General features: G+C 39.2%; 59 protein-coding genes, 2 tRNA genes and 3 pseudogenes (2 of these 64 cut by a window edge). 34 read left to right on the top strand and 30 right to left on the bottom strand.

Features of this window, described 5'->3' with window-relative positions; genetic code table 11:
- The 16 genes from MKS83_RS14245 to MKS83_RS14170 all read right to left on the bottom strand — a co-directional run.
- Nucleotides 1–207, bottom strand: partial view of a PRTRC system protein B gene (locus MKS83_RS14245; protein ID WP_090001529.1) — the 5' end (the start) only. 540 nt of this gene lie to the left of the window's left edge; the window shows 207 of its 747 coding nt (coding positions 1–207); its start codon is at nucleotides 205–207; its stop codon lies beyond the left edge, outside the window.
- A 39-nt stretch (nucleotides 208–246) separates the two neighbouring features.
- A complete protein-coding gene (locus MKS83_RS14240) occupies nucleotides 247–1,539 on the bottom strand; it encodes a hypothetical protein (protein WP_228400953.1) in 1,293 nt (430 codons plus the stop codon).
- Between the two features lie 5 nt (nucleotides 1,540–1,544).
- A complete protein-coding gene (locus MKS83_RS14235; protein ID WP_078797553.1) occupies nucleotides 1,545–1,763 on the bottom strand; it encodes a PRTRC system protein C in 219 nt (72 codons plus the stop codon).
- 9 nt (nucleotides 1,764–1,772) lie between these two features.
- Nucleotides 1,773–2,315 carry a PRTRC system protein E gene (locus MKS83_RS14230; protein WP_090001527.1) on the bottom strand — a complete coding sequence of 181 codons (543 nt, stop codon included), beginning with the start codon at nucleotides 2,313–2,315 and terminating at the stop codon, nucleotides 1,773–1,775.
- 64 nt (nucleotides 2,316–2,379) lie between these two features.
- Nucleotides 2,380–2,811, bottom strand: a complete 432-nt coding sequence (locus MKS83_RS14225) for a hypothetical protein (RefSeq protein ID WP_090001525.1) — start codon at nucleotides 2,809–2,811, stop codon at nucleotides 2,380–2,382.
- Between the two features lie 17 nt (nucleotides 2,812–2,828).
- Nucleotides 2,829–3,074 (bottom strand): addiction module toxin RelE, encoded by a 246-nt coding sequence (locus MKS83_RS14220; protein WP_228400952.1) that lies wholly within the window; start codon nucleotides 3,072–3,074, stop codon nucleotides 2,829–2,831.
- Entirely contained in the window at nucleotides 3,055–3,453 is a 399-nt protein-coding gene (locus MKS83_RS14215) for a single-stranded DNA-binding protein (protein WP_090001523.1), read from the bottom strand. Before MKS83_RS14215 ends, MKS83_RS14220 begins: the two co-directional genes overlap by 20 nt.
- A gap of 557 nt (nucleotides 3,454–4,010) precedes the next feature.
- The gene (locus MKS83_RS14210) at nucleotides 4,011–5,252 is read right to left on the bottom strand and encodes an NUMOD4 domain-containing protein (RefSeq protein WP_240580218.1); all 1,242 of its coding nucleotides are present in this window, start codon (nucleotides 5,250–5,252) and stop codon (nucleotides 4,011–4,013) included.
- 136 nt (nucleotides 5,253–5,388) lie between these two features.
- Entirely contained in the window at nucleotides 5,389–6,237 is an 849-nt protein-coding gene (locus MKS83_RS14205; protein WP_240580217.1) for a toprim domain-containing protein, read from the bottom strand.
- Between the two features lie 444 nt (nucleotides 6,238–6,681).
- A complete protein-coding gene (locus MKS83_RS14200) occupies nucleotides 6,682–7,782 on the bottom strand; it encodes a hypothetical protein (protein WP_240580216.1) in 1,101 nt (366 codons plus the stop codon).
- A gap of 62 nt (nucleotides 7,783–7,844) precedes the next feature.
- Nucleotides 7,845–8,555, bottom strand: a complete 711-nt coding sequence (locus tag MKS83_RS14195) for a helix-turn-helix domain-containing protein (protein ID WP_090001517.1) — start codon at nucleotides 8,553–8,555, stop codon at nucleotides 7,845–7,847.
- A gap of 2 nt (nucleotides 8,556–8,557) precedes the next feature.
- Nucleotides 8,558–8,809 (bottom strand): DUF3853 family protein, encoded by a 252-nt coding sequence (locus MKS83_RS14190; RefSeq protein WP_078797545.1) that lies wholly within the window; start codon nucleotides 8,807–8,809, stop codon nucleotides 8,558–8,560.
- Between the two features lie 18 nt (nucleotides 8,810–8,827).
- Nucleotides 8,828–9,361, bottom strand: coding sequence for a hypothetical protein (locus tag MKS83_RS14185; protein ID WP_098972696.1), 534 nt, complete (start codon nucleotides 9,359–9,361; stop codon nucleotides 8,828–8,830).
- Nucleotides 9,362–9,384: 23 nt separating this feature from the next.
- Complete coding sequence (locus tag MKS83_RS14180) at nucleotides 9,385–9,648, bottom strand: helix-turn-helix domain-containing protein (protein ID WP_090001513.1); 264 nt, start codon at nucleotides 9,646–9,648, stop codon at nucleotides 9,385–9,387.
- Between the two features lie 221 nt (nucleotides 9,649–9,869).
- Nucleotides 9,870–10,715, bottom strand: a complete 846-nt coding sequence (locus MKS83_RS14175; RefSeq protein WP_090001511.1) for an RteC domain-containing protein — start codon at nucleotides 10,713–10,715, stop codon at nucleotides 9,870–9,872.
- A gap of 51 nt (nucleotides 10,716–10,766) precedes the next feature.
- Nucleotides 10,767–12,461 carry a helix-turn-helix domain-containing protein gene (locus MKS83_RS14170; RefSeq protein ID WP_172523086.1) on the bottom strand — a complete coding sequence of 565 codons (1,695 nt, stop codon included), beginning with the start codon at nucleotides 12,459–12,461 and terminating at the stop codon, nucleotides 10,767–10,769.
- Between the two features lie 290 nt (nucleotides 12,462–12,751).
- On the opposite strand from MKS83_RS14170, the gene MKS83_RS14165 reads away from it, so the two are divergent.
- From MKS83_RS14165 to MKS83_RS14150, 5 genes and pseudogenes are all read left to right on the top strand, one after another.
- A complete protein-coding gene (locus MKS83_RS14165; protein ID WP_078797540.1) occupies nucleotides 12,752–13,000 on the top strand; it encodes a hypothetical protein in 249 nt (82 codons plus the stop codon).
- Between the two features lie 20 nt (nucleotides 13,001–13,020).
- Complete coding sequence (locus tag MKS83_RS14160) at nucleotides 13,021–13,191, top strand: hypothetical protein (RefSeq protein ID WP_164462394.1); 171 nt, start codon at nucleotides 13,021–13,023, stop codon at nucleotides 13,189–13,191.
- Nucleotides 13,167–13,586 (top strand): annotated as a pseudogene (locus MKS83_RS22345) (MauE/DoxX family redox-associated membrane protein); the annotation flags it as partial. The gene MKS83_RS14160 and the pseudogene MKS83_RS22345, both read left to right, overlap by 25 nt.
- A gap of 102 nt (nucleotides 13,587–13,688) precedes the next feature.
- Complete coding sequence (locus tag MKS83_RS14155) at nucleotides 13,689–14,711, top strand: hypothetical protein (protein WP_240580215.1); 1,023 nt, start codon at nucleotides 13,689–13,691, stop codon at nucleotides 14,709–14,711.
- 24 nt (nucleotides 14,712–14,735) lie between these two features.
- Nucleotides 14,736–15,002, top strand: coding sequence for a hypothetical protein (locus MKS83_RS14150; protein WP_078797538.1), 267 nt, complete (start codon nucleotides 14,736–14,738; stop codon nucleotides 15,000–15,002).
- Nucleotides 15,003–15,019: 17 nt separating this feature from the next.
- Here the strand turns inward: MKS83_RS14150 and MKS83_RS14145 are convergent, their stop codons facing one another.
- From MKS83_RS14145 to MKS83_RS14130, 4 genes are all read right to left on the bottom strand, one after another.
- Nucleotides 15,020–17,515, bottom strand: coding sequence for an alpha/beta hydrolase family protein (locus MKS83_RS14145; protein WP_240580214.1), 2,496 nt, complete (start codon nucleotides 17,513–17,515; stop codon nucleotides 15,020–15,022).
- Nucleotides 17,515–18,879, bottom strand: coding sequence for a RagB/SusD family nutrient uptake outer membrane protein (locus tag MKS83_RS14140; protein ID WP_078797536.1), 1,365 nt, complete (start codon nucleotides 18,877–18,879; stop codon nucleotides 17,515–17,517). Before MKS83_RS14140 ends, MKS83_RS14145 begins: the two co-directional genes overlap by 1 nt.
- A gap of 11 nt (nucleotides 18,880–18,890) precedes the next feature.
- Nucleotides 18,891–21,899 (bottom strand): SusC/RagA family TonB-linked outer membrane protein, encoded by a 3,009-nt coding sequence (locus MKS83_RS14135; RefSeq protein ID WP_098972702.1) that lies wholly within the window; start codon nucleotides 21,897–21,899, stop codon nucleotides 18,891–18,893.
- Nucleotides 21,900–22,030: 131 nt separating this feature from the next.
- Nucleotides 22,031–22,315 (bottom strand): hypothetical protein, encoded by a 285-nt coding sequence (locus MKS83_RS14130; RefSeq protein ID WP_240580213.1) that lies wholly within the window; start codon nucleotides 22,313–22,315, stop codon nucleotides 22,031–22,033.
- Nucleotides 22,316–23,293: 978 nt separating this feature from the next.
- Here MKS83_RS14130 and MKS83_RS14125 point away from each other — a divergent pair.
- From MKS83_RS14125 to MKS83_RS14030, 19 genes and pseudogenes are all read left to right on the top strand, one after another.
- Nucleotides 23,294–23,803, top strand: a complete 510-nt coding sequence (locus tag MKS83_RS14125; RefSeq protein WP_164462435.1) for a helix-turn-helix domain-containing protein — start codon at nucleotides 23,294–23,296, stop codon at nucleotides 23,801–23,803.
- 504 nt (nucleotides 23,804–24,307) lie between these two features.
- The gene (locus MKS83_RS14120; RefSeq protein ID WP_090001501.1) at nucleotides 24,308–25,393 is read left to right on the top strand and encodes a PIN domain-containing protein; all 1,086 of its coding nucleotides are present in this window, start codon (nucleotides 24,308–24,310) and stop codon (nucleotides 25,391–25,393) included.
- 416 nt (nucleotides 25,394–25,809) lie between these two features.
- On the top strand, nucleotides 25,810–26,547 hold the full coding sequence (locus MKS83_RS14115) for a DUF6577 family protein (RefSeq protein ID WP_078797531.1): 738 nt from the start codon (nucleotides 25,810–25,812) through the stop codon (nucleotides 26,545–26,547).
- Between the two features lie 26 nt (nucleotides 26,548–26,573).
- Nucleotides 26,574–27,644, top strand: coding sequence for a nucleotidyl transferase AbiEii/AbiGii toxin family protein (locus tag MKS83_RS14110; RefSeq protein ID WP_078797530.1), 1,071 nt, complete (start codon nucleotides 26,574–26,576; stop codon nucleotides 27,642–27,644).
- A 912-nt stretch (nucleotides 27,645–28,556) separates the two neighbouring features.
- Nucleotides 28,557–29,120: a helix-turn-helix domain-containing protein gene (locus MKS83_RS14105; RefSeq protein ID WP_078797529.1), complete on the top strand. Its 564-nt coding sequence runs from the start codon at nucleotides 28,557–28,559 to the stop codon at nucleotides 29,118–29,120.
- 88 nt (nucleotides 29,121–29,208) lie between these two features.
- Nucleotides 29,209–31,620 (top strand): heavy metal translocating P-type ATPase, encoded by a 2,412-nt coding sequence (locus MKS83_RS14100; RefSeq protein WP_240580212.1) that lies wholly within the window; start codon nucleotides 29,209–29,211, stop codon nucleotides 31,618–31,620.
- 99 nt (nucleotides 31,621–31,719) lie between these two features.
- On the top strand, nucleotides 31,720–31,941 hold the full coding sequence (locus tag MKS83_RS14095) for a heavy-metal-associated domain-containing protein (RefSeq protein ID WP_024566625.1): 222 nt from the start codon (nucleotides 31,720–31,722) through the stop codon (nucleotides 31,939–31,941).
- Between the two features lie 280 nt (nucleotides 31,942–32,221).
- A complete protein-coding gene (locus MKS83_RS14090; RefSeq protein WP_098972709.1) occupies nucleotides 32,222–32,425 on the top strand; it encodes a hypothetical protein in 204 nt (67 codons plus the stop codon).
- A 243-nt stretch (nucleotides 32,426–32,668) separates the two neighbouring features.
- Nucleotides 32,669–33,544, top strand: a complete 876-nt coding sequence (locus MKS83_RS14085) for a DUF3347 domain-containing protein (RefSeq protein WP_240580211.1) — start codon at nucleotides 32,669–32,671, stop codon at nucleotides 33,542–33,544.
- Nucleotides 33,545–33,618: 74 nt separating this feature from the next.
- Nucleotides 33,619–33,864 carry a phosphoribosylpyrophosphate synthetase gene (locus MKS83_RS14080; RefSeq protein WP_228451958.1) on the top strand — a complete coding sequence of 82 codons (246 nt, stop codon included), beginning with the start codon at nucleotides 33,619–33,621 and terminating at the stop codon, nucleotides 33,862–33,864.
- A 39-nt stretch (nucleotides 33,865–33,903) separates the two neighbouring features.
- Nucleotides 33,904–36,003 (top strand): annotated as a pseudogene (locus MKS83_RS14070) (heavy metal translocating P-type ATPase).
- Nucleotides 36,004–36,009: 6 nt separating this feature from the next.
- Nucleotides 36,010–36,675, top strand: coding sequence for a DUF3347 domain-containing protein (locus MKS83_RS14065; RefSeq protein ID WP_098972712.1), 666 nt, complete (start codon nucleotides 36,010–36,012; stop codon nucleotides 36,673–36,675).
- Between the two features lie 11 nt (nucleotides 36,676–36,686).
- Entirely contained in the window at nucleotides 36,687–37,211 is a 525-nt protein-coding gene (locus tag MKS83_RS14060; protein ID WP_002993268.1) for a DUF305 domain-containing protein, read from the top strand.
- A 26-nt stretch (nucleotides 37,212–37,237) separates the two neighbouring features.
- On the top strand, nucleotides 37,238–37,657 hold the full coding sequence (locus tag MKS83_RS14055; RefSeq protein WP_070566707.1) for a hypothetical protein: 420 nt from the start codon (nucleotides 37,238–37,240) through the stop codon (nucleotides 37,655–37,657).
- 32 nt (nucleotides 37,658–37,689) lie between these two features.
- Complete coding sequence (locus tag MKS83_RS14050; protein WP_070566710.1) at nucleotides 37,690–38,145, top strand: heme-binding domain-containing protein; 456 nt, start codon at nucleotides 37,690–37,692, stop codon at nucleotides 38,143–38,145.
- Between the two features lie 13 nt (nucleotides 38,146–38,158).
- Nucleotides 38,159–40,432, top strand: coding sequence for a multicopper oxidase family protein (locus MKS83_RS14045; RefSeq protein ID WP_240580208.1), 2,274 nt, complete (start codon nucleotides 38,159–38,161; stop codon nucleotides 40,430–40,432).
- Between the two features lie 261 nt (nucleotides 40,433–40,693).
- Complete coding sequence (locus tag MKS83_RS14040; protein WP_227533201.1) at nucleotides 40,694–41,431, top strand: RteC domain-containing protein; 738 nt, start codon at nucleotides 40,694–40,696, stop codon at nucleotides 41,429–41,431.
- A pseudogene (locus MKS83_RS14035) lies at nucleotides 41,419–41,915 on the top strand (ATP-binding cassette domain-containing protein); the annotation flags it as partial. The gene MKS83_RS14040 and the pseudogene MKS83_RS14035, both read left to right, overlap by 13 nt.
- Nucleotides 41,905–43,209 (top strand): HlyD family secretion protein, encoded by a 1,305-nt coding sequence (locus tag MKS83_RS14030; protein ID WP_240580207.1) that lies wholly within the window; start codon nucleotides 41,905–41,907, stop codon nucleotides 43,207–43,209. The pseudogene MKS83_RS14035 and the gene MKS83_RS14030, both read left to right, overlap by 11 nt.
- Before the next feature lie 168 nt (nucleotides 43,210–43,377).
- Here MKS83_RS14030 and MKS83_RS14025 read toward each other — a convergent pair whose 3' ends face one another.
- The 4 genes from MKS83_RS14025 to MKS83_RS14010 form a co-directional block, all read right to left on the bottom strand.
- On the bottom strand, nucleotides 43,378–44,613 hold the full coding sequence (locus tag MKS83_RS14025; RefSeq protein ID WP_078797519.1) for a site-specific integrase: 1,236 nt from the start codon (nucleotides 44,611–44,613) through the stop codon (nucleotides 43,378–43,380).
- A 369-nt stretch (nucleotides 44,614–44,982) separates the two neighbouring features.
- Nucleotides 44,983–45,057, bottom strand: a tRNA-Val gene (locus MKS83_RS14020).
- Between the two features lie 33 nt (nucleotides 45,058–45,090).
- Nucleotides 45,091–45,165 (bottom strand) — tRNA-Val (locus tag MKS83_RS14015).
- A 44-nt stretch (nucleotides 45,166–45,209) separates the two neighbouring features.
- Nucleotides 45,210–46,454 (bottom strand): bifunctional folylpolyglutamate synthase/dihydrofolate synthase, encoded by a 1,245-nt coding sequence (locus MKS83_RS14010; RefSeq protein WP_240580206.1) that lies wholly within the window; start codon nucleotides 46,452–46,454, stop codon nucleotides 45,210–45,212.
- A 102-nt stretch (nucleotides 46,455–46,556) separates the two neighbouring features.
- Here MKS83_RS14010 and MKS83_RS14005 point away from each other — a divergent pair, with 102 nt between their 5' ends.
- From MKS83_RS14005 to MKS83_RS13985, 5 genes are read left to right on the top strand one after another with little or no spacing between them, the layout of a single operon-like run.
- The gene (locus MKS83_RS14005) at nucleotides 46,557–47,879 is read left to right on the top strand and encodes a TolC family protein (RefSeq protein ID WP_240580205.1); all 1,323 of its coding nucleotides are present in this window, start codon (nucleotides 46,557–46,559) and stop codon (nucleotides 47,877–47,879) included.
- Between the two features lies 1 nt (nucleotide 47,880).
- Nucleotides 47,881–48,471 carry a SprT-like domain-containing protein gene (locus MKS83_RS14000; protein WP_240580204.1) on the top strand — a complete coding sequence of 197 codons (591 nt, stop codon included), beginning with the start codon at nucleotides 47,881–47,883 and terminating at the stop codon, nucleotides 48,469–48,471.
- A 2-nt stretch (nucleotides 48,472–48,473) separates the two neighbouring features.
- Nucleotides 48,474–49,553, top strand: a complete 1,080-nt coding sequence (locus MKS83_RS13995) for a mannose-1-phosphate guanylyltransferase (RefSeq protein WP_240580203.1) — start codon at nucleotides 48,474–48,476, stop codon at nucleotides 49,551–49,553.
- Nucleotides 49,554–49,587: 34 nt separating this feature from the next.
- Nucleotides 49,588–50,259: a hypothetical protein gene (locus MKS83_RS13990; protein ID WP_240580202.1), complete on the top strand. Its 672-nt coding sequence runs from the start codon at nucleotides 49,588–49,590 to the stop codon at nucleotides 50,257–50,259.
- The gene (locus MKS83_RS13985) at nucleotides 50,219–50,761 is read left to right on the top strand and encodes a GNAT family N-acetyltransferase (protein WP_240580201.1); all 543 of its coding nucleotides are present in this window, start codon (nucleotides 50,219–50,221) and stop codon (nucleotides 50,759–50,761) included. The genes MKS83_RS13990 and MKS83_RS13985 overlap by 41 nt, the downstream gene beginning before the upstream one ends.
- Before the next feature lie 10 nt (nucleotides 50,762–50,771).
- On the opposite strand, the gene MKS83_RS13980 is transcribed toward MKS83_RS13985, so the two are convergent.
- Complete coding sequence (locus MKS83_RS13980; RefSeq protein ID WP_240580200.1) at nucleotides 50,772–51,248, bottom strand: hypothetical protein; 477 nt, start codon at nucleotides 51,246–51,248, stop codon at nucleotides 50,772–50,774.
- A 15-nt stretch (nucleotides 51,249–51,263) separates the two neighbouring features.
- Complete coding sequence (bcp, locus tag MKS83_RS13975; protein ID WP_240580199.1) at nucleotides 51,264–51,713, bottom strand: thioredoxin-dependent thiol peroxidase; 450 nt, start codon at nucleotides 51,711–51,713, stop codon at nucleotides 51,264–51,266.
- Between the two features lie 33 nt (nucleotides 51,714–51,746).
- Between bcp and MKS83_RS13970 the strand changes: the two genes are divergently transcribed.
- Nucleotides 51,747–52,367: an endonuclease III domain-containing protein gene (locus MKS83_RS13970; RefSeq protein WP_240580198.1), complete on the top strand. Its 621-nt coding sequence runs from the start codon at nucleotides 51,747–51,749 to the stop codon at nucleotides 52,365–52,367.
- A 5-nt stretch (nucleotides 52,368–52,372) separates the two neighbouring features.
- Here the strand turns inward: MKS83_RS13970 and MKS83_RS13965 are convergent, their stop codons facing one another.
- The 4 genes from MKS83_RS13965 to MKS83_RS13950 all read right to left on the bottom strand — a co-directional run bounded on the left by MKS83_RS13965 (nucleotide 52,373) and on the right by MKS83_RS13950 (nucleotide 55,609).
- Nucleotides 52,373–52,732 carry a hypothetical protein gene (locus MKS83_RS13965; protein ID WP_240580197.1) on the bottom strand — a complete coding sequence of 120 codons (360 nt, stop codon included), beginning with the start codon at nucleotides 52,730–52,732 and terminating at the stop codon, nucleotides 52,373–52,375.
- A gap of 1 nt (nucleotide 52,733) precedes the next feature.
- Complete coding sequence (locus tag MKS83_RS13960) at nucleotides 52,734–53,180, bottom strand: DinB family protein (protein WP_240580196.1); 447 nt, start codon at nucleotides 53,178–53,180, stop codon at nucleotides 52,734–52,736.
- Nucleotides 53,181–53,184: 4 nt separating this feature from the next.
- On the bottom strand, nucleotides 53,185–53,736 hold the full coding sequence (locus tag MKS83_RS13955) for a hypothetical protein (protein WP_240580195.1): 552 nt from the start codon (nucleotides 53,734–53,736) through the stop codon (nucleotides 53,185–53,187).
- Between the two features lie 76 nt (nucleotides 53,737–53,812).
- Nucleotides 53,813–55,609 carry a DUF885 domain-containing protein gene (locus tag MKS83_RS13950; protein WP_240580194.1) on the bottom strand — a complete coding sequence of 599 codons (1,797 nt, stop codon included), beginning with the start codon at nucleotides 55,607–55,609 and terminating at the stop codon, nucleotides 53,813–53,815.
- A 168-nt stretch (nucleotides 55,610–55,777) separates the two neighbouring features.
- Here MKS83_RS13950 and MKS83_RS13945 point away from each other — a divergent pair, with 168 nt between their 5' ends.
- From MKS83_RS13945 to MKS83_RS13930, 4 genes are all read left to right on the top strand, one after another.
- Complete coding sequence (locus tag MKS83_RS13945) at nucleotides 55,778–56,239, top strand: hypothetical protein (RefSeq protein ID WP_100377491.1); 462 nt, start codon at nucleotides 55,778–55,780, stop codon at nucleotides 56,237–56,239.
- A 177-nt stretch (nucleotides 56,240–56,416) separates the two neighbouring features.
- Nucleotides 56,417–57,121 (top strand): MotA/TolQ/ExbB proton channel family protein, encoded by a 705-nt coding sequence (locus tag MKS83_RS13940; RefSeq protein WP_100377490.1) that lies wholly within the window; start codon nucleotides 56,417–56,419, stop codon nucleotides 57,119–57,121.
- A gap of 9 nt (nucleotides 57,122–57,130) precedes the next feature.
- Nucleotides 57,131–57,529: an ExbD/TolR family protein gene (locus tag MKS83_RS13935; RefSeq protein WP_240580193.1), complete on the top strand. Its 399-nt coding sequence runs from the start codon at nucleotides 57,131–57,133 to the stop codon at nucleotides 57,527–57,529.
- 23 nt (nucleotides 57,530–57,552) lie between these two features.
- Nucleotides 57,553–57,671 carry the 5' end (the start) of a ferric siderophore ABC transporter substrate-binding protein gene (locus tag MKS83_RS13930; RefSeq protein WP_240580192.1) on the top strand. The gene runs 766 nt beyond the window's last position, so 119 of the gene's 885 nt are visible here — the first part of the coding sequence; its start codon is at nucleotides 57,553–57,555; its stop codon lies off the right edge, out of view.

The raw sequence follows: 57,671 nt of genomic DNA, 5'->3' as shown, positions 1-57,671 counted from the left end.
TGCCAGCCTGTTGGCTTCCCTTACGGTTAAGGGATGTGCATTGACAGGGTGTCCGTTGCCGTCAATATCAAAATGTTCAACATAGCCGTCGGGATTGTAATCATCGGTTTCATAAAACACCAATGCAGATTTTGGATAATAGAGCGGACCGAAATTATGGGTAATATCAGTTTCGATAGTTTCGTTTGTATTTGTATTATTTTTCATAGCGTTCTGTTTTGGATTTATTTGTGATTAGGAGGTGGTTTAATTCAGTAATCGGCACAATTCATTCAGCACCTTGAATAGATTATTTTCAAAGTCCAGACTTTCATTTAAGAGAGAATTTCCGTCAAAAGTTTTAAAGATAATCGGTTCCTGAGCTTCCGCATATTCGTTGAATTCATTATTGATCATACTGACTAAGTTGTCGTAAACCACGCCTTCACCCTCTGCGAAGAAAGAAATGTATTTGTCCATTGTCACCACATTTTCCTCGTTGTAATCATTATAGCCATTCTCATCCATAGTTTTAGGGTCGATGGCATTGTTATAGTGCGCATTTCTGAAAATGCTTTCATCGGGATATTGACTGTAAAGCGCAAATACCTTTTTGGCAAGTTCAAAGCACGCTTTGTCGAAATGGTCTTTAGGGTTGAACCCTTTCAAACGATGCTCAAAAAATTGCAGATTCCTCGGGTCTGAAATCTTTTGTCCCATCACATCACCGATCAATTCTGCACGGTGCAACTCCTTTGTGCAAACGAAATAATCCTCCATTTCCGGATCCTGTTCTATCCAATCATTGAGCATTTCGTAATTCCAGTAGAGATAAGAATCTTCAATTCTGTAATGGGGAATCCCTGCATTTCTGTAGAGATAAGAACACACGGAAAGCAGCAGACAGCCTGCTTTTCTGTGTGTCTTTTGGCGGAGCAATCGATAAAGCGGAACAATCGGAATATAGAACAAAGTCGCCCCTGTATTGCATCTTTCTTCTACGGTAAAATAGGCTTTACCATTCTTTTCGATGAGTCGGACACCCGTCCAATTCTCGGTCTTGGCTTTCAACTGCTTCTGCACGTCCATCAAAGCAAGCCTTACATTATACGGATAACCAAAATGCTTTGTTGGCATTGGCTGTATGTCATAATGCTCAGCCAACTGAGAAAGGGACTTATAAAAATCCCTTTCCGTTTTGGCTCTCCTGCGTTGGCTCTGTTTTGCTGTGATGTCATTTTCCTTTAACAAGGGCATAAAGCAGGTTTTCAGAAAAACATCGGAAGCTGTGAAACGGGAACTGATTTCCGTTGGTCTTTCTGTATTTCCGAACTGTCCTTGGGCTGATGCATCCATTGTGCGAATTCCCTTAACTGTCGGTGCAGTTGCTTTTGTTTTTTTTCTTCGGGCGGTTGAATGATGCCCGATATGGTTTTGCGTTGCATTTTTCATTGGTTTTGTTATTGGTTTACGGTTGTTGGTTGATGGTAGCAAATAAGTGAACCGCTGTTGGCTGACAGCAGATGAAAATCTTCCACCTGTCAGCCTAAAACGATCCATTCAATTCAGCCCTTTGTTCCGACTACGCTTTCAAATCGGTATTCTACTGCATCATCTTTGATTTTTGGGGCTGAAATTTTTGAGGTAGTCAAAATTGGGTATGTGTTGGCGTAAAAGTTCATTACCGTTTCCACCGTCCATTGAGGTTCAGGGTCAGGCAGTCTTATGTCCTGACCGTTTTCTTTGAGTATAAAAACCCGGTCTAATCGTGTTGCAAGTAACATAGGCTCATTTTAAGATTCAACATTGTCATTATTCGTTTCAGAGAACAGGCTTGGCGCAAAGTGACGCTCGTATTCATCCTGCTTTTTGCGGATATGTTCCGCATTTTCGGGAAAATCCGAAGCTTTGGGCAGGGTAGACCACGCCTCTTTATATTTACCCTCTTTTTCAAGTTCTTGGGCTTTCTGCAAGGCTTCATTGTACTTTTTGTCTTTGGCTTCCTTTTCCTTTTTCTCGCGGTCTGCCTTCTCCTTTTCCATTGCCGATTTCTTTTTGGCTTCCTCCACCTGTTTCATATAGGCATCCATATCCACCATCAAGCCCGAAGCGGTCTGCATTGGCGTTGCAACATTTTCAAAAAAGCCATTGTCGAGGTCTTCTGCCGTTCCCCTCAGATTGAGGGGCGGAATCAGCTTTCTTGCTTCGTCCCCGCATTGCTCATTATTGAGCAATACGGAAATAACAAAGCAGTTATCCTGAGTGGGTCGTATCGTTAACTGTAAATCTCCTGTGAGATTCATTTTGGCGATCTGTCTGAAAAAATTAGTTTGCATATTGATGTAGTTTCAAGATTAGAGTGTGAGATTAAAAAGATGAAGATTCAATTTTGAGCAATCATCAGGTGAGTTCCCACAATGAAAACTCTTCCGTATAAAACTCATCGCCCGTATGCTTTCCGAAGGCATTGTAAATGGCGTTGCCGTTTTTGAATACCTGCATCTGGTAGCAGTTCAGGTTATTTTCGGGTTGCAGAAGCTTTTTCAGATCATCCGTTTCCAGCTCGATAAAAATTCGGTTCCTTTCGGATAACAATTCTTCCATTTCGGGATATTGGTCTGAAAACCTGAAAAATTCCACATCCGTATCATTATAGTTCAGCCATTTCAAATCTTGGTCGTTTTCCACGGCTTTAACAGCTTCGAGCCTTTTCTTTTGGGTCATTTTCCATTCTTCTGAAATTCGGATAATGGCAAATCCGCAGTCGTCCCATTCGCTGTCGGTCATTGCTTTGATAAGCAGGTATTCTGTAGGTTGAAGTGATGTTTTCATAGTATTATAAAATTTGTTTAACCGTTGTTTTCATTAATGTATGTTCCACTTGTTTTAAAAGGGTCGGCACCCTCCGTCATTCTGATTTCCGATTTGAAAATCCGTGAAAGCTTTCTTGCATAGCGTAGGGCTGTTGTTCGGTCGCAATAGGTCTTATAGTAAGCCGTAATCTGATCCCAGTCTTTTTTATCTTTGGCAGACCTGAGCTGAAAATTAAACTGTGCATCCATAAGGTAGTTGCTGTTAGAATGGTAAATCATCATTTTCATCTTCTGTAAAAGGATTGCCTTTAGGCGTTTCCGAAGTCTGCTGTTGATGGTTTTTTTTTGTGTTGGCTTTTCCGTGTAGCTTAATTCTTGAGGTGTGGAAATTAAGACCCGATTTAATTTCACCGTCTTTGCCTATCCACGCATTACTGCTTATTCTTCCTGATAATTCCACCAAAGTCCCTTTGATGAGATACGGAGCGATTTTGGCGTTAATCCAGTACGAGCAATTGTAAAAAGTAGTCTGCTCTTTAATTTCGCCCTGTTTTGTCTTGTAGTTATCGTTGATGGCGATTGAAAAATTAACGACCTGTCTGTCGTTTTTAAGAATGTTGATTTCTGCGTTTTTGGTTACTCTACCTACGATGGTGTTCATAATATTTCGATTTAAATGTTAATTGTTTTGATTTTTTTTGTTTTTCGCTTAAAAATTCCGACTGAACTGATTGGGTATCGAGGACACTCGGCTTTCTTCTTTTTTTACTTTTTCAAATGTTGAAAAGCATTATTTATCGTTGTTTCCGTTTTATTGTTCCGTTGATGTCAAAGAACGTCTGCAGATGAATTGATTCGTATAACTGAGGTTCCGGCTTTTTCTTTGCCGATGACGATAGGACAGCATCAGGCACACAAAACCCGATTCGTTTCAGCTTAAAAGCAAACTGCTCACGGATCGGGCTTGAAATCTTTTTGTTCGTAGAATTCAGGAGTGTCTGGGAAAATTGTCGGAGTGAAGCGGAGAGAATTTTTTTAGAAACCCAAAAAGATTTTTTTGAGTGAATGATACTGTCCTACATTTGCAACAGTAAAAAGCCTAACCTCGGTCAGAGATCAGTTCCGGAACGTTTTGATCAACGAAAATAAAAGAGGTCACCGTAAGGAATGTGATTTTCTGGAATGTCTTTAAAATGAAAATCTGTTATAAATGACCAATTACTTATCATTTGTAATTACCAAGCCACCACGAGTCAAATACATTTTAGACAGATCAAATTTCCAGAACGGTTCATTATTATTAACCACCGCAAATGTTTTGTCCTCCATATCAAATTCCCGGACGAAACAGCAGACCAGCGCTTTGGGAACCGATAAATATCTGTTTCTTTTCTGATGCCGAAGGATACAACGCAGGGCATAAGGCTTCCCATCGAAAAAGTCGACATATTGAGAGAGGATGTGTTCCCTCAGGAAAACTTTCCGGCCTTCAGTGATCCAGCCGCTCAGGCGTTTAACCCGTCCTTTATTTGAAATCACAAATCGGTTTCCTGAACCGGGTATCGGCTTCCAGCATTCACCGGGCAGGTCTTCCAAAGACAGGTTCATACAAGCCGGAGGATTCTTCCTTTCAACTAAAGGTTTCCCGAGGTTTTTCCACACCGTTTGATTAAAAATCTTCTGTTTACCTTTAAAATTTGGAATTACCTCAAAATCTTTTTCGGTAATGGAATGGCTGCTAAGAAACCACCGGTAGCCGCCGGCTGTCAGGAACACCCCGTGCGCGGCATCCATTATGCTTTCACAGCCGACACCGGCCACCTTTTCAGCGCTGTACATACTGTCGAAGGCAGCGATAAAGTTCCCGTCAATGTCATACTGGGAGACCGGCTGTGAATAGATTGCATTTCGGTTTCTCGCTCTGTTGCTCTGAAAGGTTCTGTAACGGCTTTCGCTATGCGATATCTTTTCGAGGTTGGTATAATGCAGGTGCAGGCTGTTGCCGTCTTTAAATGCAATCTTAATATTATAATCGTTGTAATCAAATTTTTCTACAAAGTGATAATAAACCAGCCTCGCCATCGATTTGCGGTGCTTTTTGCCATCCGAGGATAAGGTGCAATGGAACTGGTAAAAGTTTTTTTGAAGATACTGATTCGACTGCTTGACGATGACCAGCTTCATAATCATCTCCGGCTCTTTTTTACCTTTTGTTTTGTTGGGTAAGAACGTCCACCGTTCCAAACTTTTTAATCTGCCAAAGCTCGATATGGCATAATTGGGAAAATCTTCCACAGTTTTCCATTCTTCACCAGGCAAAGCTGATAAAGAACGGTTGTAGATCACTTCCTTTACATACTGGTGTTCAAATTCTGCAGGCAGCTTCAATGCAATGGTATCAACGTTGTGTTTTACTAATAATATCTTATATAAAGATAAAAAAAATTGATAAATATCCAATATATCAAGATCTTATATGCAAGAATTCATTAGAATACCAAAAAACCAGTATTATGGTTACAAAGAATAAACAGGATAAATCTTTATCATTATTTTATTCTTACGGAAAACCGTAATGCAAACTGAAAACTATTGACTAAGGCTCTTTAGTTTTGATGAGCCATTCGTTCAAATCTTTATAGCCGTGGTAAATTAATGAACAATCCTCTACATTCTGATAGTCATTCCGGATCTTCAAGGCGACGGATTTTCCGTTTGGATCATTATCAAGAAACAGCAGGATCTTCGGGTATTCTTGTAAAATCTGTTCTGCTTTGAAAAGCATGGCCGTAGAATTTAAAATAAGACAATCACACCCTGAGTTAAGTTTATTTTCCAGGTTCCGGAACGTGAGAAAATCGAAGAACCCTTCAAAAACAGCAATTTCGGAAGTTGGCTCTGATCCGGCCCGAACCAAAGTAACGTCTTTTAAGCCCAGGCACAGTTTCGTGTAGGTATTCCGCACCTCAATACCGCCTGAATTATTTTCAAAAGCGATTCCGAAATACTTCCTGCCGTAGAATTCATAATCAATTTGCTTCAGGAAATGTTTCTGTTCAAGAACTTTCCGGGCGTCCAGATACTGAATCAACGCAGGATGCCTGATCTTTTTGATCTTTAAAATTTTATAAGAAACCTCTGACGGCTTTTCTACAGGCAATTGCCCGGGATCAAATGAAAGATCAAGTGCTGAAAGGTATTGCAGGGCTTCCGAAACAGAACATTGTTTGATCTGCTGCACGATGGAGATCACATCGTAACTTTTTCCCGTTCCAAAATCAAACGCTGTATTTTTGACATAATCCACGGAAAGGCTGGGAACTTTCTCATCACGGTCCAGCGCAAAATAAAAAGCGGTTCTTCGGTTTTCTTTGACCGGGAAACGGCTGAAAGATTCCAGGACTGCACGGATACTGACCTTTTGTCTGATGTTTTTGCAATTCATTTTTTTTTCTTTTTTAAAGCAAATTTTTATTCACATTTCCCTTTTAATAAAAAAAAGAACTTTTTAATTACTTTTAATATACTTTTAGTAATTCCCCCTGGCGCCTTCTGACAGGCAGATACAGCTATTTTTGAGATGAGTGCAATTCCGAATTCCGAATGAGTGCAATTCCGATATAGAGATGAGTGCAATTCCGAAAAAGGGCCGATTATCGGATGAGTGCAATTCCGAATTCATCATTGCCATTTTTGTCAATATTTGATATTATCCACAATTTCAGGGAGTTATCCACAATTTTTACGGTTATGCAAATCTCGGAATGAGTGCAATTCCGAAATGAGCAGCTAAAAAACCTCAATTTTAACAATTCTTTAACTTTTACGAGTGCAATTCCGAATTCCGAATGAGTGCAATTCCGAAATACGGATGAGCGCAATTCCGAAATCACATAATAACGGGATAACCATTAGGCAGCAATTCGCCCATTTTGGTTTCCCGGTAGATCAGGATCAGGTATTCCTGCAGTTTATTCAGAAAATGAATACCGGTATATTCTGTTGACCTGATTTTTTGAAGCCGGTTATCCCTGATGAATCTTTTGAAGGCCTTTTCGATCAGCCCACGAGTCTGGATGATGTGGATGTACTGATAGGCGAGCTGGTTCATCTGCCGTTCGGTAAGGCGGTACCTGTTTTTAAAATACCGAAGCCTTCTGGTGACCAGGGTATTGTTTTTCTTCTGTTGCAATGCATTATTACCCGATCGTTCACTTAAAAGGACAGGCTGAATATCGATGGTATCACCACGGTAATGGTAGCGGAATGAAAGCGTATTGAACTGGTCCAGGCTTGCTTTAGCCGGTTTTAGAAATTTAAAGCAAAAATCATTGGCAGATTTGTAATGAAGACCGAATTTATTGTTCAGCGTTTCAAGCTTTAAAGCGGTTCCGGTCTCCGGAAGTTTAGACAGCCAGATCGCAAAAATGATATGCTTATTATTCCGGATGTTGTAGACCAGGTTGTACAGTACGTAATTGTATTCCGGGATGACCAGTAATTTTTTTAGCCAGTAACTGCTGATAAGAAAACTGGTATAACCGCGCTGGTCATAGCTTGGTGTAGAGATCAAACCGCCAAAGGTCCTGATTTCCTTTCCTTTGGTATTGACAGACCGGTACCAACCCATTTTGAATTGAGCTAAAAACTCATAAGCTTCGATGACCTGCTTTGATGAACCGCTTGGCGAAATTTTACTGTTTCGGATCTTCATTGCTGCGAAAATATTGTTGTCTGTCTCAAATTCATCATCGAACAGAGAAAGCTGCTTGGGACGGTCTTCGGGACGAAACTGCTCATTGCTGATTTGCGAAATAATATTGAAAATAACCCGCAGTGCGTTGATCGGAATATCGGCAGCCTGGTTGTCGTCAAAGATAAAATCATCGACAAACCGGTTGCCAATACGGATTCTGTCGTGCACCTTATCCGTGCTGTTTTCAAAGTTTTTGCGTACCAGTCTGACCTCTTTTTCAGGAATTGCCATCATTCAGTGCTGTTTAGAGATGGGATGTATTTGAATTGATATTATAGAAAGAACCTGGCTGTTTCTTACTTTGGCCGCTTAATCCTGGAGATGGAGTCAAGGGATAGATCCTTATCGGCTGTATTCTTCATAAAAGGCATCAGGTTTTTGAGCGACGATTTCCAATCGGTGATGGGCCTTCCGGAGACACTTTTCCAGTTATTCATTTCCCAGGAACTATATTTTTCTGTGATCTTTTGATCCAATGACGGCTCGTAGCCCTCCAGTGTTTGGGCATATTGAAGGAATGTATCCAACGACGGTTGCCCGGTTCCTTTCACAGTCGGTTCCGCAGTGTCTTCATCATTTAATTCGTGTTGCTCGGGCTCTTTTTGCTCGCATTCAGAAACGAGGGAAGTCAGGGAAGTCGGGGAGGAGACAATGGATTCCTCATTTTGCGGCACAACAAGATCTAATAAAATGGTATCTAATTGAATTGTTTCAGGCTTCGATGCCACTGCGTCGTAGTCTATTAGAATACGGTAGGTTGCAGCACCGTCGGTGTCTTTGTTGTAATGAATGATTCCCAGGCTTTGCAGTTTCTTTCTTGCGGCCATTATGGTATTTCTGGATAGACCTAAGGTTTTGCTTAAGTTCCGGTCGGAAATGCTGACCGTGTAGGAACCGCAATCATTCGCAAAGTTCAACAGATAGAAATAAACTGTAATAACATTTGCGTCCAGCTTTGCCTTCTGGTTGAAATTCCAAAACTTCTGTATGAGCTTCAGGTAGTACATTGCTACTTGGTTGCAAAAAGCTTGAGAGCTTTCTTCTTGTCAATAATGATGATATTTCCCCGCTGAATAATCGCCTCATCCAGTATTCCGGACGACTTTATTTCGGAGGCTTTCGAGATTGAGCATCCGAGGATATTGGATAATCCTTTGAGTCCAAACTCATAATTATTCTCGGGGCAAATACTTTTCATCACTTCCAGGTATTCCTCCACGGTCAATTTCCAGAGCGGTGTTTTCGGATCTATATTGTTCATAACTGAGTTTTGCGTTATTTATTGGTGAGTAAGCACTTGTTTTTGCTGTTTTGAAATCCAGTTCCTTGCGGCAGCCTGCCAGCTCGACATCGGCTTGTTACGGTGTACTTTCCAGTTTTGTGACTCGTAAAAGTTGAAAAATGCCAGGGCTTTACAAGAAGAAAGATCACGTTCTGTAAAGTACAGCTCGACCTCAAAAAGATCGGGAGTGACAAACTTTTGTGCCTTTTGGGTTGGAGTATTTGCTTTTCGCGGCGACTGATCCCGTTCTTCAATAATTTCAACAAGACTTCCTTTGTAAGGATCGTAGCTTGGTAAATAGTGGATCAGGCCTGCATTATGCAATTGGCGAATGCACCGGTGATAGGTAGCCAGAGATCTGATCCTGCTCAGCTTCATCACTTCATCACGATAAATCCTGAAAGACTTCCGGAATTGATTGATTGACCACAACTGAAGGAGCGAAACATACATACTGATGTGGGAGGGGAGCATTTGCTCGTCCCAGACCACATTTTCAAAAAGGCGAATGATATTTTTAGACTGTTTCATACGAATGCTGTTACCAATGAATATCACTTTTTATCGCTGCTAAGAAGTTTCTGAATATCTTTGTAGCTGTAGTAGAGGGTTCCTCCGACCTTCGTGTAAGACAGCGAACCGTTGATCCGTAGCGTCTGTAAAGTCCCTGCTGAAATGTTCAGCAATGTTCTGACCTCCGAACTTCGAAGCCATTCTTTCTGGGTTCTGTTCTCTTTTTCAAGTAAAGTTTTGATCTCTTCCAGCAGTTCATTTTTCAGCTGTTGAAGATCCTCTTTGGTTACAATTGATATTTCCATATTTCCAATGTTTATCACTTGACAAAATTTGGAAATCAAAACAGAAATCTTTCGGTAGTTTGTCGGTACTACCGAAAGAATCCGTTGTATCTATTGCAAATAAAGAATTATACTACAGCAGACAATCGCACATCTGCCTAAAGATTAAGAAATGAGCGCTTTTTAACCATTAATCTCTATTTTGCTGTCATAAAAAGTTGAAATTTGAAGATGTTGATCTGTTACCTATTCATATCATCAAGAAACTGGCTTAAATTCTTCTGAAGGAGTGATAAAAATTTGGTCTGATCACTTTTTCGTAAGCGTATTTCACCTAAAGTTTTATGATAGTTGCCAAGGTTAACGTTGAGGGAATTCTCGGCCCAGCGGAATACCTCTGCAAGATCAGTATGTCCACCGTTAAAGCACTTTGTCTGATACAGCGCAAACAGCAGTTCGATTAGAGCCACTTTTGGAGCGGTCCATTCCAGTTTTGGGGTTTGAGAAATGACATTTCGCACTTCCTCCGGTGTACTTAGCTGATCCGTCAGGTACTGATTGAGAAAATCATTGGCAATGATCTGGGCAACGATATGATCGTGAGATGTTGAAAAAGATTCATCGTAACTGTAAAATTCCGGACTAAGTTTGAGTTTAAAATCAAATTTGAAGCGGATAAAATATTTTTTATCAAGATAAGCGGCCTTTCTCCGGTAATAGCTGATAAATTCTTTATGCTCATTATAAAAGTACAGGAGGCTGGTTCTTTCATTCTCATAATAAGTCTTAAGGGTAGGGGGATCTGCGTGGGGTCTTGAAGATTCTATTGCCAGCACTTTGGAATAATAAATATAGATGGCAATAAATTTGGGTTTAATATTCCTGAAGAAGAAAATTTCATCACTCCAATCCAGGAAACGGTACTGCCTGAGAAGGTCTTTTAAACTACGGATGGCGGCATCGGTCTTCATCAGAATCTCTTCGGATCTAAGGACGATATCACTTTCTTTTCGGTTGATCTGGTCGATAGAAGCGGTTAGGTTTTTCCAAAGCAGGTCTGTCTTTTTTCTGAAATGTTGTTGGTTCATACGTTGATTTTTTATGTAAATTCAACGTAAAAGTCGAGTTAATAATAAAAACTATGATTTGTTCATCTCTTCTTTTCTTCTTCGGATAAACTCTGAAGGCTTCATTCCGATAACTTCCGTAAAATGAGCGGCAAATATTTTACGGTTTGCCATTCCGCAGGCATCCGCAAGGGTATCGACCGTATAATTCAGGTACCGGCTGTTTTCTATCAGCATACTGGTGATGTATCCGATCCGTAACTGCTTCAGATACATCGTAAAATTGGTCTGCAGATGATCATTGAGAACATACGATAAAAGGTTCCGGTTGGTGCCGAGCATTTTTGCCACGATCGTCAGGGTAAGATTTTTGTTGAGGAACATTTTTTCCGCTTCAAATTCCTTTAACTTTTCTTTCACCGTAAGGATCATCTCTTCTGTGTAGAGCTTCTTATCGGCAGAAGGGACAGTATTATTTTCGGGCTTAGGCTCTGCCCGGGGTGGGTTTTTGTAATTTTTAAGAATTTCACGGTATTTAAGATCCAGCTGCTTCGCCTTTCTTCGGGACCGAACCAGCAAAAAGGAGCTTACTACCGTGGTGCCGATAAACAAACAGGTGATGACCAATCCCCTGTGTTTCTCTTTTTCAAGCCTGTTCTTATCTTCTACCAATGATTTACGGTCGTATTCGCTGTGGATCTTGGATGCCAGCAGGACGAAATCGGCGCTAATTACTGAGTCGACCTTTAGCAATTGATCGGTATAATATAACTGTTTCTCACGGTCCCCGTTCTTTTTCGCATCATTGATTAAATGTTCGTAAGCCGATCGTATTTCAGGGGTAATAAAATAATACTTATTAACCATTGAATCAACCTTTCTGAGGTAGAGCATTGCCCGAGCCCTATCGGGCTTCTCTAAAAACAACTTCCCCAAGTAAAAATAAACCGTCGTAAGAGATGCGTAATCTTCCTTATCACTTAAAATTTCATCAGCAATCTGAAGATGTTTTAACGATTCATCCAATCGGTGCTGTCTCAAAAGCTGAACCCCTTTACCCTTTTGAAAATAGCCGTACTCTAAGGTCAGCTCTTTGGTGTCGTATAGTTTTGCCAGACCAATCTGAATGAGCGAATCTTCTTTAGAATACAAACGCAGATTTTTATAGCAGGTGCTCAGCCGGTACAGGCTGTTAAAATAACCGAGTTTATTGTTGAGAATGATATTCGGATGATTGTTTTTCAACATGCTCTTCTCATAGTAGGCGGCTGATTTTTCAAAGTGGGATGCCGCTTCTTTATAATCTCCCAAATAACTTTCTACGGTTCCCAAATGGTAGACGATCTTATTTTTCAGGTATTCATCTTTAGACTTATTAGAATGGTTATACGCGATTAGGTATAGGTCTAACGCAGGCTTATATTGTCTTCTGTTATAAAAATAGATAATTCCTTTTCCGAGATAGGCTCTGGCGATCTGGTCATAGTCTTTATGCTGTTGGGCAGTCAGAATCGTACTATCGGCATACAATAATTTGGTGGCGATCGTTTTATTGTAGTAGATCGCTTCTTCGTATCCTCTTATTAATTTTTGATAATTTCTTTCTCTTTTCGCTTTATCAATATACATCTGGACAAATACCAGGGCTCTCTCATCGTTTTCGGAATAGGAATCAAACAAACCTGCAATTTTTCCATAAGATTCCCCCTGGTGGATTTTCCGGGCATTCTGTCCATGTGCCAATAATATAAATAAATTGAAAATCATCAAAAATATTTTATTATTTGTGCGCATAATTTAAAAATGTACTCAAATTTACCAAAATTTAGCACCGTATTAATGATATTTAACGCATTTGTGAATTATATCTTTTAGGTGTTGATTTTCAATGCTGTACCGCGATATTTTGCAGTCATTATCTACCCATTATGACTGATTTGAGTACCGTTTGACCCAACAAAATCTTTTCTGAACCTGCAGGCAGCGCTAATTTAGTCCTCAGAATTCTATTTGTGAACCGGCAGCCGGGATGACTTTTTAACCCTTTACAGAAAAATATGAAAAAGTATATCTCAATTTTAGGTTTAGTCACTGCATGGGTATTGCAGTCGTGTGAAAGAAACGGTACAGATTTCACAGAATCTGAAAACCATAATCCAACAGCAATAAATCAGGCGAAAGCATCTGGAAACGAGGGGGATGACGTTCCCGATGTCCCCAGTATGAATAGCTTTAAGGATACCGGAGACGATGATCCTCCGAAAGACAAGCAGCATTGGAAAATTGTTTACGATACACTGCGTTGAATTTCTGATGGTGATACTCTATGAAATCCGAACAGCAAAAGATTACCATCCTTACCGGAAAAAAATGTACGGTAAGCGGGGAGTGGGAAATTGAAGATAGAATAACGACAACGATCTATGTTTCAAAAGGTGAATTGATGCCCTCATACTGCGGGGTCAATGTAAAATGGGTTTTAGTTACAAAAGGATAAAGACGGAAACAATGAAAACCACCGAAAGAAAGTCAGCAGCGTATATCAGTTATTTTTTTATATTATTATTCTGTTATGCAGCATTCAGTAAATGTTATGATTTTGAAGATTTCCAGGTTCAGATCGCGCAATCGCCTTTACTGAGTGCTTATGCCGGATTTGTTTCATACGCAGTGATCGTTGCCGAACTGCTGATCGTCATTTTATTATTCGTGCCCAGAACCAGAATGGCCGGACTATATGCTTCATTGGCAATCATGGTGGCTTTTACCGGTTACATTTACCTTATTCTTAACTATAGCGACTTTATTCCCTGTTCCTGCGGCGGCATACTCGAAAAAATGGACTGGACGGAGCATCTTATTTTCAATATTGCTTGTGTCATCATTGCAGGTGCGGGCATTCTCTTAATCGGTGGTGCCGTCAGTTTACGGCGACGGATGATGATGATCCTGCTCAGCGTGATTGTAAGTTCAGGCACCGTTACTTTGCTGTTTTTGCGGTCAGAGTATATTATTAAGCGGCAGAATAATTTTACGAGAAGATTTCTTCTACATCCCGTACTGGAAGATCAGTCGGTGAAGTTGGATAACGAGCAGTATTATTTTGCAGGCAGTGACCACTCGCATATTTACCTTGGAAACAAGCACTATCCACAAACCCTGGTTACCCTTGGCCACAACCTCGCGGGGATCAAAAAATTAAAAATGGCGCCGTCCGATTTTAACCACACGTTCCGCAATCTGCAGGTTCAGGTAAAAGGGCCATACTATTACCTCTATGATGGGACAGTTCCTGTTATTTACAGGGGAAAACTGGGAAATGCTGCACCCAAAACCATCAGTTACAGGGATGCCTATTTTACACAGTTGATCGTCCTGGATTCCATCCGCTTCGCATTGCGCACCCAAAGCAAGGCTGATAAAATGTTTACAATTGCCCGTTTGGATCTGACCAGACGGCCAAAAGTAGAATTATATCCTGGAATCCTTGAAAAGCAGGTGGACGGTGTTTTTGATTCAGATGGGAAACTTACATCCAGTGCTCACTCAGATACGCTTGTATATGCCTACACGTACCGGAATACGTTTTTAATTATGAATAATCAGCTGGAACTGAAGAGAAAGCTGCACACTATTGATACGACCACCGTCGCTAAAATACAGACGGGAAGTCAGTCTAATGGCACTCATAAACTGATAGCCCCACCGTTGAAGGTCAATCAGAATATTTCTGCCAACCGTAACCTCGCCTTTATTCAATCAGACCTGATGGGTAAGCACGAATCAGTCAACGCGTGGAAGAAAGCTAAGGTAATCGATATTTACCGGACGGATAAGCAGGAATACATCGGGAGTTTTTATATCTATAATCAGGGTAAAAATAAGCTCACTGATTTTATTGTGACGGATCACTATCTGTTTGCCATAGTCGGTGATCAGCTGGTAAGATACACCTACCGTAAACCCATTACAAAATATTTTAAACCGGGGGAAGCCGAAAACCTGTCCAAAGAGTAGGCACACATTACAAATACTTTTATTATGAAAAATTTCATGTTTTCTGCTTTAGTGGTACTTTTAGGTACCGGAGCAGCGTTTGCTACCAAAAAGGCAAACAACGTTAAAAGTGCTATCGTTTCCGGATATCACTTCGATGCAGCGCAGGGTCTGTGTATCGATGCGCAGCAGGATTGCAGCAATGTCTTCAGCAACGAGGCCTGTACCTGGTCTGAAGACGGTTCAACGCTTAGAGAAATTGATTCTCCGACCATGTGCGGAAATCCGTTGTACAAAGTTCCACAACAATAACCAAAAGAGGGCTGTCTCTACCGAGACAGCCTTTTTTTCAACTGTTTGCTGATCCATTCAACATCCTTTTTATCTTTCAGGAAGTAGTCCCACCATTCCATTGTCCTTTGGTTAAGATCTGTGATCGCTCTGCTGCCTTTTTCCAGAATGTGTTCCTGGGTAGGGTAGAATAATGCGATAACCTCCTTATTGCTTCTTTTTAGCCCGAGATAGAACTCCATCGTATGATCCCAGCGGACATTTTCATCTTTCATCCCGGTCCATAATAACATCGGTGCATTCACGCAATCTACAAAATGAATCGGATTGTTATCAAAATAAAGCGCTTTATTTTCAAAAAACGACCGCTTCATTTTATACTGCCCGTTTTCAAACTGCCAGAGCAGTGGCATATACGAATCATAGCTGTAGGAAAAATAAGCCCTGACAATATCACTGTGTCCCGAACTTGAGATATAGGTCGAAAACCGGTTGGAATGTGTTGCAATAAAATTGGTTTCATAGCCGCCCATTGAATGTCCGTTCAGACCGATCTTTTTCCGGTCGATGGACTTAAAACCACCCAGCGCATCCAATGCACTGTTCACGCAATCGAGCGCGGACAATCCCGTTCCTCTGTCATCAAAAACAATATCCGGAAGAAAAACAAAATATCCCTGTTCAATGAGCGTGCGCCAGTTAAAGCCTGCACCTTCATCTTTGGGGTAAGTGTAGATGTTGGCATCCTTGCTTTGAATCTGGTAGATATGAACAATCATCGGATACTTTCGGGCAGGATTAAAACCGATAGGATAATATAGGATTCCCTTAAGCGGTGTTCCTTGGGAATTCTGATAAGCAATAATATCCTGTTTGATATTGAAAGCCTGACGGTCAGCGCTGTTTCCACTGTAAAGGACCTGCTTTTGACTTCCTTTAGTATCTTTAACTAAAATCCTCGGTGGCAAATTATAGTTTTCTTCAATCGTATAGGCTACAGTCAGATCATTGCTGAACCGGACTTCCCGGATATGATGTTCCGTAGGACCGATGACTTCCCGGAATTCCTTAGCATCGTATTTAAGGTATGACGTCCTGTTATCCTTATCTTCTGCTTTAAGAAGAAATCGCTTCCCGGAATCAATATTGCTGACTTTGATATTAAACAGGTCATTCACTTTATAGCTGTCGCCTGATACAATCGATACTTCCTTACCGCGGGTACTAAGAAAAGAATTAAACTTCTGCTTTTGGATGTCATAACGGTATAATCCGTCCCTGCTTTCAAAATAGATGAAAAGCTTGTTGTCATCAAACACCGGCTTTTCTAAGCCTTGCTTATTAATTATGGTTTGATTTCCGGACTTAAAATCAAACAACATCCATTGGCTGCTCCGGTCATTCCATCCCAGGAGAAAGGCTCCGTCCGGCGATAGAGTAACATCTGCGGCTTTCTCAAAGATCTGAAAGTATGAATTTTCAGAAAGGTGGTAAACATACAGATCCAACAGGGGAAAACGGGTGCTGTAGTTGTAATCTTTCTGCGGGTCAAAAGCCAGCAGGTAATCCGTGTTATTCGCTGAAGCAAAAACAGGAAAGCGTTCTGCGCTGATAGGTTTTACGGCTTGTTTCCCGACATCCAAAAGGAAATACTCGTGCGAATCTTCTGTTCCATATTTCTTGGCTTTTAGGTTGCTGTCATTGCCATACCATATATCCACTACCTGATCCTTTACAGGTTGAGTCCGGCTTTGAAAATCCAATAGATAGGCTTTTCCGTTTTGAATTTCAGTCACCTTCACATAGTCAAAATCTTTTTTGAGCTCCGGCAGATGGTGGATTACCTGTCCTGACTGGGTATTGACAAAGGTGATATGTCTGGCCGATTTTCCCTGTCCGGTTTCGGTCAGAACGATCTGATTTCCCGACGGCATCATTTCCATTCTGCTGAATTCAGAAGCGGTGACGTATAGCGGCACCGTTTTATCGGCAGTGATGCGAACCAGCTCCGACTGATCGTTCCATTGACGAACCGCATACAAGTATTTATCCTTGTCAGTAATCAATTTTTGGACACCCTTCATCGTCTGGCGAACCTTTCCCTGATGATCGCAGACCGTTAATTCACCATTTTTAGACCACAGAAAGAAGTGGTCCTGACCTGAAAGCGGACCTGCCTGCCGGATGTGGTCATATTCTTTCTGCTTTAAGCCGGATAGATCCATCCATAGCGCTTTTCCATTGCCTGAAGCAATTAAGGTCTTGCTGCTTAAAAAAGAAAACTGCTGATTCAATTTAACCAGTGTTGCGATGACCTGACCGGGCTTGTGACGGTCAAACAGCAACAGGGTATCGCTTTGATGTTCATAACGTTTCCTTACCGCCGACCATCTGCCGTCTGCGGAGACTTCCAAATTACCAAGCGTAAAGAAAGAGCGTTCGGGTCCTTTTATCGTATCCCGGCGTTGAAGTACCTGGCCGTTAACCCAAAGCAACAGAAAGAATAGGATGAACATTACTAATTTTCTCCGCATCAGTAGCCGGTGTTTTGGGGATTAAGGTTGGGATTAAGCAGCAGTTCCTTCTGTGGAAGCGGCCACAGCTGATGAAAGGATTTCCAGTTGGGTTTTACAAGAGCCAGATTCTGGAGCTGGTTTTCCCGTTTCAGGTCAAAAAAGCGGTGTCCCATCTCGGTAAAGAACTCTTTGCGGTTTTCCGACAGAATCTCATTGATTAAGGCTTCCTTGGTAACAGGCTGCTGGATCAGCTGGACATTCGCCCGCTGTTTAATGGCATTAACGAGCGGAATAGCCTCGGTGACTTTATCCTGTTTCGCTAAACATTCCGCCAGCATCAGGTAGACCTCTTCGAGACGGTAGACAACAGAATACTCTGTGGTGTTATTGTTGAGATTCTTGTATTTGTTCGCCCTGTAAAAGGTATTGTTATTGAAGGTTACGGCGGTCGTCCATAGCTGTTTCCTACGGTCGGTCGAAGCGAAGCTTTGCATCAGGCTTTGTGATAAGGCGACGCTGGTTGGCGCCGAATTGGAAAAATAGTAGGCGGTGATCTCCTTGGTGGCATCTCCCGGATTTTTAGGCTTCAGCTGCCAGAGGATATGCGTTCCCGACTTTTCAAAAACCTTGGAAGGATCATTCTGAAACTGGTAAAGGGGATTCTGAAGGATTTCTTTCAGCAGGATTTCCGCATCACTCCATCGGTTCTGTAACAGATATACTTTTGCCAGGACCAGCCTGCCGACAGATCTATTGGGAAAGATCCGTTCGGTATTGCGGTACGGTTCCGCTAATAGTGACAAGGATTCATTAAGGTCATTAGCAAGCCTGGCCAGCACCTGCGGTGCTGAAGTTTTTGACAGCGACTGGTTAAGGGTATAATCCGTACCGGTCACATAAGGAATATCCCCAAAGATCTGCTGCAGATAACAATAGAGGATCGATCTTACCAATAATGCTTCACCCTTTATCCTCGCCTTATCAGCTGAAGACAAGCCTGAAGACGCATTGACGCCCTCAATAATGGCATTGGCTAAATAGATCTTCTGGTAGGCATTTGCCCAGTAGCTGTACACCGCAGGATTAGAATCCACCAGCGTATTTTGGAAAAGCTCCAACGTTCCGTTGTTGGAAGTTGTTCCATAAAAGTCAAGGTCATCGGTATAGACGCCCAACAATCGTCCCGTCTGATCTCCTGCCAGCGGCGAGTTGTCCCACAATCCCGCATAGAGACCGGATAAAGCAGCATTAGCGGTCTGAACGTTTTCAAAGACCTGGTCCGAGGTAATCTGGTTGGCAGGCGTGTCTACCTCCAGAAGCTTTTCGCAGCTTACCGTTGACAATGTAAAAATCAGGAATATATATAGTTTGTATCGTTTCATAATGATGAGTTCTAAAGGTTAAACTGCACACCGAAGGCGTAGGTTTTAAGAGGAGGCAGGAAGCTGCTGCTTCCCGTTTCAGGGTCTACTCCGAAATAATTCGTGAAGGTCAACAGGTTTTGTCCCTGGATATACAGCCTGACCTCACGGAAAACATTTGACGATCCCAACGGAACACGGTAGGAAAGCTGGATGTTCTTCAGACGTATAAAAGAAGCGTCTGACACCGAGGCATCACTGCTTTGCAGAAGCGTATGGGATGCATTGGCAGTAGATTGGTAAGGCATATAAAACCCATTCGGATTATCAGGAGACCAGACGTCCAGCGCTTCCACCGGAAGATTGTTCATTAATCCCGGGGAGGTCATCACGCTGTTGTAATTCCTCGCTTTTTGCTTCACAAACTGGAACAGGAATGAAAGGCTCAGGTTTTTGTACTGCAGCTGGTTGGTCCAGCCGCCAAAGTACCGCACCCCGATATTTTCGATTACCTGCCGGTCATCCGGCGAGGTGATCTTACCATCCCCGTTAAAGTCCGTAAAGCGGTACTGACCCGTTTGTGGGTTGATGCCTTCAAGATGGTAGAGCTTTACGATGCTTATCGGTTCCCCGATGACATACATATTCGCATAGGTTGAACCAGATAGTCCCGGAAAATCGATCAGCTTATTCTTTGGAAAGCTGATATTGAACCCGGTTTCCCATTTAAAGCTGCCTTTGGTAAAAGGGCGGGCGTTCAGCTCCAGTTCCACTCCAGTATTCTGAACGGTTGCATTCAGGTTCGCACTCACGGATGTAAATCCGGTCAGGGCAGGTAATTGATAGCCCACCAGCTGGTTGGTAGACCGGTTCCTGTACCAGGCTGCCGTTAGGTTGATGCGGTTCTTAAAAAATCCCAGTTCGAGGGCGGCTTCCAGCTTTGTCGTTTTTTCCCAGCTGAAATCCGGATTAAAGAGGCGGGACGGAATAATACCGGTAACGCCATTGTAGATAGACGTGGAAGAAACCGCAAACGTATCCAGGTATTGGTAGTCTCCGATATTATCGCTTCCCGAGGTTCCGAGACTTCCGCGCAGCTTTCCAAAGCTCAGCCACTCAGACTCTTTCAGAAACTTTTCATTAGAGAAAATCCAGGCTGTACCCACAGCCCCAAAATTAGCGAACTTGTTATTGGGTCCGAAACGACTGCTGCCGTCCCTTCGTCCCGTGACATTCAGAATATATTTCTTATCCCACTGGTAATTGATCCGCCCGAAAACCGCAGCATAACGGTATTCGGTGGTAACCTGGTCATTGATGACCTTTGTTTGGGCTGCCGCAATATTCTGGATAAAGATATTGCTTTCAAAACCTGTCCCTCTCATAGAACCCTGCTTTGTGACATCATCCTGATAAGTTATACCAGCAAGGATGTCGATACGGTTGCGACCTTTCTCAAGAAACCAGTTCGCCTGCGGTTCGAGAATAAAGGAGAACCGTTGCTGGTTATATTTGTAGGCCTGCGAGTAAGCGCTGGACTGTCCTGTTACAAAGGCAGGATTATAAATGGTATTAGGGCGTAATGACCATTCCTCAAAAGTCTGGTAATTGATACCGGCATTTAATTTAACCTTAAGGTTTTTAACAACCTCGTACTCTGCGCTCAGATTATTCAGGTACTGGATGTTTTCGTTAGAGTAGGTGGCGTTATAGGCGGCGACAGGATTGGTAAAACTATTGTTCGCCCAGTTCAGACTTCCGTCCTCATTATAGAGCGCCGGGGCATTAGGAGCCAGCAGGTACGATTGCCTGCTCACATCCTCGTTGATCACATTGTTCTTCTGGATCGTAAAAAGATTGGAAACATTCAGCGAAAACCGCCTGTCTTTAGAATGGTGGGCGAGATTGCTGGAAATATTGTCCGTGCTGTACTTGAAATCTTTTGAATAAACCGTCGTCTGCTCATTATGGCCATAGCTGATGAGGAATGTGGTATCTTCATTACCACCGCTCAGGGAAAGCTGTGTATTGGATGCCGTGGCCATATTGCCGATGAGCGTTTTATTCCAGTTGGTGTAACGCTGCGGATCCCAGGTTCCGTTCACGTCGTATGCCGTAGAAGGGTAGGTAGTAACCCCGCTTTTGGCATAAGCCTGCCTGCGCATATTCAGGTATTGCTCCGTATTCATCATTTCGAGATTGGAGATAATTCGGCTCATCGAATAAGAGCTGTTGAAAGATAAGCCCAGTTTCCCGGACCGGCCTTTTTTGGTGGTGATCAGCACCACGCCATTAGCACCGCGCGATCCATAGATGGCTGTAGCATCAGCATCTTTTAAAATCTCCAGGCTTTCGATATCATTGGGTGCAATGCTGTTCAGGGGGTTCATACTGCCGCCGGCAATGGCTGAACCAGAATATTGCGAAGCTACCTCGCCTCCGATAGGAACACCATCCACAACATACAAGGGCTGGTTGCCATCCACACCACTGGTGGCTATCGTCCGGAGTGAATTTCTGCCCCTGATCTCTATCTGGTAGCCGCCGCCGGCAACCCCGCTGTTCTGGGTGATATTGACTCCGGATAATCTTCCCTGGGCTGCGGACAGGACATTGGTGACAGGCTGGTTCGCAATATCTTTTGCAGAAACCTTCGCAATGCTTCCCGTGCTTTCTTTCTCCCTTACCTTGTAATATCCGGCATTGAGCACCACTTCCTCGATCTGCCGTTCCCGTCTATCCATTGACACGCTGATCGAAGTGAGATTTCCGATATTGATTTTCTGTTCCGGATAGTCCGGATGTTTAAAAATTAATATTAGATTCTGTCCGGAAACCTGAATCTGATATTTTCCGGAAGCGTTGGTCATCGTAACTGCATCAGCGCCCTCCTGGAATACCGAGACACTGCTGAGCGGCTGCCCGTTTTGTGTGACTGTTCCCGAGATGGTTCTCATTTGTCCTATGGCCATTCCCGAGAATAGCAGGCTGCTGAAAGCCATCCATTGGAGATGGCCCAGCCTGCAAAAGTTTTTTTTCATACCTTTGAATAGGGTTTATTTTGTTAAACTTTGCTCTTTCCAGCGTGGCGTCAACTTTGCGGAAAGAGCTTTTCTTTTTTGGTCGATTAATTTTTTTTCTCTTTTTAAAATGATATTTTCTTAGGCCGTTATTATGTTTTGTTATCTTTTTGCTGAATTAAATACGCCGCATCAAGGATTTTTACAAGATGGATATAGACCGCTACGATCCTGGCACCATCAGAATAGGAATTGGTATTTGTTGACAAGCTGACTATCGCTGCAAGATTATAGTCGAAGTCTTTGACAGCGTACTCTGCGAAAGCACGATGGAATACTAAAATTGGATTAAGATATTCCTCATTCGACAAAGATCTTTGCGTCAACAAATTCTGACTCGCGGAATGTTTTGCAATCGTCGATTGGTTGTCCTTCAATGCTATTACATGACAGGCACGCAGCAAGGACCGCAAGGACTGATGAAAGCGAAAGACTACAGAAGAATCTTCCTGGATCACCGTGTTATTTTTCCCGGCACAGATCATTAGGTTGTTGAGCATTTCTTTGGCGGTCACCAAATCATAACCCTTGAAAAAGGATTTAATTATCCTTAAGCTGGAACGCTTCCTGCTGACAAACCAAAATCTGTATTTAAAATCTATTCTTCTCCTCTTCAATGGCTATTTCTACTATTTGTTTTTAAAAATCGTATAGCAGGAAGTGTTGCTTGTCCAGGATCTTCCTGCCTATACTGATCAAAATTTAATATGAATGAAAAAAATGTCTCGTGTAAGCCCTAAAGCCGCAATGGACGGCGCCATTGTGTAATGTCTTTTTTATTTAGCGGTAAATTCCTTTCGGGATGAAAATAATTTTGGAATATTAAAAGAAAGCGAGTATTTTTAAGGTTTGAGTTTAAAGCATAGTCGGGCTTTCCTTTTACAATTAAAGGAATTTCGGATAGTGTTGTTAATACATTCGGTTAAGAGTTGTTGCAGTTTGTTGTCGAAACCGCAGGTACCGGTTGTACTTTCTATATTATGCTTGCGGACTATTCCGGTGGGCAGATAAGAAGAATGGTTGAAAATGTCGTCCTCATAATATATAATTTTAGTTTTATGGAACGAGTCTTTGAAGGAAAGGGTGGAGCCTATCTTCAACTTTTATCGCGGTACGGCTAAGAACCTGTGACGAAGTTTCCGATAGGGTGTCCACCCCCATAAAATGCAAAGGTACAAAATATGAGGTTGCGACAACCCTACTGGTCTTGCGTCATCTAAAAATTAGCCGTTTTCGATAACAAGACTCATGTTAATATTGGTCGCTTATACTTTATGTATGTTGTATGACAAATGTATAAATTATAAATAATATATGCAAATAAATAATTAATTAAGTGTAAAATTACATATAAATTGGATAAATCTAACAAAAAAGCAAGATTAGTTTCTCCCGAATATCGGGGAAAGATTGGGAAAAAGCTAAAGCAGAAAAGAGTTGAACTAGATCTCTCTATTAACGATATTGCTTTCATGACAGACATGACAGATAATACTGTAGTTAGTATTGAGAAGGGTATTACTACAAATATTGATTATTATGTAGAATATGCTAAGGCTGTCCAGTATCCTTTAGAAACATTAGATGATTTTAATATTAAACTGGTGCCTCTAAAATCTCTTCCAGACGACAGGAAGGCAAAAGCAAATTTAACTGGCAAAATTCGAAAATGGATTGTTCAGTCTAGTTTTCTCGCAACGGGTAAAACTGTGTCAGAAATTAAAGAAGAGTTGGTTAAGTTAAAGCTAATTGAAGCCACCAAAGTTTCATCTACTGAAATTGCTGGAGTAATGCGAAATTTCGTTATTGATGATACTATAAAAGTGGAAAGTAAGGTGGGAAGGAAAAATCTTTATATCAAATAGATAATCTTTTAACTTTCTTATGCTAATGACTAATGAGTTTGATAATGCTTAGAATTCAGATACTTATAAGTTGCAAGGCTTTTAACAGTGATTGAGTAATTAATGATAGAAGGTAATAAAAATATATACTTGCGACGAAAATATTTGAACATCTGAAAGCTTTCGATGAGGAGTGTTTTGATGATTAGGAGACTATATTGTAAAAATGATATTTCATGCTTCATTCTATTTGCTTATTTCCTTATAATATCGATCAGAACATTGATTAAGAACCTCATTGGTTTCCCGCAAATCTTTTGATAAAAGTAAAACCCAAATCGAAAGTCCGATGATAATAGCTGTAGAAATGACACAATATATTTTTAACTTTTTCATAATGTATTTTTGTAAATATAAAGAAAATTATCATGTTGTATTATTTGAAAGATTCAGAGAAAAATATGTCTTTCAAAATTTATATAGTTTCAAAAGCTAGTTTGTATATTTGGTTATTATGTGTATTCTATGAAAATACTAATTGATAGTACAACGTACAAGCAGGACAAAACACTCAATAAGTCGGACTTTTCGCTTTTAAAAGATTTGGGTAAAAAGAAACTTATTGAAATAAATATACCTTGGGTAGTGTATAAAGAAGCTACTACGTCAAGTGTTCAGGAGTCTCAAAATGATTTTCAGCAAGCGATAAATAAATTAATATCATTAGACAAAAAAGGAGTTCATCCCAATCACTATAATGATATTATAAAGTATGTGAAGAAAATAAATGAATTAAAAATTGATTTTGAAGAATCTGTCAAGAGACTGTGGGATGAGTTTATTAAAGATTCAAACGCAATTTTACATCCATTTAATCCCAAACATAGCACGAAGGTTTTTGAAAATTATTTTAGTGGCGGCGAACCTTTTAAAAGCCTAAAGAACAGAGATGATATTCCCGATGCATTTATTTATGCTCTTATAAAAGATATTTCGCGTAAAAATAAATTGGTGTTAATCTCAAATGACACCAATTTGTCGGATAAATGTGGACCCGATAAAAACATATTGATTTTTAAAACTTTAAAAGATTTTTATTCATCTATGGTTTTTGAGTCAATAAATGAAAAATACAAATCCCTGCTAAAAGTAGAAAAGTATAATGATGCATTACAATTTCTACAGTGTTGTGAAAACGTAATAAAGAAAGAAGCTCTTTCCTTTGCAAATTCAATTTCTCATATTGAATTTGAAGAACCCTCTTTGAAATCTGAAAATAATGAAGGAACAATTATTGGTTATGGTGCTGATGAAGTAAGAGTCAAATGGAAGGATGCGAAGAATATTGCAGAGCAGATTTTTCTTCCGATAGAGGTCTCGGGTCTTGCATTGATTGATTATTTCATTTTCAAAGCTGACTATTGGATTTACGAGAACCGACCTCAGATTGCAGACGATTGGAATGAACACTTTTATAGGGTGGAGCAAGAATGCAGAATGACTTTATTTATTACCTTTAACTTTAACATTGAGCAGATGTTGGAAATGAAGAAAAATGATGAAGAATTGGAGTTGCAAATTAATTCTTTTGATACAGTAAGATTAGATTAATGGCAAGACTGCTTGCATTAAAAATGCAATTTAAATCTCAAAAACCTCTATTTTTCCTGACAGGGAATTTTGGAATTATGATGTATCAGTACATTAGAAATCTATTTACTTCTTAACCTTACTAATCATTGTTTGTACACCTTAGATTTTTACTTCGCTACGCAGCGAGTTAAACATGGTCAATTTTGGAGTAGTTTATATTCAAACATTTGGCAATTATATGAATTTTCTGCCGAAAGTTTGAAATAAGTTTTCGATTCATTGCTGTATAATTAATTTTATTATATTAATTTAAATTAGTCTTATATATACTTATTTACTAGTATCTTGTTTATTATAAAATGTATAAAAAAATTCAAACTTTCGGCAGTAAAATAATTATTTTGCCGTAAGTTTGTATATATATTGTTATTTGCATGGTAAAAAAAGAAAGAGATAAAGTAGCACTAAAAGAATATTTTAGGAATCAATCAGAGCTTTCCTTAGATGATTTGCGCGCTTATTTTAGAAAAGATGACTCTGAGATTCCAGATACAACCATAAGGTGGAAAGTATATGACCTTGTTAGATCGTCAATACTGCATAGAGTAGGGAGAGGATTGTTTCAACTCGGCGATGCCAAGCAATATCAGCCGGAACTATCTTCCAGGTCAAAAAAAATCGGCACATTCATCCGGAAAAATTTTCCTGATGTTTCTTTTTGTGCTTGGAACTCGGATTTATTAAACGAATTCGCTCAGCATCTGAGCGCATATCCATTCGTGCTTGTAGATATTGAACGTGATGTTGCAGAGTCTGTATATTATCAGCTAAAAAATAATTTCAGCGGTGTGTTTCTACGTCCTTCAGAGATGCTTATAAATGATCTTCTTCCTGACTTCCGTTCTCCCATTATAGTTAGGTATTTGACAACAGAAAGTCCTTTGAGTGAAGAAAAAGGTCTGCCCCTCATTAGCCTCGAAAAAATGCTGGTAGATATATTTTGTGATCCTGAATTTACTTTTCTTGCAGGCAGTGAACTCAGAAGTATATTTGTTAATGCATTTCAAAAATACATCGTAAATGAAAATAGGCTTTTACGATATGCTGACCGAAAGGGCAGAAAACAAGACCTTATTAAATATATATACGATTCTAAATTTCTAAAACAATAACCATTAGTTTTAAATTCTAAATTATTATGATATCAAAAGACAGTCTTACTACTGAATGGCTGAACAGTGTCTCTGTAAAGAATAACAGAGCAGATAAAATTCTTATAGAAAAAGTAATTAGAGCATTACTTCTCCTTGAAGGCCTAGTGAAGTCTGATGTTCAATTTGTTTTTAAAGGTGGAACAGCCCTTATGTTATTGATGAACAGTACCAAACGTCTTTCCATTGATATTGATGTAATTATCAGTAACCCAAAGCAAAACCTGGAAGAGAAGTTCCAGGGATTTTTATCTGAACAAGGATTTACAAGGTTTGAGGAACAACACCGGCAAACATCAGGCGACATTGAAAAAGCACATTACAAGTTTTTTTACACACCTGTTCATATGTCTAATATGACTGAAGACTATGTATTGCTGGATATTCTATTTGAAGAGCCGCACTACACAAAAATTATAAACTTTCCCATAGATTCAAGTTTTATCAAGCAGGATGGCGACCCTATAAACGTTAGTATCCCATGTCATGAAGACATTTTAGGGGATAAGCTTACGGCTTTTGCACCTAATACCACTGGGATACCTTATGAAAAAGGCGGCGATTCGAGGACGATGGAGATCATGAAACAGCTTTTTGATATTGGAAGTCTTTTGGAACCTGTTACTGATGTAAACATAATTGGTCAGACTTTCGATATTTTTGCCAAAACAGAGATTGGTTATAGAAATTGTGAAACTGATGAAAACGGAGTACTTGATGATATTTATGACACGGCATTGCATATCTGTTCGCGAGGGGAAAAGGGAAGGGGGAATTTTAAAGCACTATTATCAGGAATTAATCAAGTAAAAAGATTTATATTCTCAGAAAATTATCATTTAGACAGAGCTATCACCGATGCTGCAAAAGCTGCCTATCTATCAACTGTTCTTAGATATAAAGTAATGAAACTTGAAAAATATCAAGGGCTGGAAAGTATAAAAGAGCTAGTGATCGATCAGAGTTTTGATTCCAAACTCAATAAGTTGAAAAAAGGAAATCCTGAAGCCTTTTTCTACTGGTATCACATATCTCTTATACGACAACAAAAACAATAAAACTAGCATATTAAGGCTGTTACCTTTTACTAATTTATATATGATTAGCAACTTTACAAGTTGCTTTAGCAATAGCAAATCAGTATAATTCTGCAAATTTTGGAATGAAATAGAGAGAGAAGAAAATAAAATCATCACAATCTTTATTTCTATCTTTGCATCGAATCTCATATAAAGTGAGTTTTCATGGTTATTAGTTTTTAGTCCCCGGTAGACCTGGGGACTTTTTTACGTGTAACTCGCAGCAAAAGAATGTTGTGTATTCATCTCCAACTCTGCTTACTCTGTAATTCTCATTACGCACGCAACTTTAATCAATCTTCGAGTTTGCTACAAAATACAGAATCCTTAAAAGAACTTTAGAACTACATTAAAATATGGGGTTTTTACGGATTGTGAAGACTTACTAATTTCTTTAGGTTAGTGCTCTCATTAAAAATGTAAAAAATACGGGGTTTGAGTTTTTTATTGATTATGCTAATTAATCACCGTATTTATAATTAATTGTTAATGAAGTACTTAAAATTAATCAAAATAAATCAAATTAATACGACAGTTTTTGTCGTATTGGTATCCGCAAGGTTTCATTTGTCTCAAATTGCAAAGTTGTCCGAGAGTGGTTTTATCTGATTGGTTTGGCATTTAACAAAAAAAGGGTAGCCAAAGCTAACGCGTGAAAAAGGATACTGTGCATATAACACTTTACAGATGAAAACACAGATACTACGAAGTAAGTAGTCAAACTATATCATGTAAATCGAATTGAATACTTGCTAACTGTAGAAGTGGGTTTAGAATGCTTTGTATTTGCAGCAGCAGGCAGTTATAAGAATTAACCGCAACAAATGCAGCAAGGGTTCAACTTAAAACGTAAATTTGTCTATTGTGCTTAATATTAGTATTGAACAAAATATGAATACACTCTTTATCAAAAATATGGTTTGCGACCGTTGCATTATGGTGGTACAAAACGAATTGGAAAAACTTGGATTAGATGCTAAAAATATAAAGCTGGGCGAAGTTATTCTTTCCAAAGAAATAACATCTCTGGAAAAAGAGAATTTGTCCAAAACTTTAGAGCCATTAGGATTTGAAGTAATTGACGATAAAAAAGGCAGGATAATAGAAAAGATAAAGAACATTATCATTGACCTGGTACACCATCAGGATAGTGATGTAAAAACCAACCTTTCCGATGTATTGAGTGACAAATTGCATCACGATTACAATTACCTGTCCAATCTGTTTTCAGAGGTAGAGGGTACAACCATTGAAAAATACTTTATCGCCCAAAAGGTGGAGAAAGTCAAAGAATTGTTGGTGTATGATGAGTTGTCATTAAGTGAGATTGCGAACCGCCTAAATTATTCGAGCGTGGCATATTTGAGTAACCAGTTTAAAAAAGTTACCGGGCTAACACCAAGCCATTTCAAACAGATTAAAGAGGATAAAAGAAAACCGTTGGATAAAGTGTAAGTAAATCTTACAAATCAAATCCAAAATTTCACACCAGTACCCATAAATATAATAGCCAATTTTGTATTGTAAATTAAAGCAGGCAAATATGGCGACAAACAGAGAAAATATATACATTCCATTGGAGGATGTAGAAAGCGAACACTGTGCATTAATCGTTGAAAAGGGATTGGCACAGGTAAAAGGCGTAGAAACCCATAAAGTAGAGCTGAACAACCGAAGGGCAGTGATTACAGTAGATAGCAATGAAACCGTAGGCGAGGCTGTTAAGGCAATTAAAGATTTAGGTTACGGAGTTCCTACGGTTAAAAGTGCTTTTCCGGTATTGGGCATGACATGTGCATCCTGTGCGGGCAGTGCCGAAAGCATTGTGAAATACCAACCGGGAGTAGTTAATGCTTCCGTGAACTTTGCAACGGGCAATCTTACCGTGGAATATCTGCCCAATATGACCGATGCCTCCACCCTGCAAAAAGCGGTTCAGGGAGTAGGTTACGACCTATTGATTGAAGACGAAACCAAGCAGCAGGAAACGCTCGAAGGCATCCACGAAAAGAAATTCCGAACCTTGAAAAACAAGACCATTTGGGCAATTATCCTTTCCCTGCCCGTGGTAATCATAGGAATGTTCTTTATGGATATGCCCTATGCAGACCCGATAATGTGGCTCTTTTCCACGCCCGTTGTAATATGGTTGGGCAGGGATTTTTTTGTAAACGCTTGGAAGCAGGCAAAGCACCGTTCCGCCAATATGGATACGCTGGTGGCATTGAGTACAGGTATTGCCTACCTGTTCAGTGTTTTCAATATGCTGTTTGCCGACTTTTGGCATCAACGGGGACTGCATGCTCACGTATATTTTGAAGCGGCTGCCGTTATTATCGCATTCATCCTCTTGGGAAAACTGCTGGAAGAAAGAGCCAAAGGCAACACCTCTTCAGCCATTAAGAAGCTGATGGGCTTGCAGCCAAAAACGGTCATCGTGGTACAGGCGGACGGAACGGAAAAGCAGACCGCTATCGAAGACGTAAGCGCAGGCGATGTGATACTCGTAAAGCCCGGTGAAAAGATTGCGGTAGACGGCATGGTCATATCGGGCAATTCGTATGTGGACGAAAGCATGTTAAGCGGTGAGCCTGTACCTGTATTGAAAAAAGAAAAAGAAAAAGTATTTGCAGGAACGATTAACCAAAAAGGCAGCTTCCGGTTCAGGGCGGTAAAAGTGGGCAAAGAAACCATGCTTGCCCACATCATCAAAAGGGTGCAGGATGCACAGGGAAGCAAAGCACCCGTACAGAAACTGGTCGATAGGATTGCGGGCATCTTTGTTCCCACAGTGATAGGTATTGCCATCCTGACATTTACGCTATGGTTGATTTTGGGAGGCGAAAACGGGGTTGTTCAAGGTCTGTTGGCAGCCGTTACGGTATTGGTCATTGCCTGCCCCTGTGCTTTAGGCTTAGCGACACCCACCGCTATTATGGTAGGCGTTGGTAAAGGTGCTGAAAATGGCATTTTGATAAAGGATGCCGAAAGTTTGGAACTGGCCAAAAAAGTAAATGCCATCGTTTTGGACAAAACCGGAACCATCACCGAGGGAAGACCACAGGTAACGGGCATTAAATGGCTGAACAATGAGGACACTGCAAAAGAAATCCTTTTGAGCATCGAAAAGCAATCCGAGCATCCATTGGCAGAAGCCGTAGTGAAGCATCTTGGCGATGTAGCGACCACCTCTTTATCCATGTTCGACAGCATTACGGGCAAAGGCGCAAAAGCAGACCATGACAACGAAACCTATTATGTAGGCAACAAAAAGCTATTGGCAGAAAACAACATTGCCATTGCCGGAGAATTACAAGACCAGGCCGAAGAATGGGGCAAACAGTCTAAAACCGTTATCTGGTTTGCAAACAGCAAAAAGGCTCTTGCTGTAATCGCTATCGCCGATAAGATTAAGGAAACATCGGTGCAGGCTATCCGGGAAATGCAGGAAATGGGCATTGACCTGTATATGCTGACCGGAGATAATGAAGCTACCGCTAAAGCCATTGCGGAGCAGACAGGCATCAAGCATTACAAAGCCGAAGTTTTGCCACAGCATAAAGCCGACTTTGTGAAAGAACTGCAAAGTAAAGTAAAGGTAGTGGCAATGGTGGGCGATGGTATCAACGACAGCACCGCATTGGCAACAGCCGATGTAAGTATCGCAATGGGCAAAGGCAGCGACATCGCAATGGACGTAGCCAAGATGACCATCATTTCGTCCGACCTGACCAAGATACCGCAGGCAATACGCTTGTCCAAACAGACCGTAGCCACCATCAAGCAAAACCTGTTCTGGGCGTTTATCTACAACGTAATCGGCATTCCGGTAGCGGCAGGCATCCTTTACCCTGTTAACGGCTTCCTGCTCAACCCGATGATTGCGGGTGCGGCAATGGCATTGAGCAGCGTGAGCGTGGTCAGTAACAGCCTGCGGTTGAAGTGGAAGAAATAAAACAGTAAATCTCACAAATCAAACAAGAAATTACACAACAATAACTAACTGAATAGTACGGAAATTTGCATTATCAGATAACTCTAAAATTTGTAAACAATGGAAAATAAACAATTTCAATTCAAGACGAACATCAATTGCGGCGGCTGTATCGCATCTGTAAAGCCGCACTTGGACAAGGCAGAGGGCATCTGCCATTGGGAAGTGGACACGGCCAACAAGGACAAGGTACTTACCGTGAAGTCCGAGGGCATTACCGAGCAGGAAGTAATATCGACCGTGCAAAAGGCAGGCTTCAAAATAGAACCTTTGAACGCCTAAGCCAGCAACTTTTAAATGCCCTTTTTCCGACCAAATTTCCATTAGGTCAGATTGCCCAAAAAGGGCATTTTATCAATTCTAAAAAGGCTTGATTGGCTGCTGTGCATATAGCATTTTTTATTTAGGTATCAATTTTTTGCCTATATAACAAAAAAAATCGTAATAACGATATAAAAAATCAATTTTATTAGTAACTTTGTTGCGTTGAAAAATTTAAGAGTACATATAGGCCTTTTGACGTTGTTCTGTCTGGTTTTCTTTATGATGCCAAGTCAGAGTTATGCCTGCTCCAAAAATTCAACAAAAACCGAGCGGTCTTCCTGCTCAAAAGAGAAATCCAAAAAATCAGAGCATAAAAAAGGTTGCAAGGGCAAATCCTGCAAAAAATGCAAAAGCGGCAACTGCGATGGTGGTTGTTCACATAGCTCTTGCAGATGCAGTGTTTCAACGACCTCCCTATACTTACCAATCCCAATCGAATTAAAAGCTAAAAATCCATTTGCTGAAATTAAAAAGCAAAAATTCGGTTTCAAGCAAGCCCACTATTCTTCAGGCTACTCTTCCATTTGGCAACCGCCTAAAATAAGCTAAAACTATGGCCTGATAGCCATAGGTGTGCCTTGTCAAAAGCTATTTCGGCTTTTGCAAATCCCCTATTTGTACTATTTATTTAAAATTCAAGGGAAATGGGTTTGCTAATACCCCTTTTCCGAAAATGTATATTATTATGAAATCATTATCAAAAATAGTGATGGTAATCGCCGTATTACTATCATCAATAAACGGCTTCGCACAAATCAAGAATGCGAAAACAGAAACCGTAAAGATTTACGGCAATTGTGGTATATGCAAAACCACCATCGAAAAGGCAGGTAACGTAAAAAAGGTAGCCAGTGTGGACTGGAACAAAGATACCAAGATGGCTACGCTCACCTATGACGGCGACAAAACAAATCAGGATGAAATCCTGAAACGTATCGCTTTGGCTGGTTATGACAGTGAGAAGTTCCGTGCGCCAGATGACGTATATGCTAAACTGGCTGGTTGCTGCCAGTATGATAGACCAGTTAAGACGGTTGCCAAAAACAAGGAGGCGGGAATGGACATGAATGCCGGACATGGCAATCACGACCATAGTCAAATGGCAGCTAACAAAGATGCAGCCCAAAACCAATCACAGCTAAAGGCTGTATTTGACAACTACTTTTCAGTGAAAGATGCTTTGATAAAAACCGATGCGGCGACCGCATCTGCCAAAGCCGCTGAATTGGCTGCATCCCTTAAAGCAGTCGATATGAATAAGCTATCGGCAGAGGAACATACGGCTTGGATGAAAGTGATGCAGGACTTGACGGCCAATGCGGAAAGCATTTCAAAATCAAAAGATATTGCAAAACAAAGAAGTGCTTTTGCGGCACTTTCGGGAAGCATCTACACACTGGCCAAAGTGTCTAAACAGGATACTCCCGTTTATTACCAGCACTGCCCTATGTACAATGGAGGTAAGGGAGCCAATTGGCTAAGTAAAGAGAATGCTGTTAAAAACCCATATTACGGCTCACAGATGCTTACCTGCGGCAGTACGGTCGAAACCATTAAATAACAGGTCTGAAAGCTATGGTACAGTACAATGACATGGTGCAGGCGCTTAAAGACCTAAGACAGCGTGGATACAGTATGGACTTTAGTCTGTTGCCGGACTGCCTGTACTGTGCGTCAAGGAGCCTGAAACTAAAACCGGAGGATTTTACGGTTACGGAAACCCATAGGTTTGAAAGCCTCGACAGCAGTCCTGATAACAATGCCGTGATTTATGCCATATCGTCCAATGATGGTAAGAATAAAGGCGTACTTGTGGATGCCTATGGTGCTTATGCCGAAGAAATGACCCATGAGATGGCAAAAAAATTAAGTGCAACATAACTTTTAAAACCCCTTATTATGAAAAAATACACGTGTCCCATGCACCCGCAGGTGCTAAAAGACGAACCAGGCAAATGCCCGCTTTGTGGCATGGCACTGGTTCCCGTTGGCGGTAGCTCAGTTTCTCATGTACAAAAATCAGGACATGGGCATTCCGGGCATTCTCATCATAACCAAGCCAGAGATAGCTTTAACAAACATGAGGGGCATCATACAGGCGATTTTCTCGCTCGTTTTTGGATAAGCCTCGTCATTACAATCCCTATCCTGCTCCTGTCACACATGATACAGGAATGGTTGGGTTTCAGCCTTGCTTTCAATGGAGATAAATATGTGCTGCTGGCATTGGGTACAGTGATTTATAGCTATGGAGGCTTGCCGTTCCTAAAGGGAATGATTGGCGAGGTGAACGCCAAAGCCATAGGGATGATGACACTTGTTGCTATCGCTATATCCGTAGCCTATGTCTATTCCGTAGCCGTTGTATTTGGCTTGTAGGGCATGGACTTCTTTTGGGAACTGGCTACGCTTATCGACATCATGCTGTTAGGGCATTGGCTGGAAATGCGTTCCCAAATGGCTGCTTCACGGGCTTTGCAATCATTGGTTGCTTTGCTGCCTAACGATGTCACGGTGGAGCGAAACGGAGAAGCGATAAAAATAAAGCTTGAAAACCTGCAAAGCGGTGAAACGGCTATTATAAAACCGGGTGAAAAAATTCCAGCCGATGGATTGGTACTGGAGGGGCTTTCGTATATCAACGAGAGCATGCTTACCGGAGAAAGTATTCCCGTGAAAAAGGAAAAGGACGGAAAGGTCATCGCAGGCTCTATCAATGGCGATGGTGCGCTGAAGGTTAAGGTAACAGCCGTTGGAAAAGACAGCTACCTGAACAGGGTTATCAATCTTGTTCAGGAGGCACAAGCTACTAAGTCCAATACGCAAAACCTTGCGGACAAAGTTGCCAAATGGCTCACCTTTATTGCCATTGCCGTTGGCATAGGCACATTTGCCTATTGGTATGCAAGCAGTGGAGATATTGCCTTTGCGCTTGAAAGAATGGTGACGGTAATGGTAACGGCCTGCCCGCACGCATTGGGCGTGGCTATCCCGTTGGTGGTCGCCATTTCCACAACGCTATCGGCGACCAATGGTCTGCTCATCCGCAACCGCACAGCATTTGAAACCACCCGAAAACTTTCCACTGTCATTTTTGATAAGACCGGAACGCTCACCAAAGGTTCCCATGCCGTAGAAAAGGTTATACCGTTAACAGACGAATATAATGCCGATGAGATTATCCAGTATGCTGCCGCAGTACAGCAAAATTCGGAACACCATATCGCCAAAGGCATTATGGCTACATTGAAAGAAAAGAGCCTTGCCTTATGGAAGTCTGAAAACTTCAGCTATATGCAGGGCATAGGTGTTAAAGGTGTTGTGAACGGGAAAAATGTCGTAGCTGGTGGCCCGAATTATTTCACCGAAAACCACCTTTCCCTGCCTGAAATTCCAAACGAAATCAATCAAGAGGCCGAAACGGTCAACTTTGTCCTCATTGATGACCGGGTAATCGGCATCATTACTTTGGCAGACAGCATCCGTGAGGGTTCGGCACAGGCGATTGAGGAACTCACAAAAATGGGCATCAAGTCCTTTCTGCTCACCGGGGACAACGACAGGATTGCTGCTGCCGTAGCCGGAAAATTGGGTATGGACGGGTATTTGGCTAATGTGCTTCCGCACAACAAGCAGGAGAAAGTAAAGGAGTTTCAGGCAAAAGGCGAAATCGTAGCAATGACTGGTGATGGTGTAAATGATGCACCTGCACTGGCACAGGCAGATGTGGGCATTGCCGTGGGTTCCGGTACGGACGTGGCTGCCGAAACAGCGGATATCATATTGGTAGACAGCGACCCGAGGGATGTGGTCAAACTGATTGACTTCGGCAAACTTACCTACAAAAAGATGGTACAGAACCTGATATGGGCGGTTGGCTACAACGTGGTGGCAATACCGCTTGCGGCAGGCGTACTCTATCCGAATTTTGTTTTAAGTCCCGCTATGGGTGCTGTGCTGATGAGTGTAAGCACCATTGTAGTGGCTATTAACGCAAGTTTTTTAAAAATCAAAAAATAAATAAAAATGAAAAATCTAACATTATCAATCATTGCTGTTATCATGGCATTTGTAACAGTATCATGCAATCAGGCATCCAACAAAAACGAGCAGTCTTCAAGTGATACTGCTGTTGTATCACAAGAACAGTCAGCTTCCCAACCAAAAGAGGATGATACGGTAGCTGCGCCCGTTGTGAGCGAAACACCGAGCGGTCAGGAAGCAAAAGCAAAAGGAAAAGAAGAAGCAAAAAACTTTTCTATTGCGCCCATAGTTACCGATTATCTGTCCTTAAAGAACGCCCTTGTTTCGGACGATGACAAAGCTGCCGCCAGTTCAGGGAAAAAGCTGTTAGCTACCCTGAATAAAGTGGACATGAAAGCCGTTCCTGCCGATAAGCACAAAAAGTACATGGACATAGCGGACGATGCTAAAGAACACGCAGAACATATCGGGGAAAATGTCGGCAACATCCACCACCAGCGGGAACATTTGGCCTCGCTTGGCGAAGATTTGAAAGACCTGATTGATTTGTTCGGTACATCGCAAACATTGTATCAGGACCATTGCCCGATGTTCAATGACGGTAAGGGTGCTGTTTGGTTCAGCGAAAACAAGGAAATCAAAAACCCTTACTACGGTTCTAAAATGCTGACCTGCGGTAAGGTGGAAAAAACAATTAACAGCAAATAAAATTCAGGGTTATGGAAAATATGCAAAACAGTCACCATGCGGGTCATTCCTCGGAGCATGGCACGCACAATACAAAACATGCTTCGGCCATGTACAAACGCTTTGCGGTGATGGCTGTCGCAATGTTCGCAGTGATGTATTTTATCATGTACGCCATGATTGACGGGTGGCAGAACCTGATACCCAATATCAACAATTTGTACATGACCCTGCTGATGACCTCGGCAATGCTGCTTATCGAATTAGCGATAATGAAAGTAATGTACCCCAACAGGAAGATGAATTGGGCGATAGCCATCATCTCGGTTGCTGTTGGCATCTTTTCATGGTTTGGTATCAGGGAACAAATCAATGTCGGGGACAAGCAGTTTGCAAAGGGTATGATACCCCATCACGCAGCAGCCATATTGATGTCCGAAAAGGCACACCTGACCGACCCGGAACTGATAGAGCTGCAAAAAAATATACTTAAAACCCAAGCGGAAGAAATTGAACTAATGAAGCGCAAGCTAAAAGAGTTTGAAGAAAGTAAATAATAAAATTTAAAAAAACAAGTTTGGACATGAACAAAATAATAATTGGCTTTATTTCCTTATTAACCCTGCTATTCACCGCTTGCGGTCAGGCGGGGTCAAATAAGGATGAAGCGGAACAGCAGCATTCGCAGGCAACTCCGGAAAGCAACGGACATACTACCCAAATAGGTGAATTGGTTCCATCGGATGAAGTCTGCATGGTCAACGATGCCTATATCGGCAAAAAGCAGTTTGAAGTAAAATTTGATGGTAAAACCTATTACGGATGTTGCGAAATGTGTAAGGAACGTATTCCAAAAGATGCGACCGTGCGGATGGCGATAGACCCCTATTCCCATAAGCAGGTAGACAAAGCTAATGCGGTGATTGCTGTGACAGGAAATAACGGTGAAGTTTCTTATTTTGAAAACAAGGAGAATTATGCCAAGTATGTGAAAAAACAGTAGACACAAAAAGATGAAGCCACAATAAAATAATTATGACCATAAAGAAGAAAATCATATTGGGGTTGGCTGTCGTCCTGATTGCCATACAGTTCTTTCAGCCCTTACGGAACCAGGCGGTTGAAGTGCCAGCCACCCATATCGAAAGGGTGTACGCCGTACCCCAAAATGTAAAGGCTATCCTTGTTCAGTCCTGTTATGACTGCCATAGCAACAATACCCATTATCCGTGGTACAGCCGTATCCAGCCCGGCGCATGGTACATGGCAGAGCATATAAAAAAGGGGAAAGAGGAACTCAACTTTAGCGAATTTGGCGACTATTCTGTCCGCAGGCAGCGAAACAAGTTCAGGGCTATGGCCGGGCAGGTTAAGGACGGGGAAATGCCGTTGTCATCATACACACTAATTCATCGCAATGCAGTATTGTCACCGGAGGATAAGCAGGTTTTGATAGCGTGGTTTAGCACAATGGAAGACAGCATTAAATAAAATTTTTCAAATCATGAACAGATATAATAAAATACCTATAAGAATTTTGCAAACAGTGCTGATACTGCTTTGCACGCAAACGCTGTTTGCACAGAGAGTGGTGCATTACGAGCTGTATGTAAAAGATACGCTTGTCAACTATGCAGGTAAGCAAAAAAGGGCAATTGCCGTAAACGGGCAAATCCCCATGCCCACCCTTACCTTTACCGAGGGCGACACTGCCGAAATAGTGGTGCACAACCAATTGAAAGAAAGCACATCACTTCACTGGCATGGTGTGTTCCTGCCCAATAAAGAAGACGGTGTGCCCTGGCTTACACAAAAACCCATCGCACCGGGCACAACCTACACCTACCGTTTTCCGATTATCCAGCATGGTACGCACTGGTACCATTCCCACTCAGGATTGCAGGAGCAGATTGGCATGTACGGAAGTTTTATCATGAAGAAAAGAAGCGATGATAAGACATTCAGAAAAGGAATTGACGATTTGCCGACCGTTCCAATTATATTAAGTGAGTGGACAAATCTTAACCCCGATAATATCAACCGTATGCTACACAATGCAAATGATTGGGCGGCCATTAAGAAAGGCGCAACACAATCATATGTTGAAGCTATTAAGGAGGGAAAATTAGGGGTAAAGGTAAAAAACGAGTGGAAGCGGATGCTGGCGATGGATGTCAGTGACGTTTACTATGATAAAATCCTAATAAATGGTAGCCATAGCACCGATTTGAAAACAATTGATGGTAAAAAGCTAAAAGCAGGCGACAAAGTCAGATTGCGCGTTTCCAATGGAGGGGCGTCTTCATATTTCTGGCTACGGTATGCTGGAGGAAAAATTACAGTAGTAGCGAATGATGGGAATGATGTTGAGCCTGTAGAGGTGGACAGGTTAATCATTGCCGTTTCTGAAACTTACGATATTGTAGTGACTATCCCTCAAGGTGGTTTGGCTTACGAGTTCTTAGCAACAACCGAAGACAGGACACAATCTGCGAGTTACTTTATAGGTGATGGGGTCAAACAGCTTATTTCTCCACTCCCACGATTGAAGTATTTCGAGGGGATGAAGATGATGAACGATATGATGAAAATGAATGGCGATTTGAACGATATGGGCATGAAGATGAGCCTTAACCAAATGGACATGAATGTAGTGATGTATCCCGAAATTACCGGAGATGCAACAAAAAAAGCAGACCACAGTAAGCATGAGGGTATGGATATGGATAACGACGCTAACCGTTACAACGCTAATGCCTTGGGAGACATCAAAACATTAAATTATGCTATGTTGCAATCACCTTATAACACCTCTCTTCCAAATGATGCGCCCGTAAAAGAGTTGAAGTTCACACTTACTGGCAACATGAACCGCTATGTATGGAGCATGGATAATAAAATACTTTCGGAAACTGACAAAATACCTGTAAAAAAAGGAGAAATTCTACGGATTACCATTTATAATAATTCAATGATGCGGCATCCAATGCATCTTCACGGATTTGATTTCAGGGTGATAAACGGAAAAGGCGAAAAATCGCCGCTTAAAAATGTGTTGGATATCATGCCTATGGAAACAGATACCATTGAGTTTTTAGCAAATGAGGAAGGTGATTGGTTCTTTCATTGCCATATATTATATCACATGATGGCGGGAATGAACAGGGTCTTTGAAGTTGGAGACTACAATAACCCCTATCTAACCGACAAGGCAAAAGCCTATAAAGAATTGCAAAGAGAAAGTAATATGCCTCATTTTATGGCACAAAACGATTTTGCAACCAATGGTAATGATGGAGAAGCTATGCTAATGAATGCACGCTACCAATTAGGAACAGAATGGCGTTTAGGCTATAATAGTATGCACGGTTATGAAGTAGAAACCCATTTAGGTAGATACATTGGAAAGATGCAATGGTTCATGCCCTTTGTAGGTTTTGATTACCGCTACCGTAAAATGGGAGAAGATGAACACGAAAAGAACATATTTGGACAAACCAACAAGAAAGACACCCGCAGGGCGTTCAGTTTAGGGTTTATGTATACGTTACCTATGCTGGTCAATTTTCAGGCAGAAGTATATCATGATGGAATTGTGAGATTGCAGTTAATGCGTGAAGATATACCAATTTCAAAAAGACTAAGAGGTGGTTTTATGGTGAATACCGACTTAGAGTATATGGGAGAACTTAGGTATATCATTAATAAGAATATAGGTATACGTACCCACTATGATAGCGATATGGGCTTTGGTGTGGGGCTGGCATTGACTTATTAAAATTAAATAACTAAGGGTTGTAAACTGCATAACCGTAAAAAACTATCGGTAAAAAAAAGGAGGTGATGCAGGTGTAATTCGCAAAGACTAACCTGCATCATACTACAACCCTTTAAAGTATGCAACAAAAATCTATCTATCGTTCCATCATCAATACGGTAGAGGTTGAATTTTTTTAAGCAGTAATTGCATCATAAGCTAATACGAACAGTGTTAGCTTTTCTGTATTAACCAATAATATATTACATCAAAATGAAGCGAATGGATAAATTTTACAATGAAACATATCTTAAATTGGAAACTGCAATCCAGGAACTGGAGATTGAAACCGACTGCCCCATAAAAAGAATTGAAGCCGTTATACACCATATCATACAAAGCCTTGCCGACTTAAAGGACTTTGTACTGAAAAATGACTTTAAGAATATGGAAGAAGAAATCCATTTTTTCAAGTATCAGAAACCTGTTATTGTTTCAAAGCTCATCTACTACAATGCCATCTATAAAATCGAAACAAGAAGACCCTACGGGAACAAGCGTACCAAGAAATATTTTACCAAAGAACTGAAAAAGCTAAAAAGGTTCTTTGAAAACAACCTTGATTTTTACAAGTATTACCGCAGCAATAATTCTTTCGTTGACGAAAAATTCTTTGTGCGTGGCAAGCACGATATAAGGCTGTGGTTAGACACATTTTATTTTGAAGCAGACCATCGTTTTTCTACTTCACACGATTATAAGGTTGCCAAGATTATTGCCAATGACCTGATACAAGTTTATTTGGAAGACAGGCTCAATAACATCAATGTGAAAAGGGGTTCGGACAATTCATTGAAATGGACGGCAAGCAAAACAGCACTTACGGAACTCATATATGCACTGTACTCCCACGGTGTATTTAACAATGGGAATACAGATATAAAATTGATTGCTAAAGCATTTGAAGATGCCTTTAATATTGAGTTAGGTGATTTTTACCACACGTTTGCGGTGTTGTAATGCAGGACGGTTATATCTTCAATGATACCATTGCCAATAATATTGCAGTAGGAGAAGATTATGTTGATAAAAAGAAACTACGTCAGGCAGTGGAAATCGCAAACATCAAAGATTTTGTAGAAGGTTTGCCACTAAGCTACAATACTAAGATCGGGAATGAAGGTGTCGGGATTTCCGGTGGACAAAGACAAGGATTGTTTATTGCCAGGGCCGTTTATAAATCTCCACAATATATCTTCTTCGATGAGGACACTTCTGCTTGGATGCCAATAACGAAAAAGTGATTATGGAAAATCTGGAACAATTCTTCAAAGGAAAAACCGCAGTCGTTATAGCCCATCGTTTATCGACCGTAAAACACGCCGATAAAATCATTGTATTAGATAAAGGAAAAGTGGTAGAAGAAGGCAGTCATAATGAGTTAGTAGCCAGCAAAGGCGAATATTACAGACTCCTTAAAAATCAATTGGAACTTGGAAACTAAAAAAGACATATTAGATAATCTGGAACTTTGGAGTGAGAACGTTCAGGATATTTTAACGCAACCACCGCATTGGATGATCCGATGGGGAAATTCTGTTATTTTCATTATTCTCATCATGATTTTGGTAATGAGCTGGTTTATCAAATACCCGGAATTTATTCCCGCACCCATTATAGTGACCTCGCAAAACCCGCCGGAGAAAATCGAAGCAAGAATCAGTTCCAGAATTGAGAAGATCCTGATTAAAGATCATCAAAGTGTAAAGAAAAACGATGTACTGATGATTTTGCAGTCTACAGCCAATTATGATGATGTTCTGAAACTCAGAACATTAATGGATTCGATAACGCCAAGCCGATTATTTTCTTTTCCGATCAATCTGACGTCGAACTTTAGATTAGGTGAGCTTCAGAGTGATTATAATAATTTTGCCAAAGCCTTTCAGGATGAAAAACTATTTTCAAGATTACAGCCTTACTCTCCAGATAATCTTGCAGCTAGCGAAGGATTGTCTGAATACAGCGGTAGGATCGCGACTTTAAAGCAGCAGTTAAATCTTGAAAACGCCAAGTTTGACTTAAGTAAAAAAAATTTCAGTCGTTCCCAGTCTTTATTTGACCAAGGAGTCATTTCAAAAATGGAACTGGAAAATGAAAAAATAAAATACCTTCAAGCGGAACAGAATCTTAAAACAATCCATATTTCACTTTCGCAATTGCAGGAAGGGATTTCCAATCTCCAAAAAACGAAAAGCAGTGCCAATATCAATTCCGAAAAAGATAAAATCAATTATTCTTCCCAAACCTTGCAGCTTTTTGAGCAGCTGAGAAAATCTCTGAAGCAATGGGAGCAAAATTATTTGGTTATTTCTTCTACGAATGGTGTTACAAGTTTTCAGCAATTCTTCGGAGAGAATCAATTCGTGAAATCCGGCGATGCGATTCTGACAATATTGCCAACCGATAAAATGGCTGTTGTTGGCAGAATTCAGGTTCCATCCACCAACTCGGGGAAAATTATTCCGGGAGAAAAAGTTTTGATAAAGCTGGACAACTATCGTTATCAGGAATACGGAATTGTAGAAGGAAGAGTTCAGAACATTTCACTATCTCCGGATGAAAAAGGGAATTATTATGTTGATGTAATTCTTCCAAGAGGTCTTAAAACATCATACAACAAAAATCTTTCTTTCGATAAAGAGCTAAAAGGCAATGCTGAAATTGTAACTGAAGATTTACGGCTGATTGAACGTTTTTTCTATCAGATCAGAAAGCTGTTGAAGTTTCAGTCGTAAGGATATAGTTTAATAGTTGAATCTTTGGTTTATAATTTGGTATTGAAAAGTTAAGATTAGCAAATTCTATGCGTAAATTTATTTTCTAACAATTCAGTAAAAAGGTTTTGCATTACTGGACGACAATGTCAAGATAAGAAAATGCTATGCAGAGTACAGAAACTTAGTCTATATTTCCATTTTTCCCTTGTTTTTAAAAACCATTTTTAGATTAGACATATCTTCACTTACCTTCTGATCTAAAATCTTAGCGTAATGTTGAGTGGTCTTAATATTCTTATGACCAAGCATTTTGCTTACACTTTCGATGGGAACCCCGTTTGATAAAGTAATAGTGGTAGCGAATGTATGACGTGCAATATGGTATGTCAATTCTTTGTCAATCTCGCATAGATCAGCAATCTCTTTGAGATAGCAATTCATTTTTTGATTGCTAAGGATAGGAAGTAATTTACCATTATTTAGGCAGGTAGGATGATTTCGGTATTTTTTTATTATTTCTTCAGCCTGTGGGAGTAATGGAATATTAGATGCCGTTTTGGTTTTTTGCCGGTTTGTGAAAATCCATTTGTTGCCGTCCAGCCCGACCCTGATATTTTTGTGGGTCAAGTTCTGGGTATCTATATAAGCTAACCCAGTAAAACAGCTGAATAAAAATATGTACCGCACTTGAGAGAGACGCTCATTTTTAAAGTCTTTATTAAAAAGCTTTTCAATTTCCTCTTCAGTTAGAAAGGTTCTTGTGACTTCATCAAATGAAGACTTATAATTCAAGAACGGGTCTTTTGTGATCCAGCCATTAGCAATACAGTTTCTGATAATTTTTCCAAAATTCTTTTTAACATATTTAACCGCGGTATTATTGCTACAAGATTTTTCTGTTCTTAAGTAAAATTCAAAATCGTTTAGAAATGCTAGATCTATTTTTAAAATATCAATGTCTGTTGTATTATATTTCCATTTCAGAAATTGCTGGGTATGTTGCAAAGTTATGTTATAACGTTCAAGAGTTCCTTGCGCAAATTCCTGTCCTATAAGCTTCTTCATTCGATTATTATGGTCATTAAATATGGGAATTAATGTTCTTTTGCAATCATCTTTCCCAATTAGTTTATTTTTTAAAGCCTCACAAGTTGGAGTTTCTTTGTCCCTGATCATTTGATGGTAGGTGTCATAGACCTTCTGTTCAAGAGATTTCAGATAGAAGTTTATCGATCTGCTTTCTTCCGAAGAACCAGCAACTTTTTGTGATTGGGAATTCCACCTTGTAGGTAGTATATGGCGTTTCGTGGATATCTCGCAAATTTTGCCGTCAATCGTAATTCTCATATAGATTGGAGATTGACCCTCTGAATTTGTTTTGGACTTTTTCACATAGAAAAGTAAGTTGAATGTCTTGTTCATTTTGCCTTTTATTTTAGAGTTTAAAATTAATCTTGAGCCTAACCTCGTACAAGATATTCACTTTCTAAACTGGCTTGTACAAAGGATTTCTTTCAAATTCTAGTGACCTATTTGATCTAAATATATTAGGTCACTGAAGAGGTCACTAAAAGGATCGCTATTAGTGCTACTAAAATTTTTGATTGGTGCCAATAATCGGGACAGCGTAATCAAATTTTCTAGTGACCTGTTAAGGCTCATTTAAACAGGTCAACGAATAGGTCACTTTCAGATTGTTAAATTTTAACGCTTTTTGAACAGACATAAAAACAAAAAATGCCGTAAAACATATGTTTTACAGCATTTTGAACTATTTTGTTTTAATAGTTGTGGGTCCTGAGGGATTCGAACCCCCGACCCTCTGGGTGTAAACCAGATGCTCTGAACCAACTGAGCTAAGAACCCGAATTTTTTTGAAAGGTTTCGTTTCCTTTTCTGTGGGTCCTGAGGGATTCGAACCCCCGACCCTCTGGGTGTAAACCAGATGCTCTGAACCAACTGAGCTAAGAACCCTCTTTATCGTTGTTTCCTCGATTAGAGTGGTGCAAATATACGACTTATTTGGAAACCTCCAAATTTTTTTCTAAAAATTCTCCCACTACAAAGTTACTTCCGCCGATAAAAATCATTTCTTCATTTGTACAGCGTTCTTTTGCAGATAGATAGGCGTCCTGTACAGAATCGAAAATTTTATAAGAAATTTTTGCGTCAATCAATAGATCTTCATAATCTTTGGGATCTCTTCCTCTGTTAATGGAAGGTTTGGCAAAATAGAACTCAGAATTTTCAGGTAAAATTTTGGTGACTTCATCGATTTTTTTGTCATTCACGAAGCCTAAAATGATATGTTTATGCTTATCTATGGAATTTAGCTGGTCAAAAACATACTCTAACCCGGCCTGATTGTGCCCGGTATCACAAATTGTCAAAGGAGTTTTAGAGAATTCAAACCAACGGCCAATAAAATTGGTATTTTGATGAACGTGTAAAAGACCGTCTTCAACATTTTTATCAGAAATAGATAAATTTAGTTTTTTTAGTTCTTCTATTAATGCCAGAACGACTTTAATATTTTTAGCTTGATAATTGCCTTTCAGATCTGAAGTAAGTTCAGTTTTTAATAAAGTGGCATCAATAAATGGTGCTTTTTCCTGATCTGCCTTGTTTTTAATGATATTTTTTACCGAATTATTTTCGTCTCCCGAAATAATAGGGATGTCCTTTTTAATAATTCCTGCTTTTTCTGCTGCAATTTCTTCAATGGTATCACCTAGAATGTTTTGGTGATCGAGCTGAACATTAGTAATGGCGGCAACCAGTGGCTTAATAATATTTGTTGAGTCCAGTCTTCCGCCTAATCCGACTTCGATAATCGCAAAGTCAACTTTCTGCTGATAGAAATATTCAAAAGCCATAACCGTAGTAAATTCAAAAAAAGAAGGTTTAATATCTTTGGGAAGATTTTTTAGCTTTTGAATAAAATCAAAGACAAAATTTTTATCACAGTTTTTACCGTTTACCTTGATACGTTCTGTAAAATCGATCAGGTGCGGAGAATTGTAAAGTCCGGTTTTATAACCAGCTTCCTGAAGCACAGAAGCGAGCATATTGCTTGAAGAACCTTTTCCGTTGGTTCCTCCGATATGAATACATTTTATTTTTTCTTGAGGATTTCCAAAGAAATCGCAAAGTCTGGTTATATTTTGTAGGCCAGGTTTATATGCTTTTTGACCATCGATTTGATAATTAGGAGCTTGCACGAAAAGCCAGTTTACGGCTTCTTGGTATTGTTCGTTTGTCATGATACAAAATTCTCAAAAGTTTTTTAAAAAGGGACATTAATTTTTTTTAATTGTAACTTTTTTTACATATTCGCGTCTAATGTCATAAAAGCTGAATTAATTATGAAAAAAATTTTGGTAATCATTTTAGGATTAAGTTGTTTGGGACTAAAGTCTCAGAAAAAGTGGTCACTGAGAGAGTGTGTAAACTATGCAGTAGAACATAATCTTCAGGTTATCCAAAATCAATATAACAAGCAGAATCAGGAATATAACCTTAAATCAGCCAGAAAAGAATATTTGCCTAGCGTATCTGGAAATATGTCAAATGGGGTGAGTTTTGGACAGGGATCTTTAGGAGCGGGTAGTTTCAGAAATGACAGGTTTAATAACAACGTAGGAGTAGGTGCTGATATCGTAGTGTATAATAATGGGAGACTCGAAAAAAATATAAGAAAAATTCAGTTTGATGTAGAAGCCAGTCAATATGACATAGAAGCTATCAGAAATGATATTTCTCTTCAGATTGCCCAACAATATCTGACCGCTCTTTTGAATAAAGAAATTGTTAAAATTTCTCAAAGTGCGCTGGATAATGCTAAAAAACAATACGAGAGAGCAAAAATAACCACACAGGTAGGAACGACTGCTCAAACGGTTTTAGCTGAAGCGGAAGCTGCCTATGCCAGAGAAAAACAAAACCTTAAAAAAGCTGAAATAGATGTTGGGAGAGCTTTATTTGCAATAGCTCAGCTTTTGCAGCTGCCTAATTATAAAGATTTTGATGTGGAAGATGTTAATATCCCAGAAAATTTAGACCTTCAGTTGACGACAGCAGATCAGGTGTTGGCTACGGCGTATGAAACACGCCCTGAGATAAAAGCCGCAGAAAGCAGAATCAAATCTGCTGAAGCACAAACTGAAGTAACCAAAACGGCATTTTGGCCTACTTTAACAGCTAGTGCGGGTCTTAATACTTTCTATAACAGGCAGTTTGATCCTATGCCAGGCGTTGTACAGGGAAATTTTTTTGAACAATATAAAGATCAGTTCGGGCAAAATGTAGGATTATCACTCAATGTTCCCATCTTTAATAAAGGAAAAACGAAGCTACAGGTTGAGCAATCCAAACTTAATGAAAGTATTGCTAAAAATAATCTGGATCAGCAGAAGCAGTCTGTAAGACAAAGCGTTCAGAAGGCACAGTTTGATGCAGATTCAAACTATGAGACCTATTTAGCTGCAGTGGAAGCAGAGAAAAGCTCAAAATTATCCATGGATTTTGCTGAAAAAAGCTATGCTGCCGGAAGAACGACTATTTTTGATCTGAATGTTGCCAGAAATAACTATGCGAATGCACAAGGTTCTGTTGCTCAGGCAAAATATAATTATTTATTCAGCTTAAAATTATTGAACTTCTATGCCGGAATTCCACTAAGTTTGTAGAATGTCTATTGAAACATTAGAAAAATATTTACCTCAAAATACACGGACTTATTTAAAGAAATGGTTCTCAGATTATTATATTCATATAAAGATAACAAGAGAGCGGAATTCAAAATTGGGAGATTATAGGAAGCTACATGATAACTCCCATGAAATTACAATAAATTCAACATTATCCCCACAGCTTTTTTTCTTCGTGCTTACTCATGAGTTGGCACATCTTGTTGCTTTTGAAAAGTTTGGAAGGAGGATATCTCCTCATGGAAATGAGTGGAAAACCACTTTTAGAGAAATGCTTTTGGAGAGTATTGAAGTATATGAAGATGCGCTGAAACCCATTATTATCAAGTTTTCAAAATCTCCCAAAGCCAATTTTATGGCAAGTCCGGATTTAGTTAAGTTTTTTCATGCAGGAGAAGCAGATGATAATTTTTGCTATATTGAAGAAATAGAGAAAGGAGGTTTTTTTGTTTATCAAAATCAAAAATATCTGCAGGAAGGACTTATTAAAAAAAACTATCTTTGTAAGAATTTGGCTACCGGAAGAAAGTATTCTTTCAGACCTTTAGCCAGAGTAGAAAAATGTATGTGAACATGTTACAGTCAGATAAATATTGTGTGATAATGGCGGGAGGAATCGGAAGCAGATTTTGGCCCTTAAGTACACAAAAATTCCCGAAACAGTTTCAGGATATTTTAGGAACGGGAAGAACAATGATTCAGCAGACGTATGACAGGATCAGTAAAATAATCCCTGCTGAAAATATATTTGTCATTACGAATAAAGAATATGTAGGGGTATCTCATCAGCAATTACCGGAAATTCCGGAAGAAAATATTGTGGGAGAACCATTGATGAAAAATACAGCGGCCTGTAATCTTTATATGGCTAACAAAATCGCTGAAAAGAATCCTAATGCGACCATGGTAGTTTTACCAGCCGATCATTTGATTCTTAAAGAAGATGTTTTTTTACAGAAATTAGAGCTTGCTTTTGAGTTGGCATCTGAAAATGAGTATCTGGTAACATTGGGAATCACTCCTACGAGACCTGATACAGGATACGGTTATATACAGTTCGTAGAAAAGAGAAATGCAGATTATTTCAAGGTAAAAACATTTACTGAAAAGCCTATTCTGGAAATTGCGCAGAGCTTTTTAGAGAGCGGAGATTTCCTTTGGAATGCAGGAATTTTTATCTGGAATGTTAAAAGTATTCACCATGCTTTTGAAATGTATCTTCCAGATATGACACAACATTTCATGGCGTGTGATTATAATGCAGGTAATGAACAGAGCTGTATAGAGCTTATTTATCCAAAGGTTCAGAAAATTTCAATCGATAACGGAATTCTCGAAAAAGCGAAGAATGTATATGTAATTCCCGCAGATTTGGGATGGAGTGATCTGGGAACATGGACCTCGGTGTATGAAAACACAGAGAAAGATAAAAATAGAAACTCTGTTAATCAAAAGCATCTTTTAACGTATAATGCAGAAGGCAATATTATTCATGCCAAAAGCAATAAGATGGTTGTGATAGACGGATTGAAAGATTATATCGTTGTAGATACTGATAAAGTGCTGCTAATTTGCCCAAGAGAGCATGATCAGCTAATAAAAGATTACGTTTTAGATCTTAAAAACTTCAAAAAAGGGGAACGTTTTATGTAATTAAGATGGCATACTTTGTGTCTGTTATTTAGCTATGATAAAAGCAATTTTAAAATTTGGTATATTTTCTTTTCTGATGTTGGGAATAAACGCTTATTCTCAGGAGAAAAAACATTTTACAGGCTATTCTAATATTTTACAGAGTATTATTCCTAATCAGAAAACAGATTTCTGGATTTTAGTTCATAATAATTATGGTAAAAATCAGGAAGTAAGAGTTGTTGGAACGAAGAAGGAGTACATACCGCAATCCTCAGGTTTTAATTTATTTCCTGATGAAAACGGCTTCTTTTATGTTGTTTATTCTTCAGCAGGTAAAATAGAATATATAACAGATCTTCCTTCGCTCAGAAAATTTACAGGTAAAATAGATAATGTAGAAGAGGCAGCAATTATGCTTACAGATGAAGGATACTTTGTAGATGAAGAGTTTAATGACCTGGCGGGAAATTATGCGGAAGACGGTAAAAACTATTATCTGGAAGTTGGAAAACTTACCTCAAACGAATGCCCTTACCAGAAAAAGCATTTTAATATCACTGTGAATAAGGCGACAGGTGAAGTGGCCAATATACAAGACAACGGAACTTATATAGAGCTTTATAATAAGAAATGTAAGAATAATCCGAGACTTTTAAAAATAGAAAAAAAAGATCCCCCGAAAGATGAGCCTAAAAAATCAAATTCATCCACAAAACGCAGATAATTTCTACGAAACAGAAAGGTTGATCATCCGTCCAATGTCTTTGGAAGATGGAGAATTCATTCTTGATCTTTACAACAGGCCCAAGTTTATTCAGTTCATCGGAGATCGTCATATAAAAACGGTTACAGATGCAGAAAACTACATCAAAGAAAAGTTTCTTCCACAGTTTGAACGATTGGGCTACGGAAATTATTTAGTACTGACCAAAGAAGGAAATCACAAAATTGGCGGAGTAGGAATTTTCGAAAGAGAAGGATTGGATGTGGTAGATATCGGATTTTCTTTATTAGATGAGTTTGAAGGAAAAGGGTACGCGTATGAAGCCGCTTCAAAAGTCAAATCCATAGGAATAGATGATTTTGGGCTAAAAAAGATCTCTGCAATTACTTCAAAAGGCAATTTTTCTTCCCAGAAATTAATCGAGAAACTGGGGTTAAAATTCCAGAAGCATATAGTTCTTCCCGGGGAAAATGAGGAGTTGAGGTATTACGAAACAGAATAAAGAACTTAGATTACTTCAATAATTCCTGCAAAGCATCATAATCCGAAAAATTCATCAGCAATTCGGATTCGCTTTCTAAAGTAACGATTTGATTTGAATAGCACGACGTACAAACTTTAATTATCTTTAAAATCTTGCCATTCTGATTTTTATAAATTAAAATATCCCTGTAAGTTGGTAAACAAGCGGTTTCATAGTTATTTTTACCTTCTTTTAAAGATTTGATTTTTTCAAAAACCTGCTGGTTATTTTGATTTTCAGTCCTTACATAACCGAATTTTATTAAGTCTTTTTCAAAATCATTGTAGAGGCTTTCGGATTTTGAATAACCATGAACCGTTTGATACTTTAAACTTTTCGCTTTTTTTAAATTTTTCTCAAATTTCAATTTATAAATAACAAGATTTTCATCATTAAGCTTTTGTGCCTTAAATAAAGATCCACAAAAGAAAATTGATAAAGCAATGATGAGTTTTTTGATCGGCATATATGAAATGTTAAATTATTCCTCTAAAATCTGCTCAGCTGCTGTTTTTGAAGTTACTTTCTCAATGACTCTCATACAAATTCCTTTTTCATCAAAAATAAAGGTCGTTCTTACAATTCCCATATAGGTTTTCCCAAACGTTTTTTTCTCCTGCCAAACCCCGAATTTTTCAATAATATCACGATTTTCATCAGCAATAAGATCATAAGGAAAAGCAAATTTATTGTGGAAATTTTTCTGTTTTTTCACAGAATCTCCGCTTATTCCCAATAACTGAAATCCTGCCTTTTCCAATTTTGAATAATTATCACTCAAATTACAGGCTTCTACAGTACAGGTTGGTGTATTTGCCTGAGGATAAAAGAAAATAATAATTTTTTTTCCGATTAATTTCTCCGATTGTACCGTTTCTCCATCCTGATTTGTTCCTTCAAATTGTGGTAGTTTATCTCCAATTTTCAGCATAATGATTTAATTTTGTTCAAATTTAATAGTTAAATGACAAAAAAGCAAAGAGCCGAGCTTGTTCAGACCGAATTAGAAAAACTATATCCACAAGTTCCGATTCCGTTGGATCATACCGATCCCTATACTTTGATGGTGGCGGTAGCGTTATCTGCTCAGACTACCGATAAAAAAGTGAATCAGGTAACTCCAAACCTGTTTAAAGTGGCGGGAACTCCTGAAAAAATGGCAAGGTTGGAGGTTTCGGAAATCAAAGAACTGATCAAAGAAATCGGACTGGCGAATACAAAAGCCAAAAACCTAAAAAGAATGGCAGAGCTCCTGTTGGAAAGACATCATGGAGTAGTACCTCAAACTTATGAAGAATTAGAGGCGCTTCCGGGAGTTGGCCATAAAACGGCTTCTGTGGTGATGAGCCAGGGCTTCGGATTTCCTGCTTTTCCGGTCGATACACACATTCACAGATTGATGACGCAGTGGAAGCTTACCTCTGGGAAAAACGTCGTAGAAACTGAAAAAGACGCAAAAAGTATCTGGAAAGAAGAAGTATGGAATAAGCTTCACCTTCAGATTATTTTTTACGGAAGAGAATATTCTCCCGCAAGAGGAAAAGGAGAGAAAGACTTCATTACAAAAATGATATTTGAGAAATAAAAGTTTCAGTTTTGTGAATTCATTTTAGTAATAAAATCTCTATTTAGAATTTGAATTGAAAGTTGAGAATAAAGTATAAAAGCCAAGTCAATGCTAATATCTTTGTCTTTATTTTTGTAAATCATTGAATGAGATTCATAACCATTTGATAAAATGGTTACTTTGTATGCATTTTTTATTTGAGAAAAATTAAATTCAACATTATACTCTTTACATAAATCTAAAAATGTTTCATAGACATTATAATGTTGAATTTTTTTACCAATAGTATTCACGACCAGTGTACTGTTGCCTTCATTTTCTTGAATTTTTAGAATTCTGTTTTCAAAAACTTCTTTATTAATATTAGGATAAAACCGTTCCATTTTAAATATCCAACAACCTTCTATGGTAATTGATCTGTCCCAGATGATAGCTTAAATGACCAAATAAATGGATCAGGAAATACTCCGTGGTCATTTTATATCCTAAAGCTTCAAGAGGAAAATCTTTTTCCAGATCTTCGCGAGACAGTGTATTGAATGTTGAAATTACAACTTCCAATGTTCCTTCGATTTTTTCAATAAGCTCAGCTCTTGGAATGTCCTTTAACGAAAATTCAAGCTCACGCTTTCTGATATACCCTGAATTTCCTAATTGAGCTCCGATAAAATGATTAAGATTTCCAATCAAATGCAGACATAAGTTCCCTGCAGAATTTGAAATGTTTTTATCTGTTTTCCAAATTGATGCTTCGTCTTGATAAGACTCAATTTCCAGTTTTAATTTATTTAAATCTCTTGTATAAAGTGATTGTAGATCTTCTGTTATCATTTTTCTATTGAATTAAAGCTTTAAAATATCCTCTGAATGTTTTATTAAATGAGTCTACTTTGGTTTTATAATCTATAAACCCGTAAATACTATCATTTTTCTCAAAACTGTCTTTGTTTAATACTAATTTTTGATGAAGAGGCTTTGTTTTTATAAATTTTATTTCACCATGTAAAGTTTTGGGATCTATGTCGTTAATTAAAAAATTTTTTTCAAAGACCTTTATAAAAATCCCGTTTCCAAAATAGCTGTTGTTATTGTTTAGTAAAATTTCTAATGTATCATTTTTTAAAGTCATACTGCATTTATAATTATCCATTGGGAGAATCCCTGCATGCTGAAAAATATAGGCCGTTCTGGTTTTACTCTTTATTTTTTCATTACTGAATAATTTTATTTCAGGGTATTTTGAAAGGAGTCTGATTGTGTCATTTTGAGGAAGGTTTTTGTCAACACTAAATTTCTCAAAATCTTCTTTAACCTTTTTATCCATATTACAACCCAGAACAGATAATCCTAAAACAAAACCCAGAAAGAAAGATATTGTTTTTATCATTGCTAGGTTTAAAGTATAAATTTAAACAAAAAAGCCACAAAAATTAATTTGTGACTTTAATATTTTTAATGAGGAATTACTTCTGCTTTTTAGCCCAAAGCTCCATTTTTCTGTTCAGTACATCCAAAGGAAGACATCCTTGGCTTAAAACTTCATCGTGGAAGCTTGCTAAATTGAATTTTGGGCCCAGTTCTTTCTGGTATTTCTCTCTAAGCTCACGAATTCTTAACGAGCCTATTTTATATCCTAAAGCCTGTCCAGGCATCGCCATATATCTTTCCACTTCGGCTGTTGCTCCTGCTTCGTCATAAGAAATATTACTTAGGAAATATTTAATAGCGTCTTCTCTTGTCATTTTTCCCGTATGCAAACCGGTATCTACAACCAGTCTTACTGCTCTTAACATCTGATCACTCAGATATCCCATTTTTTGATAAGGATCTGTGTACAATCCGAATTCAGGGCCTAATGTTTCACAATAATGTGCCCATCCTTCTCCGTATGCTCCAAACCATCCGAATCTCATGAATTTGGGAAGTTTGGTGTTTTCCTGTTGTAAAGAAACCTGATAATGATGTCCCGGAATAGCTTCATGTAAGAAAAGCGATTCCATGCCTGAAGTCACATTGAATTTCGAAGGATCCGGAAGCGGAACATAAAAAATTCCAGGTCTTTTTCCATCCGGAGTTCCCTGAATGTATTCCGCGCTTGCACTGGCTTCTCTGAATTTCTCGGTCTGTCTGATCTCAAATTTAGTTTTTGGAGTTACAGAGAACATGGTTTTAAGCTTCGGGGTAATCTTCGTCAAAATTCCATTGAATGCACCTAAAACTTCTTTGGAAGTCTTGTAAGGCATTGCTTTAGGATCTGTTTTTACAAAACTGATGAATTCTTCCAAAGTCCCTGTGAAGCCAACCTGTTGCTTTACTTTTTCCATTTCCGCACGAAGCATAGCCACTTGCTGAAGACCTATCTTGTTGATCTCCTCAGGAGATTTGTTGGTGGTCGTCCAGCTTTTTGCATAATACTGATAAATTTCCTTTCCATTTGGAAGACTGTTGTATCCATCAGTTTCTCTTGCTTTAGGTAAGTATTCTTTTTCTAAGAAGTCACCCATTTTGGTGTATGCAGGAATAATCTTTTTTAAAATAGTTTCCTTGTAAAGCCCGGAAAATTTATCTTTCTGCTCTTTAGTGAAGCTTTTCGGGAAGTTTTTAACGGGTCCGTAAAAAATATTTTTATCCAAATCTGTGGTAATGATCTCTTCCGCTCTCATTTGAGGGATCATTTTAATAACCAGCTTTTTAGGCAATACCATTTTATTATTGATTCCTTCCCTGAAATTTTCCGTGGCAGCATTCATCCAATCCGGAAATTTTTCCATTCTTTTTAGCCAGTCGCTATAATCTTTTTCTGTTTTGAAAGGCTGGCTTCCCTGTCCGCTTCCGTAAAGAGGGAAACTTAAAGGTAAACCTCCAAATTGGGTAAACGGAATATATTCTGGGTGATAGGCATATCCTTCAATTCTGTCTTTCAGCATGAAGTCAAGTACATCATATACAACTTTGTCTTCATCAGAAAGATTCTTATAATCAACATTTTCCAACTGTTTCTGTACTGAATTATAAAAAGAAACTTCACCGGAAATAAAATCTTTGTCTATATTGATCGGCAATTGGTCATTGTATCTGAGATCTCCCTGGGAAGTCGCTTCAAGAGGGTAAAGCTTCAGATATTGTTCATAATAGTTCGACGCGATAGAATCTAAATTACTGGGCGTTACCTTTGTTAGTGGAGAATCCGACTTCTTACAAGAGGCCACACCCATGAGTAATCCCAAACCGACGATGCTTTTAAATACAATGTTTTTCATTTTCAGAATCTTTGAAAAACAAAAGTAATTAATAATAACAAAAAAGGGTGTTTTGAAGGAGGATTTTGCAAAAATATTTTTCAAAATATTTTTCACATTCAATCTATTTTTTATCTTTGCTGAAAACGTTTAACAATCATACTATTACAGTTCTTTTTTTAAGAAATAATGAAAGGGATTTTAAAAATTTACCATCCGGACGAAACGCTAAAATACAATATCAGAAATACTTATTGCAAAGCGGTCTATAGCAACCAACAACATTTTTTAGAGGTTGAAGTTATTACGGATGACAGTTTGGATCACGTTGACGATGATTCTCTGCAGTACAATTTTCCACAACTTTCGCTTGAGGTCTTCGATTTCCCTATCGAATCTGCGGAAATAGAGGGAAAAACAATTCAAATTAATGATTCTGATGAAGACAGCTACACAGAAGTAGATCTTTTTGATGATGAAGAGGCTTTCATCTATGATAACGAGCTTCAGTTTGAAAAGAATGAAGAAGGAGAGCTTCAGGTGATCTGGAAAGGTACAATTGATGATTTTTATACGGGTTCAGATACTCCGATACCTTTCAGGCTTAAATGCGAATTTAAACAAGATGATATTGAGGTAGACGAGGATTAATATCCTTATATCTTAATATTTTTTATACTAAAAATTCTTTTCAATACTTTTTGGAAAGAATTTTGCTGTTTGTAAAAAGCAACTTAATTTTAAGTTGTTTTTAAGCATTTTTTAAGACATCAATTAATAATATTCTATTATTTTTGTCGTTTAAAACCATTATAAAACTACATATTAATGCTGTTAACGGAACTTACTCAGATTTTATTTGCACAAATTGCTACACCGGCAGTGAACACAGAAGATTTAGAATTTTCATTTTGGAAGATTATGTTTCATGGAGGTGCTTTCGCTAAAATAGTGATGGTGACCGTACTAACACTTGGTGTGTTTTCGGTGTATCTGTTTTTTGAACGTTTTTTCTTTATTAAAAGATTGACTTCAAAAACGGATTCCAATTTTATGGATAATATTGAAGACTTCATTAAAGAAGGCAAAATAGAATCTGCTTCAGACTATTGTAAAAGACAAAACTCTCCGGAGGGAAGAATTTTAGAAAAGGGAATTTCAAGATTAGGGCGTCCTGTTTCTGATATTGTGAGTGCCATGGAATCTCAGGCTCAGGTTGAGGTCGCGAATATGGAAAAAAACCTGAATCTTTTAGCGGTAGTTCCGAGTATTGCTCCTATGTTGGGACTTTTAGGAACGGTAATCGGGATGATTATTGCGTTCTTTAACCTTTCTCACGCAACGGGATCTTTCTCTCCTAAAACACTTTCCGAAGGAATTTATACGGCTTTAGGACAAACTGCGGTAGGTCTTGCAGTGGCAATTCCGGCTAACTTCTTCTATAATTTGTTATTAACAAGAATTGATAAGTTTGTATTGAAGGCTCAGAATATGTCTGGTGAATTTTTAGATCTTATCAACAAACCTTTATAATCTTTCCAGATGAAAATTCAGAGAAGAAATAAAGCGAATCCCGAGTTCAGTTTGGCAGCGATGACCGATGTTATCTTGCTGATGCTGATCTTTTTTATGGTAACGTCTTCGGCGGCCAATCAAAGTGCGATAGATGTAAAGCTTCCGAAAACGGGAGCGGTAGAAGACAATATTCCTAATCCTTTAACGGTAAGTATAAAACCTGACGGTTCTTATTTTGTAGACGATACTCCTGTCAATAGAGATCAGCTAGAGCAAATCGTTGTTGATAAACTGGCTGGTCAAACAAACAAATCTTTTACGATAAGAGCGGATGAAAATACAATGCATAAAGATGTGGTATTTGCGATGGAAATTGCGGAAAAACACAAATTTAATATTGCAATTGCAACAGTAAAGGATAAATAATCACGAATAAAGATTATTTTACGATGAAGACTTATGCTATAAATAAACAGGAAGAAAACAGGGACCGGATAAAAAGCGCATTGCTTTCTGTTCTGATCTGGTCTGCGATCTTGTTGTTTGTTTTTTTATATAAATTAAAACC

Origin of the sequence: Chryseobacterium sp. Y16C (assembly GCF_022488405.1) — a bacterium.
GTDB lineage: Bacteria > Bacteroidota > Bacteroidia > Flavobacteriales > Weeksellaceae > Chryseobacterium > Chryseobacterium geocarposphaerae.
This window is presented reverse-complemented; position numbering and strand designations above follow the sequence as displayed.

Coding starts and splice junctions, on each gene's coding strand:
- MKS83_RS14145 (WP_240580214.1), bottom strand. CDS start 17,515: ATGCGGAGAAAATTAGTAATGTTCATCCTATTCTTTCTGTTGCTTTGG.
- MKS83_RS14175 (WP_090001511.1), bottom strand. CDS start 10,715: ATGAACCAACAACATTTCAGAAAAAAGACAGACCTGCTTTGGAAAAAC.
- MKS83_RS14185 (WP_098972696.1), bottom strand. CDS start 9,361: ATGAAACAGTCTAAAAATATCATTCGCCTTTTTGAAAATGTGGTCTGG.
- MKS83_RS13980 (WP_240580200.1), bottom strand. CDS start 51,248: ATGCCGATCAAAAAACTCATCATTGCTTTATCAATTTTCTTTTGTGGA.
- MKS83_RS14235 (WP_078797553.1), bottom strand. CDS start 1,763: ATGTTACTTGCAACACGATTAGACCGGGTTTTTATACTCAAAGAAAAC.
- MKS83_RS14105 (WP_078797529.1), top strand. CDS start 28,557: ATGAATACACTCTTTATCAAAAATATGGTTTGCGACCGTTGCATTATG.
- MKS83_RS14215 (WP_090001523.1), bottom strand. CDS start 3,453: ATGAACACCATCGTAGGTAGAGTAACCAAAAACGCAGAAATCAACATT.
- MKS83_RS13995 (WP_240580203.1), top strand. CDS start 48,474: ATGTTACAGTCAGATAAATATTGTGTGATAATGGCGGGAGGAATCGGA.
- MKS83_RS14200 (WP_240580216.1), bottom strand. CDS start 7,782: ATGATGGCAATTCCTGAAAAAGAGGTCAGACTGGTACGCAAAAACTTT.
- MKS83_RS14010 (WP_240580206.1), bottom strand. CDS start 46,454: ATGACAAACGAACAATACCAAGAAGCCGTAAACTGGCTTTTCGTGCAA.
- MKS83_RS14065 (WP_098972712.1), top strand. CDS start 36,010: ATGAAAAATCTAACATTATCAATCATTGCTGTTATCATGGCATTTGTA.
- bcp (WP_240580199.1), bottom strand. CDS start 51,713: ATGCTGAAAATTGGAGATAAACTACCACAATTTGAAGGAACAAATCAG.
- MKS83_RS14225 (WP_090001525.1), bottom strand. CDS start 2,811: ATGAAAACATCACTTCAACCTACAGAATACCTGCTTATCAAAGCAATG.
- MKS83_RS14060 (WP_002993268.1), top strand. CDS start 36,687: ATGGAAAATATGCAAAACAGTCACCATGCGGGTCATTCCTCGGAGCAT.
- MKS83_RS14190 (WP_078797545.1), bottom strand. CDS start 8,809: ATGAACAATATAGATCCGAAAACACCGCTCTGGAAATTGACCGTGGAG.
- MKS83_RS13970 (WP_240580198.1), top strand. CDS start 51,747: ATGACAAAAAAGCAAAGAGCCGAGCTTGTTCAGACCGAATTAGAAAAA.
- MKS83_RS14115 (WP_078797531.1), top strand. CDS start 25,810: ATGGTAAAAAAAGAAAGAGATAAAGTAGCACTAAAAGAATATTTTAGG.
- MKS83_RS14045 (WP_240580208.1), top strand. CDS start 38,159: ATGAACAGATATAATAAAATACCTATAAGAATTTTGCAAACAGTGCTG.
- MKS83_RS14050 (WP_070566710.1), top strand. CDS start 37,690: ATGACCATAAAGAAGAAAATCATATTGGGGTTGGCTGTCGTCCTGATT.
- MKS83_RS14085 (WP_240580211.1), top strand. CDS start 32,669: ATGAAATCATTATCAAAAATAGTGATGGTAATCGCCGTATTACTATCA.
- MKS83_RS14170 (WP_172523086.1), bottom strand. CDS start 12,461: ATGATTTTCAATTTATTTATATTATTGGCACATGGACAGAATGCCCGG.
- MKS83_RS13945 (WP_100377491.1), top strand. CDS start 55,778: ATGAAAGGGATTTTAAAAATTTACCATCCGGACGAAACGCTAAAATAC.
- MKS83_RS13965 (WP_240580197.1), bottom strand. CDS start 52,732: ATGGAACGGTTTTATCCTAATATTAATAAAGAAGTTTTTGAAAACAGA.
- MKS83_RS13940 (WP_100377490.1), top strand. CDS start 56,417: ATGCTGTTAACGGAACTTACTCAGATTTTATTTGCACAAATTGCTACA.
- MKS83_RS13935 (WP_240580193.1), top strand. CDS start 57,131: ATGAAAATTCAGAGAAGAAATAAAGCGAATCCCGAGTTCAGTTTGGCA.
- MKS83_RS14090 (WP_098972709.1), top strand. CDS start 32,222: ATGCCTGCTCCAAAAATTCAACAAAAACCGAGCGGTCTTCCTGCTCAA.
- MKS83_RS14005 (WP_240580205.1), top strand. CDS start 46,557: ATGAAAAAAATTTTGGTAATCATTTTAGGATTAAGTTGTTTGGGACTA.
- MKS83_RS13960 (WP_240580196.1), bottom strand. CDS start 53,180: ATGATAACAGAAGATCTACAATCACTTTATACAAGAGATTTAAATAAA.
- MKS83_RS14220 (WP_228400952.1), bottom strand. CDS start 3,074: ATGATGATTTACCATTCTAACAGCAACTACCTTATGGATGCACAGTTT.
- MKS83_RS14195 (WP_090001517.1), bottom strand. CDS start 8,555: ATGTACTACCTGAAGCTCATACAGAAGTTTTGGAATTTCAACCAGAAG.
- MKS83_RS13990 (WP_240580202.1), top strand. CDS start 49,588: ATGATAAAAGCAATTTTAAAATTTGGTATATTTTCTTTTCTGATGTTG.
- MKS83_RS14240 (WP_228400953.1), bottom strand. CDS start 1,539: ATGGATCGTTTTAGGCTGACAGGTGGAAGATTTTCATCTGCTGTCAGC.
- MKS83_RS14080 (WP_228451958.1), top strand. CDS start 33,619: ATGGACTTTAGTCTGTTGCCGGACTGCCTGTACTGTGCGTCAAGGAGC.
- MKS83_RS14040 (WP_227533201.1), top strand. CDS start 40,694: ATGGATAAATTTTACAATGAAACATATCTTAAATTGGAAACTGCAATC.
- MKS83_RS14055 (WP_070566707.1), top strand. CDS start 37,238: ATGAACAAAATAATAATTGGCTTTATTTCCTTATTAACCCTGCTATTC.
- MKS83_RS14150 (WP_078797538.1), top strand. CDS start 14,736: ATGAAAAATTTCATGTTTTCTGCTTTAGTGGTACTTTTAGGTACCGGA.
- MKS83_RS14025 (WP_078797519.1), bottom strand. CDS start 44,613: ATGAACAAGACATTCAACTTACTTTTCTATGTGAAAAAGTCCAAAACA.
- MKS83_RS14110 (WP_078797530.1), top strand. CDS start 26,574: ATGATATCAAAAGACAGTCTTACTACTGAATGGCTGAACAGTGTCTCT.
- MKS83_RS13950 (WP_240580194.1), bottom strand. CDS start 55,609: ATGAAAAACATTGTATTTAAAAGCATCGTCGGTTTGGGATTACTCATG.
- MKS83_RS13955 (WP_240580195.1), bottom strand. CDS start 53,736: ATGATAAAAACAATATCTTTCTTTCTGGGTTTTGTTTTAGGATTATCT.
- MKS83_RS14205 (WP_240580217.1), bottom strand. CDS start 6,237: ATGAATTGCAAAAACATCAGACAAAAGGTCAGTATCCGTGCAGTCCTG.
- MKS83_RS14100 (WP_240580212.1), top strand. CDS start 29,209: ATGGCGACAAACAGAGAAAATATATACATTCCATTGGAGGATGTAGAA.
- MKS83_RS14160 (WP_164462394.1), top strand. CDS start 13,021: ATGAAATCCGAACAGCAAAAGATTACCATCCTTACCGGAAAAAAATGT.
- MKS83_RS13985 (WP_240580201.1), top strand. CDS start 50,219: ATGAGCCTAAAAAATCAAATTCATCCACAAAACGCAGATAATTTCTAC.
- MKS83_RS14095 (WP_024566625.1), top strand. CDS start 31,720: ATGGAAAATAAACAATTTCAATTCAAGACGAACATCAATTGCGGCGGC.
- MKS83_RS14165 (WP_078797540.1), top strand. CDS start 12,752: ATGAAAAAGTATATCTCAATTTTAGGTTTAGTCACTGCATGGGTATTG.
- MKS83_RS14135 (WP_098972702.1), bottom strand. CDS start 21,899: ATGAAAAAAAACTTTTGCAGGCTGGGCCATCTCCAATGGATGGCTTTC.
- MKS83_RS14120 (WP_090001501.1), top strand. CDS start 24,308: ATGAAAATACTAATTGATAGTACAACGTACAAGCAGGACAAAACACTC.
- MKS83_RS14000 (WP_240580204.1), top strand. CDS start 47,881: ATGTCTATTGAAACATTAGAAAAATATTTACCTCAAAATACACGGACT.
- MKS83_RS14230 (WP_090001527.1), bottom strand. CDS start 2,315: ATGCAAACTAATTTTTTCAGACAGATCGCCAAAATGAATCTCACAGGA.
- MKS83_RS14180 (WP_090001513.1), bottom strand. CDS start 9,648: ATGGAAATATCAATTGTAACCAAAGAGGATCTTCAACAGCTGAAAAAT.
- MKS83_RS14140 (WP_078797536.1), bottom strand. CDS start 18,879: ATGAAACGATACAAACTATATATATTCCTGATTTTTACATTGTCAACG.